Raw genomic sequence first — 57,671 nt, forward strand, 5'->3', positions numbered from 1 at the left:
GGTAATAAAAATGCAGAATTTAAAATTAAATTTAACGGCTCATCTAAAACTCAAAGTGATTTAGTCGTTTTAGATCACTCAGTAGCTGTTGATTTAGTTATCAAAGGTTTACTAGAAAATAAGGTGATTGCTTCTTTAGATGAAATTCAAGGCGTTGGACACCGTGTTGTTCAAGGTGGACAATTATTTAAAGAATCTGTAGTCATTGATGATGATGTGGTTATCAAAATTGCATCTTTAAATGACTTGGCACCACTTCATAATCCAGCAAACATTATTGGTATTAATGCTTTTAGAAAAGCGATATCAAATGTAATTCATGTTGCAGTGTTTGATACAACATTCCATCAAACTATGCCAGAAGAAAACTTCTTATATGGTACACCATATGAGTGGTATACAAAACATGGTGTTAGAAAATATGGTTTCCACGGTACATCACACCAATATGTATCTGAACTTGCACATGCACGTTTAGGCAAAGATCATTCAAGAATAATTGTTGCTCATATCGGTAATGGTGCATCTATTACAGCTGTAAGAGATGGTAAGAGTATTGATACATCTATGGGCTTAACACCACTTGAAGGCTTCCCAACGGGAACACGTAGTGGTAATGTAGACCCAGCAATCTTCCAATTAATGCAACAAAAAGAAGGTTATTCATTAGAAAAAACTTTAAACGAGTTAAATAAAAATAGTGGATATCTAGGTATTTCAGGGGTTTCACATGACTCTAGAGATATTATTGCTGCAGCAGAAGGCGGCAACAAACGTGCTCAGTTAGCACTTGATATTCAAGCTAAACGTATTGTTGATTACATTGCATCCTACTATGTTTTACTAGGTGGTTTAGATGCTTTAGTATTTACTGCAGGTATTGGAGAAAATGCAAAGGAAGTTAGAAAACTTATTTGTGACAGACTTGGTGTATTAGGCATCAAACTTGATGATAATAAGAATAATTCAAGAGGCGATAAAGAAATTTCTAGTGATGCTTCAAATGTTAAAATTTGGGTTATTCCTACAAATGAAGAAGTCATGATCGCTCGTGATGTATTAAGATTACAAAACAAATAGTATATTTAAGTCTAAAAGCTCTGATAATTTAGTGTTATCAGGGCTTTTATATTTCATTAAATAGTTTCTGTAAATGGAAAAATCTAAAGTGTATTGACTAGTAAAATATAAAATGATATAATCAAAAATGTAAGGTGAACATATATTCATATTCTTAAACCGATTATGGACAATATATTCGTTATCTGGTTATCAAGTTTCAAAACTATTTTTTTTCTAACAAAAAGTAAGCGTTTTCTAAAAAAACTAGAAACCATTAATCTAGAAAAAAAAGACCTAAACTAAGTCTACAGGAGGACATTATGCAAATAGTAGTTGACATATTAAATTCAATTCTATTTGATGCGGCGATTTTATCGCTCGTCACAATGGGTATTGTATTAATATTTAGAACTTCAATCACAACAAACTTTGCACAAGGTACGATTGCAACATTCTCTGCTTATACAGTTACAGCAATAGTTGATCTCGTGTTTCGTGCTTACTTACCAAATATGCCAATGGCACTAATTTTAATTCTTTCTATGATCATTGGTATTATTACTGCATCTTTAATTGGTTTATTTATAGATGTTGTATTAATCAGACATTCAAGATTTACAAACCCTATTGCAAAACAAATGATAACCATGGGTGTTATCATGCTTTTGACAGGTTTACAAACTGTTATATTCACTCAGTTAGGTATGGAAACAAGAACACCACAATTTTTCACTGATAGTTTAGGAACTCATAAAATCATTTCTTATGTTCTCACTATCGTTGTAATTGGTACAATCTTCGTAATGCTTAAGTTCACTAAATGGGGAATTGGTGTTAGAGCAACAGCATCTAATGAAAAAGTTGCAAGTATGATGGGTGTTAATACAAAGAGAATTACTTTAACATCTTGGGCGATTGCCAGTGCATTAGGTGCATTAGCAGCTGCACTTTATGCGCCAACAATCTTTACACTATCACCAAACATGATGGTAGGTATGCAAGTTAATGGATTCTTAGCAGCAGTATTAGGTGGATTTACATCTTTTGGTGGTCCAATCATTGCAGCAGTTTTAATGACTTCTGCAAGAGTGATTGCAACAAAATTATTATTTGGTGTTCCAGTAGTAATCTTGGGATCACAAATTGATGTATGGGTTCCAGCATTTGTGTATCTTGTATTATTTATCGTAATTCTATTTAAGCCTTTAGGTTTATTTGGCAAGAAAATAGTGAAGAAGGTATAGATATGAAAGACAAGATGATTAAATTACGCAAAAGTATGGCTTCATATATTAGCCTTTCAAATTTACCTAAAATATTATTATTTATGTTCTTAATGTTGGTAGTGCCTCTATTATTGGGTTTTCCAGCATCTACATTAACATTCTTAACTAAATTTATGGTGTTATCTATTGTTGGTTTAGGATTTTCAATATTACTTGGCTATACAGGCTTAGCATCATTAGGCACTGCAGGATTTATCGCAATTGGTACATATGTATTAGGTTTTATGCATAATCAAATGAACGCAAGTTTATTTGTAGTGATCATTGTAGGTATTGCCCTAGCTTTACTATTAGGTGCGATTGTTGGTGTCATTTCCTTACGTATTGAAGGAATGTATTTGGCAATTATTACACTTGGTTTATCTGAAATTATAATTGAGTTTTTAAGGAATGCAATTTCAATAACTAACGGTAATGGTGGACTACAATTACAAGGATTTAGTATCTTTGGCATTACCCACTCAACTGTTAATCTGGAGTATATTCAAGCATTCTATATATTCATTATAGTTGTCTTAGGTATCTTCATGTTACTTTACTCAAATATCGTTACATCTCAAACAGGTCGTGCGATGCTTGCTGTTAAAAATAATACAAGTGCTGCACAAGCTATGGGTATTTCAATCTTAAAATATAGATTATTAGCGTTTATCTTATCTACAATTACAGCATTAGTTGGTGGTATCTTATATGTGTCAATTGATGCTTACACAGAACCAAACCTTTGGACACTTGCTATCTCGTTAAATATTTTAGCTGCTATTATCTTAGGTGGATCTAAATCGATGTGGGGTGTTTTAATTGGTATGTTTATCATCTTTGGTTTAAGGGATGTTGTATTGGTTCGTGTACCTTTCTTTGCTGAAAACGGAAATGCTATATTCTTCTTTACAGGAATTATTGTCATATTAATTATTATGTTCTACCCACAAGGTTTAATTAAATTACTTGAAAAACAGTGGTTTAAACTTAAGAACTATATAAAAAACAAGATGAATAAGAAGGGAGTTTTAGAACATGAAAATGTCAAAAAAGATTAATCAGATAAAACTCAATTGGCTTATTCAAAGAAAAAAAGCATTAAATCTAAAAATTGATTATTACAAGTTGCAAGATAAAGTGGATAGAGTAACTAGTCTGAAACTTAAACTTGATCACATCAATAAGTCTATTGAAAAGATAGTACAACTTCAGGATAATCAAAATAGTTATTCAATCGATGAAGGTGTGATACTGGATATTCAAAATCTAACCATGAAGTTTGGTGGATTAACAGCAGTAGATGATTTAAGTTTTAAAGTGAAAAAAGGCGAGATATTTGGACTTATCGGACCAAACGGTGCTGGTAAAACTACAATATTTAACTGTATTACACAGTTTTATAAGACACCTCATGGACGTACTTTCTTTGTTAATAATGAAAATGAGTTAGTTAATTTAAGTGAGATTGCTGTGCATAACGTCATTAAAGAAGGTGTTGTAAGAACGTTCCAAAATATTGAACTTATTTGGGAACTATCTATCTTAGAAAACTTACTGATAGCTGGACATACATTATATACTTCAAATTTCTTTGATCACTTATTTAGAACCCCTAAGTATCGTAGAGAAGATAAAGTAATTCGTGCTAAAGCAATGCATATTCTTAAAGAGCTAAACTTAGAAGCTTATACACACGTATATCCTCTAGGGTTACCTTATGGTATCTTAAAATTAGTAGAACTTGCTCGTACATTAATGACAAATCCATCACTTATCATCTTGGATGAACCAGCTGCTGGTTTAAATGAACAAGAAACTGAAAAATTAGCACAAACCATCAAAAAGATTCAACAAGATTTTAAAGCAACCATATTCTTGGTTGAACACGATATGGGTTTTGTGATGAATTTATGTAATACAATTTGTGCAATATCCTTTGGTAAAATGCTTGCCATAGGTACACCTGAAGAAATTAAGAAGCATCCTAAAGTACAAGAAGCATATTTGGGTGGTGAATAACATGAACATTATTGAAATTAAAGATCTTGTGATCGATTACGGTATCGTAAGAGCTGTAAAAGGTGTCAACCTCAACGTAAAAAAAGGAACCATTGTTGCCCTACTTGGCTCTAATGGTGCGGGTAAAACCTCACTTATTAGATCCGTATCTGGAGCAACCAAAGTGAAATCTGGTGAAATTTTATTTAATGGCGTAGATATTAAAAATATTGAACCTTATAAAATTGCTGGTATGGGTGTTAAACAATCACCTGAAGGTAGAATGATTCTAAATGGTCTTACTGTTGAAGAAAATCTATTAGTTGGTGCCTACACAGTACCTAAAAAGCGTATTCCAGAGTTACTACAAAGTGTATATACTTATTTTCCTAGACTTCAAGAAAGAAGAAAGCAACAAGCATCTACCTTATCCGGTGGAGAGCAACAAATGCTTTCAATTGGTAGAGCACTTATGGGAGAACCAGAAGTATTACTACTAGATGAACCATCTTTAGGTCTCGCACCACTCATTGTTAAAGATATATTTGAAATTATTATTAAAATTCGTGATGCTGGTAAAACAATTCTAATTGTTGAGCAAAACGCATTACAAACACTTAAAATTGCAGATTATGCATATATTCTTGAATTAGGTAAGATCGTAAGTGAAGGTAAAGGTCAAGACCTAGTGAAAGATGAATCGCTAATCAATGCATATTTAGGTTAAGCATTAAATAAGGGTATTTAAAAAGCCGTTGGCTATAAAAAAAAGGAGAAGTAAGATGAAAAAAATATTAGGTTTATTTTTACTAGTTCTTTCAGCTTTAGTACTTGTAGCATGTACTGAAACAAAAGTTGAAATCGCTAGATTATCAGTTACGCCACCTACTAAAGTAGAATACGAAGTTGGTGAAGCGTTTGATGCAACTGGTATGGTTGTAAAAGCAATCTATACTGATGGAACTGACAAAACTTTAACAAGTTCAGAATACGAACTTTCTGGTTTTAGTTCAGCAACTCCAGGATTGGTAACTGTTACAGTAACTTACAATGAAGTTACTGAAAAGTTTGGTGTGGCAATCTTTGATAAAGATGCACCTGAAACAGCTTTAGCTATTCGTGTTTTAAGCACACCTGATCAACAATTTTATACAGTATCTGAAGAATTCGATCCAACAGGTCTTGAGGTAGAAGTTACATACTCAACAGGTAGAAAAGAAATTCTAGATGCAAGTGAATATCAATTACTAGGATTTAAGAAAGGTATCATCGGCAAATACGATGTAGTTGTTAAATTTGGGGATCTAGAAACAACATTCTTTACTCAAGTTAGAGCAACTAATGTCCAAGGTGTGACTGATACAACTATTAAAGTAGGTAACACTGCTGCTATTACTGGTACTTATTCATTTATCGGTATTCCATTTGTTGCTGGTATGAAAGCCGCTTTTGAAGTAGTTAATGAAGCTGGTGGTATTGATGGAAGATTAATCGAATACGTAAACAGAGATGATGGTTTTGATGCAAACGTTGGTATTACTAATACAGGTAAATTAATCAATGAAGATAAAGTATTTGCATTAGTTGGTCACTTTGGAACAGGTACTGTTGCTGCAACTATCCCTACAATTAGAGAAGTTGGTATTCCAATGGTTTATGCAGCTACAGGTGTAAATAATTTATACTTTGAAGTAAGTCCTTTAAATCCAGTTATGCCAGTTCAACCAATCTACTTAACAGATGGTAGAATTATGACAGCTAGAGCATTAAAAGAAGCAGTTTATGGTCCAAATAAAGACCAAAAATTAGGTGCTAATGATAAAGTTGGTGTTCTATACTCTGCAGCTTTAGATGGTACTTCAATTAAAGAAGGTGTTGAAGTTGAAGCTAAGACTCATGGCGTTAATGGAAACTTCATCTACCAAGTATTTGATCCACAAAATACTGCTCAATTAACAACTACAATTCAAAGTTTTAAAACTGCTGGTGTGAAGTCAATTATTGTTGCTGCTAACCAAGCAGGTTTCAAATCTGTAATTGGTACAATGCAAGCTGAACAATTAAATGTTCCTACATTCACATCTTATGTAAATGCTGATGCAACTGCTGTTGATGCAAATACAGCTTATACATTTGATATTTATACAAATGCTTGGGTAGACATTCTTTCTGAAGAAGGTCAAGCGTCAGCAGGTGTATTCGTTCAAGCAATCATGGGAGCATCATTCTTAACAGAAGCTGAAAGAACTGCTTATGCAGGTAACTCATTTGCAATCGCTGGTTATATTGCTGCTATTAACTTTATTGATGGTTTAAAACGTGTTGAAGCAAATGAACAAGATTTAACTTGGGAAACATTTATTAAAGCTATGGAAGAAGGTCCACTTGATATTCCAATGGGTGGTACTGTAGACTTCTCTGGTGGTAAACGCTGGGGTATCGCTTCTATGTCATTATTAAAATATAACTCAACTAGCAAGACTTTTGATTTAGTTGAACCAATTGAAACTTTAGAAACAATTCAAAATAAGTAAAATCTTCTAAAAAGACGATTAAAAAAGAGAAATTCAATATTTTGGATTTCTCTTTCTTTATCGTAAATAAAATATTTAGTTATTAGTTTGACCGATTAGTAAACATACCATATTTTAGGAAATAAATAACTTGATCAACGATTCTATCTATTTCAGCATCTGAAATTTTATCCTTGAATAAGATTTGCATACCGATGAAATTAGATATACCCATGAGCATAAACGCAAGGGTTTCTAGATCAATATTTGAATCCACTTCATGCGCATCGACTGCAGTTTGAAGATTCTTCATGTAAACTTTAGCAAAGTTACTGTAGTAATCTTGGAATAAGTCATGATCTACAAACATAGACTCCCAAATGATTCTGTAGCTAAGTGGATCTTGTCTAGAAAAATTAATGAATGTTTTTAGACCAACACGTTCTTTTTCTTCCCTTGTTGGTAAATCTTTTATTGCAATTTGAATTATTTTACGAATTTGTTTAGAATAGTCATTTAATAGATAATCATAAACGGCTCTTTTGTCGTCAAAATAAATATAGAAAGTTCCGATAGCAACCTTTGCCTCAGCAATAATTTCATTGGTAGAAGTAGCTAAAAAACCTTTCTCGGCAAAGAGTTTACGAGATACTTTTAGTATACGGTAAAAAGATTTGTAACCTGTCTGTGTTTTAGGTAATCTTATAGAATTTGATGTCATACACACGCTCCTGTTAAGTGATTAAATTTTGTTATTAAATTGAAATGATTTCACTGAAATGTGAACATAGATTCATTATACACTATTTACATTCTATTCATATAAAAAATAGCATTTATCATTGATTTTATATAGTAAAACGCTTCGATAATACGAAAATCAGAATTTAATCAAATAAAATGGAGAAAAAATATAAAGCGTTTTCATTTTGTATTGACACAGTGATAAAAAAGTGATAAAATAAACATGAACAAACATTCATATTTCAAATATACTATATAAAGAAAAGAGGAAATGTTATGAATAAAGTTTTTGTTGTAGCTGCTAAGAGAAGTGCCATTGGATCTTACTTAGGTACATTGTCACAAATCAGTCCAGCAGATTTTGGTTCTCAAGTTTTAAAACAAACATTGGAACTTAATGACATCAAACCAGAGTGGGTTGATGAAGTTATTATTGGTAATGTACTACCAGCAGGTCAAAAACAAGGGTTACCAAGACAAATCTCTATCAAAGCAGGTATTTCTCCAGAAGTACCAGCGTATGGTGTAAATATGATTTGTGGTTCTGGTATGAAATCAGTTATCACAGGTGTTGCAAACATTAAAGCTGGTTTTGCAAACTTAGTTGTTGCAGGTGGTGTGGAATCTATGTCACAAGCTCCATATTTAGTACCAGGCACTGTTAGAAACGGTGTAAAAATGGGTAATTTAGAATTGGTTGACTACATGGTTACAGATGGTCTTTCAGATGCGTTTGAAGGCTATCACATGGGTATTACTGCTGAAAACATCGTAGAAAAACATAAATTTACTCGTGAAATGCAAGATGATTTTGCATATCACTCACAAGTTAAAGCAAAACAAGCTCAAGAAAAAGGCTTATTTGATAAAGAAATCGTTCCAGTAAAAATTCAATCTAGAAAAGCTGAAATTGTGTTTGATAAAGATGAATATATCAATTACACGACTACTAGAGAAAAAATTGCTCAATTACGTCCAGCATTCAAAAAAGATGGAACAGTCACTGCAGCAAGTTCATCAGGTATTAATGATGGTGCAAGTTTTATGGTCTTAGCAAGTGAAGCATTTGTAAAAGAACATAATTTAAAACCATTAGCTGAAATTGTTGGTGTTGGTCAAGCTGGTGTTGAACCAAGCGTTATGGGTTTAGGACCTGTACCTGCAATTAAAAATTCATTAAAACAAGCGAACCTTAAGATTAGTGATATTGATACATTTGAATTAAACGAAGCATTTGCAGCACAAGCATTAGGTGTTGTACGTGAACTTTCTGAAGATTTAGGTATTAAAGAATCAGCAATCTTAGATAAAACAAATCCAAATGGTGGTGCGATCGCGTTAGGTCACCCAGTTGGAGCATCAGGTAATAGAATCATGGTTACACTATTACATAATATGTTAAGAAATGAAAACCATAATATTGGTTTAGCAAGTCTATGTATCGGTGGCGGTATGGGAACATCTGTCATCTTTAAAAAAGTTAAATAAGGAGAACTATAGATATGAAAAAACTAGAAGGTAAAGTTGCAGTTATTACAGGTGGTGCAAAAGGTTTAGGACAAGCAATCGCTTTAGCTTATGCTGAAGAAGGTGCAAAAGTAATCGCAGGTGATTTAGGTGATCTAACTTATTCACATCCAAATGTTGAAGGCATGTATTTAAACGTTACTGATGTAACAGGCGTTGAAAAATTCTACCAATCAGTGATTGACAAATATGGTAAAATCGATATTTTAGTAAATAATGCTGGTATCACTAAAGATGCTATGACAAGAAAAATGACTGAAGCACAATGGGATGCAGTTATTGATGTGAACTTAAAAGGTGTATTTAACTTAACTAGATTAGTTGGACCTCAAATGCAAACTAATGGTTATGGTTCAATTATCAATATTTCATCAGTAGTTGGTGTATTTGGTAATATTGGACAAGCAAACTACGCTGCTACTAAAGCAGGTGTTATTGGTTTAACAATGACTTGGGCTAAAGAATTTGCGCTTAAAGGTGCAAACGTGCGTGTAAACGCAATCGCTCCAGGATATATCATGACAGATATTTTAAAAACAGTACCACAAGATTTACTAGATAAATTTGCAGCTTTAACCATGTTAAATCGTTTAGGTCAACCAGAAGAAATCGCAAAAGTAGCATTATTCCTAGCAAGTGATGATGCATCTTACGTAACTGGTCAAACGATTAACGTTAACGGCGGCATGAGACTATAATTAAACAAGAGGTGAAGGACATGAAAGATCACGTTGGAATCGTTGGAACAGGGATTTATTTACCTAAAGAAAGAATGACTGCTAAAGAAATTTCTGAAAAAACAAATGGTGTTTGGACAGAAGAGGCAGTTATCGAAAAATTAGGTATTAAAACAAAAGTAGTACCTTCATCAAGCTTAAGCGATGGCACCCAGGAAATGGGTGCTTTAGCCGCACTTGATGCACTAAAAAACACTGGGATTGATCCACTTGATATCGATATCATTTTAAGTGTTTCTGAAGAATGGAAAGAATATCCACTTACAACATCTGCATTATATGTACAAGATAGAATAGGTGCTATAAATGCTTGGGGAATTGATGTTCAAAACAGATGCTGTACAACAGTTTCTGCACTTAAAATGGCAAAAGACATGTTACTTGCTGACCCAGAAGTAAATGTTGTTATGGTAGTTGGTGGTTACCGTAATGGTGACTTTGTCGATTACTCAGATAAAAATATGTCTATGATGTTTAATCTAGGTGCTGGTGGTGGTGCAATCATCTTAAAGAAAAACTATGGCAAAAACCTACTTTTAGGTAGCCATATGATTTCTGATGGTTCATTATCACGTACAGCTGGTGTTGAAATTGGTGGTATAATAAACCCAATAACTAAGGAAAATATGGATGAAGCAAAACATTCATTAAGACTACTAGATCCAGTTAAAATGAAAAATAGACTAAACGATGTATCTATGCCAAATTGGTATAAATGTATCGATGAATCCTTAAGAAAATCTAATCTTGAAAGAAAAGACATTGATTTCTTAAATATTTTACATATCAAGCGTAGCGGACATTTATCTATGTTAAATGACTTAGGTTTAACTGAAGACCAAACGATTTACTTAGAAGATTACGGTCATATCGGACAAATTGATCAAATACTAACTCTTCATTTAGCTTTAGAACAAGGTAAAGTTAAAGATGGTACAGTTATGGCTATGATTGCAGCTGGTATTGGTTATGTATGGGCAGCAAATATTATTCAATGGGGACCAATGAAATCCTAATAAAAAGGAGATGTATACTATGTACAAAGACAAGTTAATCACTGCAAAAGAAGCTGTGAAACTTATCAAATCTAATGATCATATTGTAGTTGGGATGACGGCAGCTGAGCCTCAACTATTTATGAATGAGTTACACACAATCGCGGATAATATTTCAAAGGTAACAGTGTCAAACTGTCTACCTATTTTAGAAGCAGAATTTTTTATAAATGTTCAATATAAAGACAAATTTGATGTTGCGGGTTGGTTTTATACCAATACGTTAAGACGTGTTCAAAAAAACGGTAATATTTCATTTATACCAAATCACTTACACTTAGCAGGTAAAAAAAGATTTCAACACTTAAAACCTAACGTGTTTGTTATGACAACATCAATGCCAGATGAGCATGGATTTGTATCGTTATCTGTTGGTAACGTTTATGAACGTGATGCAATCGATCAAGCTGATCTTGTCATTATTGAAGTGAACCCGAATTTTCCAAGAACATTTGGTGATAATAACGTTCACTTAAGAGAAGTAGATTATGTGATTGAATCTAGTTACCCAATTCCTTCTATTCCAGATTTAGAACCAAATGATAAGGATAGAGTCATTGGTAACTTAATTGCTGAAAAAATTAATGATGGAGACACCATTCAAATTGGTATTGGTGGTATTCCAAACGCTGTAGCAAGCGCACTTATGGGTAAAAAGGATTTAGGTATCCATACTGAAATGTTTACTACAGGTATCATGAAACTTATTAAAGCCGGTGTTGCAAACGGTGCTAGAAAAAACTACATGCCTCATAAACATGTGGCCGCCTTTGCATATGGCACACAAGAATTATATGACTTTTTAAATAACAACCCAAGTATTTACTTTATGCGTGGTGTTCATGCAAATGACCCATACATTATCGGTAAGAATGATAACCAAGTAAGTATCAACACAACATTAGAAGTTGATTTAACCGGACAATGTGCATCTGAATCCATTGGACCTGTTCAATTTTCAGGTACAGGTGGTCAATCAGACACAGCTGTAGGGGCTCAAAACTCTAAAAATGGTCGTTCATTTATCGCTTTATACTCAACTGCAATGGTTAAAAATCCAGTAACTGGTGAGCGTGAAGAAATATCAAAAATTGTACCGATGCTTAAACAAGGTGCAGCTGTATCCTTATCAAGAAATGATGTGGATTATGTTGTAACTGAATATGGTATGGTTTCTCTTCGTGGCACAACCATTCAAGAAAGAACCAAACTACTTATCTCCATCGCGCATCCTAAATTTAGAGAACAATTACTAAAAGAAGCTAAAGAATTAATGTACATTGGTCAAGATTATGAGCTACTTTAATTATTTAGGTAAAAAAATATATTACGATGTTGCTGGAAGTGGTCAACCGGTTGTTATTTTAAATGGCATCATGATGTCTACTAAAAGTTGGGAACCTTTTAAAGAAAGTTTAAGTGAACACTTTCAATTTATTAGGGTAGACTTTTTAGATCAAGGACAAAGTGATTCTTATGAAACAAACTATACTCAAAGTGTACAAGTAGACCTAGTTAAAGCATTATTAGATCACTTAGATATAAATAAGGTAGATCTAGTAGGTATTAGCTATGGTGGTGAAGTTGCATTACAGTTTGCAATTAAATATGGTCACTATCTCGATAGATTGATTGTGTATAACTCAGTAGCATATACTACATATACACTTGCTGAAACTGGTCATCTTTGGAATCAATTTGCTAAGGAAAAGGATGCGCATAAATACTATGAAGCAACTATTCCAGTGATTTATTCTAAGGAGTTTAACAAAACTAAAAAAGAATGGATGGCCGCTAGAAAAAAATTCTTAACAGAAAATACTTTTAGTGACGAGAAATTCTTAAACCGAATGATTAGACTAACCAATTCTGCAGAAAGCTACGATGTAAGACATGAACTTGATAAGATCAAGGTACCTGTCATGATTGTAGGTGCAGAAGAAGATTATTTAACACCACTAGTTCATCAAAGAATTTTAAATAATAATTTACCAAACTCTAGACTTGTGATACTACCAGGTGTTGGTCATGCTTCCATGTATGAAGTACCTGAAGTGTTTACAACAATCTTAATCGGATTTTTAAAGACTAAATTAGAATTTACGATATAACACTAGGAGGGGATATTAGTGAAATTAAAACAAGTTGAACTTAAAAATGGTGAAACCATAAGCTATTATGAACAAGGAAATTCTAAGGAGACATTACTGCTAATTCATGGTAATACATCCTCAGCGATATTCTTTGAACCATTAATGCAAATATTACCAAAAAACCAAAGTGTCATAGCACCTGATTTAAGAGGTTTTGGTAATTCAAGTTATAAAAAAAATATTGAAACTTTATCAGATTTTGCCGAAGATATAAAGTTATTACTAGAGCAATTAGGATTAAATTGCGTTAGTATACTAGGATGGTCTCTAGGTGGTGCCATTGCGATGGAATTTGCATCTACTTATCCAAATATGGTAAGTAATCTTATTCTATTGTCATCTGGCTCCCCTAAAGGATATCCTGTATTTACAAAGGATGAAAAAGGGCAACCAATGATTCCTCATGTATACAAGAAAAAAGAAGACATGGCGCTTGATCCTGTTCAAGTCCTACCACTTCTTAATATTTATGAAACAAAAAATAGTCAAATGCTTGCAACCATCTATAACTATGTAATCTATACAGGACATAAAAAGCCTGACAATGATGCAAACCTAAGATGGATGAATGAAGCAGTTAAACAAAGAAACTTAGTGGATGTAGACTGGGCACTAGCAAATTTCAATATTTCTAGTGAACCAAGCTTATACCAACTAGGAAACAATAAACTATCTAACCTAAAAGCTAAAACATTGATTATTTGGGGTGACAAAGATGTTACAGTACCAAAAATTATGTTTGATGAAACTGTTAGGTTACTACCAGAAGCTACTGTATTAGTATATGAAAATGCAGGTCATTCTATTGTAGTAGATGAAACTGAAAAATTAGCAATCGATATTGTTCATTTCATCTCCTAGTCTTGATTTTTATTCATGAGTAGAGTTATGTCGTTGACATGACTCTATTTTCATAAAATAAGGCATACTTATGACCAAAATAACTCATATTTTTGGGTTTGATTTAAGTACATGTTATAATAATTTTGAAGGTGAAATTATGCAACAAAAAATTAGATTAAATGATATTTTAGAAATTGATGTAAAACGCATGGGTATTAATGGTGAGGGCATAGGTTACTATGAACGACTTGCTATTTTTATTGATAATGCACTACCTGGAGAAAAAGTCTTAGCTCAAATTACAGAAGTTTTTCCCAACAGAGCGACTGCTAAGGTACTACAAACATTAGAAAAGAGTCCAAATAGGGTAAAACCTTTATGTCCTGTTTATGATGCATGTGGTGGTTGTCAGGTACAACATTTTGATTATAATGCAATGCTTAATCAAAAAAAGGATATCATTAAAAAAGCCTTAGATAGATATGTCAAACGTTATGATGCACATATTATTTCAGACACAATTGGTATGGATAATCCTAAAAATTATAGAAATAAAGCATCACTACCTTTAAGACTAATAGATAATAAAAACCGTTTTGGTATGTTTGCTAGAAACTCTAATGCTTTTGTTCCTATTAATACATGTGGTGTTCAACATACTAAAATTAATGACATCTTTACAACTATGACAAGTCTCATGGATAGATATCACATTGATGCATATGACCCGGTACTACAAACTGGTATCATTTCACATGCTATTGTTAGAATTACAGAAAACTTAAATGAAGTACAAGTTACATTTATTCTATCTAAAGCATTTGATGGTTTAGATAATCTAGTTCATGAACTAGTGAAGCTACATCCGGAAATCATGTCTATATATAAAGTAATTAACCCAGATGTTAGACAAAGTTATTTTACTGAAGATATCCATTTAATCTATGGTAAAGAAATGATAGAAGAACAACTAGGTGGACATACATTTAGTCTATCACCTGATGCTTTCTTCCAACTAAACACCTCACAAGCAGATAAATTCTATAATGAAATGAAGCGACTAGCACAAATTAAGCCAACTGAAATTGTAGTTGATGCGTATGCTGGTATTGCACCAATTTCACACTATATTGGTCAAGATGCTAAACATATTTATGCAATTGAGATTAATGAAGATGCGGTGAAGTCTGCAAAAATATCACTGGACCAAAATCATATTGATAATGTGACTGTGATTGAAAATAATTTTGAGGATGCGCTAGATAATTTAAAAGATATAAAAATTGATGTCATGTTATTTGATCCTCCACGTAGTGGACTAGGAGAAGATGTTATTCAAACCATTTTAAAATATAAACCTAAACGATTAGTCTATGGTTCATGTAATCCATCAACACTCGCAAAGGATTTATCACTATTATTAGAGGATTATGATCTTAAACACATTACACCAATTGATATGTTTCCATATACTAGTTTGGTGGAAAGTATCACATTACTTGAGTTAAAATAATTTGATTGAATCATCAATGAATTTAGGCTATAAAATGATTTTACTAGCTTTTTTGTTAGAATAGAAGCAATGATATGTAAACATTAAAACAGTATAAAAGTGTACTTATATACATAGATAATAAGCAAACATATCACATGAGGCATGCAAAGATGAAAGTAATTAAGAAAAATATAAGAACCATTATACTAGCAGTACTATCTATTTTAGTTATTGCATTTACAGTGTCTTACCTAAATCAGAAGACCTATGCAAAAGAAGATGGTGTAGTTACAATTGAATTTCAAAACGATGAGCATATAATGAATAAAGATATTTACTTTTTTAAAGGTGATACACTTCAAAATATTATTCTTAATCATTTTAATGATGTTCAATTTGAAGAAAGTGCCTATGGTCCTTTTTTAGTATCAATTGAAGGGTACACTATGCCAAAGGATTATGCTACATATATAAGTATTTATATTAATGGTAGTTTTAGTCCCTATGGTATCGGTGATATTGAATTGAAAAATGAAATGAAGATTACATTAAAAGTGGAGCGTGCATCATGAAGGGTAGACTACAAATTTATGACATTGTCATCATTTCACTTTTAACATCTTTCCTATTTATACAAGAGCAAATACTCACATTTATGCCAAATATTCAATTAACAATTTTTCTAATTGTATTATATTCAAAAAAACTTGGATGGTTAAAAACTTCTCTTATTGTTACAATACATGTCTTACTAGATAGTTTTTACACTTCAAGTTTCGGTATTATTTACACACCATACATTTATATTGGTCTTATGCTTATACCGCTGACATTAACAACCATTTTTAAAAAGATCAATAACCATATCCTACTGGGTTTATTGGGGATACTTTTTTCAATCATCTACAGTTGGTTGTTTTTAATACCGTTTGTGTTTATCTTAGAAGTGAATCCTTATCTATATATTGCATCTGATATCCCATTTCAAATTCTATTATCAGCAAGTAGTTTTTTATCAATTATAGTACTTTATGAACCTACTTCTAATTTATTTGATCATCTACTAAAGAAGAATTAAATACCTGAAAATATGGGTTAGACACGAATTTTTACTATATATATATAATAATTGTGTTATTTAATTAAAATAGTCTAAAAATAGTGTATACTCTTAAAGGTAGATGATTTAGACATTTTGTTTCAAGGTGTTTTATACATCAAACACCTTAAAATAAAAATACAAAGAACAGGAATTAATTAATGAAATTTAGTGAATTAAACATTATAGAACGTATTCAAAAGGCATTAACCTTATCGGGATATGAAGCGCCAACTGCAATACAAGAACAGGCTATACCTATCTTATTAAGCGGTCAAGACCTTCTGGGTAGTGCTCAAACTGGAACCGGTAAAACAGCTGCATTTGCGATACCAATCTTACAAAAAATATATGAAACAAAAGAACATAAGGCACCAAGAAAAGTACAAGCACTTATACTAACCCCAACTAGAGAACTCGCACTTCAAATACACGAAAATGTTAAGATATATGCAAAATATCTAAATATTATAAGTACCACTATTTATGGTGGTGTATCACAAAAAAGACAAGAAGAAGCACTAAAACGTGGTGTAGATGTTGTGATTGCAACACCGGGCCGATTACTTGATTTAATGAATCAAAAAATAATATCATTACAAGATGTAAGATATCTTGTACTTGATGAGGCAGATCAAATGTTAGATATGGGCTTTATTAAAGATGTAACAAGCATTGTTGATAAAACACCTAAGAAGCGTCAAACGATGCTGTTTTCAGCAACAATGCCTAAACAAATTGAAGTCTTATCAAAACAAATCTTAGTAAACCCTGAAAGAATTGCTGTAACACCAGTTACACAAACACTGGACGCAATTACTCAAAGTGTTTATATGGTGAATAAAGCAAATAAAACATTATTATTAATTGATTTAATTTATACTTTAAATATGAAATCAGTTTTAGTGTTTACAAAAACAAAACATGGTGCCAATAAACTTGTTAAAAATTTAATGAATTTAGGTATTGAATCAGAACCCATACACGGTAGTAAATCACAAGCTGCTAGAGAACGCGCTTTAGCAAACTTTAAAAAAGGCAAAACTAAAATCTTAGTTGCCACAGATATTGCAGCCCGTGGTATAGACATTGAAGCACTTGACTATGTTATAAACTTTGAACTACCTGAGGTACCAGAAACCTATATTCACCGAATTGGTAGAACAGGACGTGCTGGTTTAAGTGGTATGGCATTATCACTTGTTGATCCTTCTGAGCAAAAACTGCTTACTCAAGTAGAAAAGCATATAAATTCTAAAATTGAAGCTGTTGGACATAAGTACCAAATTCAATCACAACCAAAACAAAGAGAAGTAATAACTGATAAGCTAAAAACCGACACATCAAAAAAACAAGAAAAACCAAAAAAAGAATTGCCTGATTACTTAAAGTTTAAAGGTCATAAACCTAAACCTAAGAAGAAAAAATCAGAGGATAAATCTTTTGTAAATTATCAAAAGAAAACAAACCCATATTTTCAAACTAAAAAATCAAACAAGAAAAAGTAAGTCAAATGTAAAGGCACTGTCATTGGTTAAGATAAATATCATTATTTACACCAAACAGTCCCTTTTTTCATGAAAAAACACTAAAAAACTGTTACAATATAATTGAACTAATGATTGAAAATCATCCTTAGTTTTTAAGGAGCACGTATGATAAACGAACAAATCAAAATAAATGATCTTATAGAAATAGAAATTAAAAAACTAGGTATTAATGGCGAAGGTATTGGATATTACCATAAACTTGCTGTTTTTGTTGATAATGCATTACCTGGTGAAATAATTACAGCAAAGGTGACTGAAATCTTTCCTAACCGCTTATTAGCAGATATTGAAGAAATTAAAGTTAAAAGTCCAGATAGACTAGAAGTGATGTTTCCAGAGTATGAACTATGTGGTGCATACAGTATGCAACATGTGACATATGAAAAGTCACTACAAATTAAACGTGATATTTTAATTAACGCCCTTAATAGATACGTAGATAAGAAGATAGTTTATTCAAAAATCAAACAAACAATAGGTATGAATGAACCACTTGGTTATAGAAACAAAGTGTCTTTACCCGTTAGAAAATTAGAAGGTAAAAACAAATTTGGATTATATGCTAAAGGTGGTAATGAATTTATACCAGTAAATGATACACCTGTACATCAACCTAGAATTAATGAGATTATCCAAATTGTTGAAACACTCATGGATCAACATAAATTTCATGCCTATATCCAAAAAGATAAAAGTGGTTATATGAAGTCTATGGTTATTAGACGATCATATACGACTGGTGAAGTTCAAGTATCATTCTTACTCATGAAAAAATTTGAGGGTATTGCTAAGTTTACTGAAGCGCTTGTTGCACAATGTCCAGACATTGTCAGTGTATTTGCATTCTATACGGATAAATATAAAGAGCAGATATTCTTTACTAACAACTACGAAAACCTATTTGGTAAAGCAACCATTAATGAGAAAATAAATCATCAAACATTCTCATTATATCCTGAAGCCTTTTTCCAATTAAATACGGTGATGGCAGATAAGTTCTATAATAAAATGAGAGAACTAGCAAATCTACAACCTACAGATGTTGTCATAGACGCTTATGCAGGATCAGCACCAATTAGCCATTACATTGCTAAAGATGTGAAAAAAGTTTATGCAATAGAAATTGATCAAAGAAGTGTTCAAAGTGCTATATTATCTTTAAAGCGAAATAACATTAAAAATGTGACAGTCATTCAATCTGACTTTAAGAAGGCCTTAAAAAATCTTGAAGTGGATACGATTGATGCAATGTTCTTTGACCCACCTAGAACTGGTCTTGGCTATGATACAATTAAGCAAATACTGAAATACAAGCCGAAGAAACTTATTTATGGTTCTTGTAATCCTTCGACTTTAGCTAAAGATTTAGAAGATTTATTAAAGACTTATGAACTTAAGAGTTTAATTCCAATGGATATGTTTCCTTATACCCCCTTGGTCGAAAGTGTTTCATTACTAGAATTAAGAACAGATTTAGAGACTGTATAAAATATATAATTATAACGAAACAGATACATAAAAGCAAAAATGCTTTATGTATCTGTTTTGTTATAGGTGATAAAAAGATAATTATATTATGGCTATATTGTTAGTTCATTAGAATATACCGGATGATTTTTGACCAGTAACCTTTTCATATAAAATTTCACTTAATAGTATAAACTGAGAAGGTACATAATGGATTGGCATTTTAAATTGATAGAACTCATCCTTATAGTATATTTGAATATTTCTTCCAAGATCTCCAGGTAACTGAGGTACCTCTTCAACAGGTATTGTAAAGGCAACTTGTTCATTTTTAGCTGTCATTTTTTGTTTCATGTTTTTTATATGCTTCATTGCTAGATAGTTTTGACGATAGACGAAGAAGTTTAAGTAGTGTTGAAGATTCTATGCTTAAAAATCAAATTATAAGTCTAATAATATAATCAATTATAGAATTTCACGACTTATAATAAACTATATGATATAGTATAGATATAAACTCGAAAGATAAACTTCACAAGTAAATATGCTTGCCTATGTGCATGGAAGAAGAAAAGATTAAACGATAAAAATTCCTGCTGAAATTTTTTATATAGGTCATAAGTATTTAAAAATGAAAGTAGAAGCTACATGTAAATTTGTGAAGGAGATTTTAAAAATATGAGAAATATATTTAAGAAAGTTACGATGATGGGAATAATTATTACGTGTTTAGGTTTTTTTTCTGGGTGCAGCACTGGTATCAAAGAACAATCTGTCAGTGATATGATTGAGCTACATACGTGGCATTTTACTTCGGGAATACGAAATAATGCAATTAAAGTTAAACATACCGATAACACAGTTTTTGAATGCACTGTTGACAAAGGATATTTAGTAATTTCAAATGATGATAGTGGTAAAAATGTAATAATCGAATCTGGTGAAACTATTTATTGGACGCCATATGATGATAAGCTTGCAACATGGACTGATTTGGCGTATGTTCAGATTGTTTTAAAAGATGAAGATAACATCATAGGCTATGCGATTATAGAGATAAAGCAAAATCCAGAATACGGATTAAACTACGATGCTGAAATCTTAAAGTCAGTGGTATTTCCAAAAGTAAATGGACAGTATCAATCCATAACAGAAGAAGATGTAAATACTGCTATGGCAAGTATCATAGCAGAAAGGTAAGAAAAATGAATATGAGAAAAGCAATGACAAACAGAAAAAATGTTTCTTTATTTTTGATGAAGATATTGATACTGGTGTTTCTTGTTTTCATCGTATTAAGGCCAACAAATATATATGCACACACATTAGATTCTGATTTAATTAAATTAAGCGAACAAATTCAAGCAACTAGCCTATCAGAATTGTCAGAAGACGAAAGCATAGAGTTCATTGTAGAAAATGGTATCAATTCAATCAATTTCCAGCCTTTTTTTGTTTTTACCTAAACTCAAAACCACAGTTAGGACACTCATAGAAACTGTAGCCTAATTTAGGTGTTTAACATTTAAGCATCCGGTTTACATTTAAATGAACTGTATCTCTGATATTTAAATGCGGATGAGCCATTAAAAAATCTTCCCAGTAATCCTTAAAGATATCTTTGATGGTATACCCTTTAGTTCGAACATTTAGGTTACAATGCTTCATATATTCATTAACCAGAGCACTGTCTGAAACTAATCCCATAACATCACCCTACCCTAATTATAAAACAAAACCCGCTAAGCTAAGCAGGTTTTAATAAAAGGGGACGAAGTCACCTATTTGTTCTGATGTGCCAGTTTAATTTTGATGAATAAAATGTACAGTATAGATGCTATAGAAATACACATAATAGGTATAAAAATAACACCCAAACTTACCGAAGAATCTATTAATATACTAGTGTATAAATTACCAATAACAGCAGCTAATCCATAACTTAAATACATATACCCATAAGTTCTATTAAAGTTATTCTTACCAAAAAGATCTTTGGTAATAATTGGCATTAAAGCTAACCATCCACCCACTGTACCCCAACTAAGTGTAATTGTTAAGATAAATAACCATAGACTCGAAGGATTTAAAAAGATATAGGTCGTTGAAACGAATAAAGTGATCAGTGATATAAGTATCACTGATATTTTTAGTTTAAACTTGTCATAAATAAATCCAAATAGGGGTCTAAATAAACCGTTTGCAAGTGCGAATAAACTCATATAGATAGTAATGGTAGTAATATCTAAATTATAGTAATCTGTACCAATATAAACGGTTAATCCAATCATAGATAAACCAAACATAATACCTAAAGTAAACAAGATGAAAAATATCGTAAAAGTATATTTTGAGGCGTGAACTTTTTCTTTCTTATTTTTGACATAGAGTTTTGATAAATCCAATTTTCTTATAAGTAACCATACAAAGATGGATAGAAGTATGGTAGATGCAATGCCAAAATATAGTAAAGTATTTTGAAACCCAACAGCATTAAAACTTGACTGTAAAACAGGTGCAACAATTACAGTGGATAAGCCGAAACCTGCAATTGTTAAACCCACTGCAAGACCTTGATTTTTCTCATAGACTGTTTGAATGATCTGTACAGGGATACCATAGAGTATTCCAACCCCAGTCCCTATGAAAACACCATGACCTAAAGTAAATATGAGGTAATTGGTTGCATAAGCGGCAATCATATAACCAATACCAATCGATAAAATACCGAGGATTGCCCATTTATAAAAATTGGATTTTTTCATAAATCTACCGCTTAACATCACCATAAAGGCAAATACTGCAAGTGATGTTAAATAAGGTATAGAACTTTCGGTATGTGTTAATCCAAGTTCATTTTCTATCTGTAATCTAATAACGCTATAGGCATAAACTACACCTATGATGAGTTCAATAATAATCCCACTAATTAATACGGTGAGTTGTTGTTTTTTGTTTAAGGACTGCATAAATTATGTCAACTTTTCATCATGATAGATTTCGCTTATAAAAAGCGATAAGATAAGCATACCAAATTTAAATAGATAAAATCAACAAATATGATTTGAATATCAAACAATATATAGGTGATTGATAATAACCTAAGAATGAATTTCATTGATAAAACCGGTACCATAAGGTATAATTTAATTAAATAGAGATAAGTATCTATAAGAAAGGAATTCTCCTTTATGAAAATTTTGTTTTGTAGTTCAGAGGCTTTCCCTTTTAGTAAAACTGGTGGATTAGCTGATATGGCTTATTTTTTGCCTAAATCTATTAATGTATTAGGGCATGAAATTGTTGTAATCACACCTTACTATGAAGGCATAAAAAAACACCATGAAACTATGACTTATCTTGGAACCAAGACAATTTACATGGGACACGGGGAAGTTGTAGTTAATTACTATAAATTAGTATATGAGAGTATCACCTATATATTTGTTCAAAATATGCACTATTTTGAAAGAGAAGGATTATATGGTTACCATGATGATGCTGAAAGATTTGCGGCATTTAGTTATGCTATTTTAGAAAGTCTAGATATCATAGAGTTTTATCCAGATATCTTGCATATTAATGACTGGCAGACATCTATGATTCCATATCTATTAGACAAACACTACAGACATCAAAGTTTTAACTATTTTAGAATACATACATTGCTAACGATACACAATTTACAATATCAAGGGGATTTTGATAAAGATGTAGCCAAATTCTTTAACACAGATTTTGATTACACCTATATTCATTTTGATCGTGTCAATTACCTTAAAGCGGGTATTGAACGTGCAACTAAAATAAATACAGTATCACCAACATATAGTAAAGAAGTGATGACCAGGGAATATGGATTTAGTTTAGATGGTTCGCTTCAAAATAGAATAAATGATTTTTCAGGTATTTTAAATGGGATTGATGATCAAAATACTTTTAATCCAAAGACAGATAAATACCTAATTAAAACCTATAGTGTAAGTAATCATAAATCTGGTAAGAACCTAAATAAACAATTTTTACTAGAACATTTTGGTTTGGATAAAAACCTAGATGAACCACTCATTGCCTATGTAGGCAGACTTGCTGATCAAAAAGGACTTGGACTTATGGAATACTGTTTAGAAGAAGTTATCCAATACAGTAATGCTAAGTTCATCTTAATGGGTTCAGGTGATAAAGCATATGAGGACTACTTTAGATACTTAACTTATAAATATCCAAATAAAGTCGGTAATTACATTGGGTTTAATGAAAAAATAGCACACATTATCTATGGGGCTAGTGACATCTTTATGATGCCATCAAGATTTGAACCATGTGGTTTAGGTCAAATGATAGCAATGAAATATGGCTCTCTACCAATTGTTAGAGAAACCGGTGGATTAAAGGATAGTGTCATACCGTATAACAAATACACACAAGAAGGTACAGGCTTTAGTTTTAAGAATTATGATTCTTATGATTTGAAAGAAAAGTTATTTGAAGCAATAAATCTTTATAATGAAGATAAAAAAACATGGCAGATTTTAGTCAAACAAGCAATGAAAAGTGATTTTGGTTTAAATCAAATGGCTAGAGCATATGAAGAATTATACAAAAACATAATAGGGGAGAAAATATAATGGAAACACTAGCACTCATACTAGCTGGCGGTAAAGGTACCAGGTTAGATGTCCTATCAGAAAAAAGAAGTAAACCGGCAATGCCTTTTGCAGGAAAATTTAGAATTATTGATTTTACGTTATCAAATTGTGTACAATCAGGTATTTATGATATCGCAATCTTAACTCAATATTTACCATTATCGCTTAATAAACACATCGGTAGTGGAAAACCTTGGGACTTAGATAGAAGAGATTCATCTGTAACACTTTTACAACCTCACACCAATTGGTATATGGGTACAGCGGATGCTGTATTAAAAAACTTAGAATACTTAGCAAGAAAAAATCCAAAGTATGTACTTATTTTATCTGGTGATCATATCTATAAAATGGATTATAGAAAAATGATTCAAACCCATAAAGAAAAAGGTGCACTACTTACAATCGCAACTCAAAGAGTCAAACCAGAAGAAGTATCTAGATTTGGTATCATGTCAATTAATTCAAATAACGAGATTATTGAATTTGAAGAAAAACCAAAAGTATCCGATTCAAATCTAGCTTCTATGGGTATTTATCTATTTGACTTTAAACTACTTAAGAAAGTACTTGAAGAAACGATAGCAGAAAACCTAGATTTTGGTAAACACGTCATTCCTAAGTTGATTAAAACAACTCAAGCAAGCGTATATGCACATGAATTTAATGATTACTGGATGGATGTAGGTACATTAGATGCTTATTTAGATGCCAATTTAGCGATGGCACAAACTTACACTGAGCTTGATTTATACGATCCAACTTGGAAAGTATATACAAAAAGCGAGGATCTGCCACCAGTTAAAGCCGGCAGTAAAGCAATCATTCAAGATAGCTTAGTGTCAAATGGTTGTATCATCGAAGGTACTGTCATCAATTCAGTATTAAGCCCAGGGGTACGTGTTGGTAAGGGAAGTATTGTTAAAGACAGTGTGATCCTAAATGATACAATCATCGGTAACGATGTAAAAATTACTCAATCAATTATTGATAAAGAAGTCATCATTGGTGGACATACTGAAATTGGTTTTGTTGATGATATGACACCGAATAAAGAAAAACCAGATGTTTTACATACAGGTATTACAGTGGTTGAAAAGCAATCTATCATTCCAGGAAATATGAAAATAGGTAAAAACGTACGTATTTTCAAAACTGCCACATTTGATAGGAAAGTCATTGAATCTGGTGAAACTATAAGATAATCTTTCATAAAAATCTAGTCAGTGTAATATTTATTATACAACTGACTAGTTTTTTTATGTATAATACCAAAACTTTGAACCACAAAATATTTTCACAAAACTTTCAATATTTTCACAAAACTTTCAATATTTTCAACTAAGTGAAAAAAATATACAGAGTGATGAATAATACAGTAAAGCGTTTTCATAATCCTTGTGATTATAATATAATGACCTTAGTAGGCGCGATTTACGTCAAAAAAAAATTGGAGGATATATGAAAAGAAGATTATTAGTTTTATTCATGGTAATTTTATCTTTTATCTTGGTTTCTTGTACAGAAATTGATGAAGCAAGTTTTAGTTTCAAAGATTCTGAAGTAACCATAAAAGTGGGTGATTCATACACATTAGATCATGAAATAACCCAAGGACTTGAAGTCGAATATACAATGTCTGCAGAAGGCATTATTTCTATTTCAGGTCAAACAGTTACAGCACTTGCGGTAGGGGAAGTAGATGTTACTGCAACTGTTGTTGGTAAAGATTTAAGTGACACTATTAAAATTATAGTTGAAGCAAAAGAAGATCCTGTAGTAGCGGTTCAATCCGTGGCTATTGCTGGTGATAATGCTGGGTTAGTAGGAGAAGCAATTACATTAACAGCAACAGTATTACCACAAAATGCAACCAATAAGGAAGTTACTTGGACAACATCAGATGCAGAACTTGCTACCGTAGAAAATGGTGTGGTCACATTACTTAAAGCTGGTGTGGTTACAATCACAGCAACATCAGGTGAAAAATCAGATACACATGAAATTACGATTTCTGATGTAGTAGTTGATGTTGAATCAGTTACTATTGAAGGTCTTAGTGATGGTGTAGAAGGATCAACGATTACACTAACTGTTAGTGTACTACCTGTAGATGCAACCGATAAAACTGTAACTTGGACAACTTCAAATGCAGAACTTGCAACTGTAGCAAATGGTGTTGTAACACTTCTTAAAGAAGGTGTTGTAACGATTACTGCAACATCAGGTGAACAATCAGATACACATGAAATTACAATTAATGCACTCGTTGTTAATGTAGATTCTGTAAGTGTTGAAGGTTTAAATGAAGGCGTTGTTGATGGAGAAATCACATTAACAGCAACAGTATTACCTCAAAATGCAACCAATAAGGAAGTTACTTGGACAACATCAGATGCAGAACTAGCAACTGTAGTAAATGGTGTTGTAACACTTCTAAAAGAAGGTGTTGTAACAATTACTGCAACAGCAGATGGTAAAACAGATTCATTTGAAATCACTATCGGACCAAAACCAATTGAACTGGAATCTATTGAAATTACTGGTTCAAGTGCAGGATTCATTGGTGATACAATTAACTTAACTGTGACAGCTTCACCAGAAGGTGCTCAACTACCAGTCGTTATATGGTCAGTAAATATTAGTGCTTATGCAACTGTAGAAAATGGCGTAGTTACATTACATCGTCAAGGTACTGTTTTAGTCACAGCAACCGTTAACGGAATAAGTGCAACACATGAAATTACAGTTCAAAAGGTAGCTGCACAAATAGGTAGCGTAAATTATGGAACTATCCAAGATGCGATTACTGCAGCAAGTGATTCAGATACTATCGTAATCTTTGGTGGTACACACAATGAAGTTCTAAACATTACTAAATCAAATTTAAACTTCGTACCAAAAGAAAATGAGCAAGTTATTCTAACAAATGTTATTAATTTAACAGGAAATCTAGAAAACATATCATTTACAAACTTAGAATTTACTTTAGATGCTCAAATCAAGAGTACAGGTACTTTAAAAGGATTTACATTCAAAAATAACTTAGTTTATGATACCAATTTAGCAGGTACTACATACGCACCTATTAGCCGCATCAATGTCAACGCATTTATTCAATTTTACCGTTTAGCTGGTACAAACCTATTTGGTGATATCCATATAGAAGATAACGTATTTACAAATATCAAATCTGATATTATTTCACTAGATCGTACGATGGTAAATGCTGAAATCAATATTAAGTACAATGAATTTAGAAACTTTGAAATCAGTGCGATTCGTTTCGATGGTGGATATAATAATGGTACTTATAATATCACAAACAACCTCTTTGAAAATGATGAATTAGGTGCTTATTCAGCAATCACATTTAGAGCTTATGCACCTGAAAGTGGTAATGTCCAAAATATCTATATCGACGATAATACCTTTGTAAACATCGGTACATTGTCAAAAAATCGTGATGGCGATCAACCAGGCTCTGGTGTCATTACATTCTCTACATTTAATTCAAATGATACAAACGTATTTGTAAGAAATAATGAGTTTACACATACATTTAATAGTATCCACTTAAGAGGGGCATTAACCAAATGGTCAGCTACTATAAGTGGTAATACATTTACAGATAGTTTAGGTTACATCTATTTTGATACAACTAAACTTGCAGTATTTGAAACAAATGAGTTTGTGGATGCTTTAGGTGAAGCGGTAGACCCTACAAGAGTATTAGAAGTCATAGATCCAGCTTATAAACTTGTTAGAATTGCAGAACCAGTCCTAGAAAGTTTTGAAATATCTGGTTTTAACGCTGGACAAGTCAGTGAAGAATTATCACTTACATTAGTAGCGACACCACCATATTTTGTATTCTCAGATGTTGTTTGGACATCCTCTGATGAAGAAGTAGCAACCGTAGTAGATGGTGTTGTCACACTTCTACAAGAAGGTGTTGTGACAATCACTGCAACGTATGGTGAAATGATTGAAACTATTGAAATTACTGTTACAGCTAAAATGGCGGCTTATTTAAATGAAGTAGGCTATGTAACCATTCAAGAAGCAATTACTGCAGCAGTAAGTGGTGATACCATTGAAGTGAATAAGGGTGAGTTTTCTGAAAACCTAAACATTGATAAACCATTGACACTTTTAGGTTTTGATGGACACCTAACAACATTAACTGGTAAGGTCACAATTGCTAAGAATATTGAAAATGTAACAATTGAAGGCTTTAACATGACTGGTAACTTCCAAGTTATAAGTACCGGCACATTAAAAGGATTCTCATTTAGACATAATCATGTCTTTGATACCAACCTTATAGCAACTGGATACGCTCCAAATGCTAGAACTAATGTCAATGCAATCATCCAATTCTATGCTGGTGCAGGTACAAACGTCTTTGGTGATATTCATATTGAATTTAATACATTTAACAACATCAAGTCTGATATTATAGCACTTGATAGAACAATGGCTTCATCAGAAATCAACATTAGATCTAATGAGTTTACGAATTTCAAAATAGGTGCGATTCGTTTTGATGGTGGTTATAATAACGGTACATACAATATTGAAGATAACATATTTAAGAATGATGTGAAACAAGCAGAAACTGCAATTTTATTTAGAGCATACTCTGCATCATCTGGCAATTTACAAACCATTAATATTCAAAGAAACCTATTTGAAAATATTGGTAATGAGTTCAACAATCCAACAGATAACTATGCCCAATCAGCTGTGATTGCAACCTCTACATATAATTCAATGAATATTGATTTTAATATTATTGAAAACGTCTTTGTGAACACACATAATACAGTTCATTTAAGAAAAAATGAAACAACGACTACATTAATCTATGATGTAGATGTCCTTAGAAATACATTTGAAAACCCAACGGGTTATGTATTCTTTGAAGATGGTGATCTCACACTCTTAGAAGATAACATTTACCTTGATAAAATGGGTCAAGCAGTGGATGCATCTAAAGTACAGGATGAATTAACAGGTGGTAGAAGAATCATCAAAATCTTACAAGATGAAGCTGAGTATGTCATCATTAGATACACATTCAATGCTGAAACAGCAACCTATGATATCTCAGAAGAATTTAAAACTGGTGTAGTAGGAAGTAAAGTTACTGTCTTATCAAATCCCGAATTAGGTTACTTCACAGAATTTGAAGTCTATGAAGGTGTTATTTTAGCTGATGGCTCATTAGTCATTGAAATTTACTATGAAGTATTAGTGAATTCATTTACTTATGAACTGGAATTTAATGGTGGTAACACATTCTATGAAAATAGAGATGCTATGGTGAATGACTGGATCAATGATTACAATACATTTGGTGGTACATCTTATGTAATTAATGAACTACCAAGAGATACATTTGGTTCAAGTATAAATATTCATACATTCTTCTTTGATGCAAGATTCCGTGACAAATGGTTATGGGTTGCAAAATATCTAGGTGTTGTAGGTTCTTCAACAAATAGAGCTTCTGCACAAAATATCGTTAGCCGTGATTCAGTTACTGCTTTTGATGCAGTAAACGCAAACTACCGCTATGCATTCTCATATGAAGTGAGAGGTTTCATGGATGGCCGTAAATTTACTGAAAATGCAAACTGGCAATCAGCAGATTACAGTCTACGTGACCTTAAATATGGTTTTTGGAGTTATTTAATTGCTGATAAACAAGAAACAGTCTTCTTAAGTCAATCAGAGGTTCAAGTATTACCAACAGAAGTATACTTAGAAAATTATGAATTTAAAGGTTGGTTTAATAATCCGGAATTTACAGGTGATAGAATCTATGAAATCACTGAACCAACTAAACTATATGCAAAATTTGAGGAAAAAAATCCAGTGACATCACTTACTATCTCAAATCCAATTGGAGAAATGATTAAAGGTGATACATACGACTTAGTTGTAGATATTGCGCCAACAGATGCATACAATAAACTCTTACTATTTACATCGTCTGATGTAAAAGTTATGAGTGTCTCTCCTGAAGGTACATTAACAGCATTAAATGCAGGTATTGCAGTTATTACTGTAACAAACCATAATGGTGAAATTATGACTACAATGGAAGTTACTGTACACCCTATGGATGATGTAACTCTAGAATTTAGTTCAGGATTTAATGGATTTATAAATGTTGGTGAAGAATTTACAATGACTGCGGTTGGTGTTGGTAAAGATAATGCTGGTAAAACATTTACTTATGTACCAGAAGAAGACGGTATCGTTGAACTTATAGGTACAAACACATTTAAAGCTTTATTACCAGGAACAACTTTAATTGACATCTTTGATGGTGCAGAACTCATCTACACTTATACAGTAGTAGTTCAAGGTGCACTTGATGCTGAAGATAGAGTGGATCAATTACTTGATTTATTAGGTAACGCAAATAATGCAGTGGTTAATGGATTAAACGTTATTACATATTATACTTCAGGACAAGAATGGTCTGACCCAAGATATGAAAGTGTCAACTTATACTTATTTGATGACTATGTAGTAGACAGAACAACATATCCTGCGGATCCCACAAAATTCTCTAACCGTTTAATGGACTCAGTAGAATTTGTCTTAATTCATGACACAGCAAATCTAAACGGTGGTCTAGCAAGCCATGGCTCATTCTTTGCAAATCCAGCAAATAGTATCGGTATTCATTACACTACAGGTGATTATGGTATCGTATCTAGCTTACCTGATGAATATGTGGGATGGCATGCTGGTGATGGTACTGCATCTAGTTTCCAATGGCATGATACTGGTATTGTTGTAACAGATAATGAAAAACCAATAATTGATATTTCTACAGATGGTTTCTGGACATTTAATGGACAAAAATCCACTGTCCAAGCGCCTCGTGGTGATAATAATGCTATCTTAGATAAATCATACTTTACATACCAAGGTCCAACTTGGGATGTCGTAGGTGGTAAATACGTAATTGGTACACACTGGTTTGCTAAGACACAACAAGCTCGTGGTGTGATTGCATCACGCGGTGGTAACCTAAACTCTATTGGTATTGAAATGAACGTTAACAGAAATGCAGATATCATTGATACAGTTCAAAGAACAGCAAAATTAGTAGCGAACTTACTAGAAGAAAACAACTTAAGTAATAACCGTGTCATTATGCACAATACTACAGACGGTAAGGGTGATCCATATACATTAAACAATACAGTCTATAATGGTACTTGGTATTTTGACAGATTTATGGAACATGTAGCAATTGAAAGACTAGTCTTATCACAATTTGCAGATGCAACGATTACATTCCATTCAGACTCAGAATTACTATCTGATACAGGTCGTGTGATTGCAATGCCACAAGTTACAACTGAAGTACAATATACAATTACAGTTGAAATAGACGGCGTATCTAAATCTATTACACTTACATCAGTAATTCCTGGTATTCATACATGGAGTCAAAACTACGGATTCTTTAAACCAACACAAGCTTGGGCAAAAGCAGATTACCGTAAATAACACATAATAAAAAAGCTGGTCCTACTATTAAAGTAAGACCAGCTTCTTTTAGATACTTATTAAAATTAGATTAAAATTATCTTTCAAATTGTAATATGGAATAAATTAAAGAAGTAATACTTCCTAAGATAGCAAATACATAACCTAATATTGCACCAATGGCTAAGTCTTGGCCTCCAAAAGTAGCAGTAACTTCATTACCTAAAATGGTAGTTACGTGTGTTGTATTTTGTGGAAGTTGAAAGAATAATACAATAGATAAAGAAAATGTTAGTGTTAAGAGTAAACCGAAAATTAACTTGGACATGGATGTTTTTTTATCGTTAATCGTCGATAAAACAAAGATAATACTTATAAGTGCTGGTAAACTAAATGCTAACAAGTTTAATAGACTAAAATTCACTTTGTGATCTAAAAATCCACCGATTTGGAAAGTTTCACCACCGAATGTTGCTGTAACACCGGTTACGATAGCTTCCCCATTGCTGTTTTGAAGTACGTTTAAAAACATACTACCAAAGATAAGTAGTGCTAGAAATAGTATAACAACTGGGAGAAAATTTTGTAATTTTTTTGTCATAGTAATGACCCCCTTTTTTCTTATTATAATATAAAATTGTCTCTATTCAAAAGTATTTGATTTTAATCTTGGTTATATCATGTTAAAATGGCAATAGGTAGGTGAGAATCGTGATGCATAAAAATGAACTATTAGAACAACTAAATGATTTGAGAACTGAACTTAGACTTTCGCATTTTAATAAAACCGGAGAGCAAATAATCATAATAAGTGATGCTGCTCTTTTTGAGGTGGCTCAAAAAAGACCTCTAAAACTAAATGAGTTTAATGCGATTTCTGGTCTTGATACAGATTTTAATAAGAAATATGCCCAGGAATTTATAAGTATTATTAAATCATTTAATCAGTCAAATATAAAGTCCGTTAAAGTATCTAAACAAGCAAGTAAAGTACTACACCACTATAAAGATAGACTCACAAACATGTCTAAAACAAATTCCAATCTTTATATGGGACAAATCTATCAAAATCATAGTTTCGATTTAACTTTAATTGAAAATAACTTTGAACTAAAAGACTATTTAATTAATAATCGCATTAAGAACTTAAAACTTAACTATAGAAGTGATGCCGATGAAAGACATATAACAAAACTCTATAGAGAAGTAAATAAGACCCAAATAGAAACAGGTAGTTATAACCTTTATATTGCTTACCCTTATGTGGAAGGTATCTTTAGTAAGGATAAGTTTCCGATTAAAGCACCACTACTTTATTTTCCTGTAAAAATTGAGCGAACCCTTCGTACATTTACATTAAAAAAAGATAGTGAAAGAGATGTTATTTTTAATAGAGACTTATTGTTGATTACATCTAAAATGGAAAAATCATCCATGGATTTTAACGCACCTGAAGTCACAGATTTCAATGAAAAAGTACTTCATGAGGTTGTTATCCCATTCTACGAAAAACATGGCATATCCATTGATGTAGATTCAAAACACATAGAGTTCATCTCTTTTAAAAATGAATTGAAAGAAGATTTTGTAAAGGTTCATCGTCCTAAGTTTAAACTACAACCTTATGCAACGTTATCAAGATTTCAACTCTACTCATCCAGTATTCAAAAAGACATGGAACGTATCTTATCTTCTAAACAGTATAATGATCTGCTTGAAGGTTTAATCGATGAAACGAACCTTTTTAAGCAAGAAGTATCTAAACCTATGGAAATATCAGGTGAACCCATTCATGAAGATAAAATCAGCTATATAAACGATTTAAACTTCAGTCAAGAACGTGTCATTGATTTACTAAATGATGAGAAGAAAATTGTCATATGGGGTCCACCGGGTACCGGTAAAAGTCAAACCATCACCTCATTAATTGCATCCAGTATTTTAAAGGGTGAAAATGTCTTAGTGGTCTCCGAAAAAAAGGTTGCTCTAGATGTTATTTACTCTAGATTAAAAAAAGCATCGAAATATGCCATGTTTATTGATGATGCAGAAAATAAACAAGATTTTTATTATAAATTAAATCATTTTCTAGAACCGGAACCACCTGTTCGTACACTCAATAATGATATCTATGCCTTAGAATCGGAAATTAAAAGACAATTAAATGATATGGAAAAATCACTTCAATTACTTTACGGGCACACATTTGAAAATAAGCCTGTATTTGAACTCTTTTCTAGATATATTAAGGATAAAGACATTAAACTTCACTTAACACCTTATGATGTACATAAGATGTTTCATGAAGTCTATAAAAAACCAAGTTTTCAAATGATTGAGGCACTAGAAAAAACTTTCGATAATGATGCACACCTTAAACGTATGATGGATTTAGATTGGTACTTAGAAAAGTATCCAGTGCTACAAAAATTAGAAACAAAAATACCAAGAAGCCAAAAACTGATGTTTGATCAAATGCATGAAAAGTATCTTCAGCTAAAAACAACCTATCAAAGATCAGGTATCTTTAAAAGAAGCAAACTTAAGAAAACATTTATAAAAACATACATCGATGAAATAACTTATTTAAGTGTCAAAAAAAGTATCAGAAAGAAGTATTTAAATCAATTATTTGTGGATGATAGATTACATAGTTATGTCTTTGAAAATATGAACCGTTTAAATAAATTAATGACGATTTATCAAACGCTAAAACCGTTTGAAAAAACGTTCTTAAAGATAATGCATTCACATCCAAAAGTAAAAGGTATAGATGAAAATTATAAACTAAGAACTTATATTTTTGAAGCTTATTATTCAGGCTTTATTGAGGTCTTTAAGTCTGAACACCAAAAACATTTATATATCTTTGATAATTATCAAGAAAAGGTTGATAAGATTAAAGAAATCATGCATCAAAAAATGTTGGTTACTAATGAATCGTTTGAAATGGAACTTTATAAACATGCACTTAATTTAAATAATACAAAACGTATTATGGATATTAAAAGAGTGTTTGATTTGACGAATAAACCAAGCATTAAGTCTTTTATAGAAACCTTCCAACTAGAAATGAAAAGTCACATCAGGTTATGGATGATGACACCAGAAGTGGTATCAGCTATTTTACCCTTAGAACACGGTATGTTTGATTTAGTTATCTTTGATGAGGCAAGCCAAATGTATGTAGAAAAAGGTATACCTGCAATTTATAGAGCTAAAAAAGTTGTTATTGCAGGAGACCCTAAACAACTTAGACCAAGTAGTTTAGGTACAGGTAGAACAGATGAACTGGATGAGTTTTATGAAGATGATGTCTTTAAAGAAGTATCGTTAGATGCTAAAAGTTTATTAGACCTTGCAAGATACCGCTTTAAAGAAGCACTACTAAATTATCACTACCGCTCGACGTATGAGGAATTAATCGCGTTTTCTAACCACGCATTTTATGATGCCAAGTTAATGATTTCACCAAATCAAAAAAAGGCGGTTGAACCACCGATTGAATATATATATGTTAAAGATGGTATGTTTGAAAATAGAAGAAATAAAAAAGAAGCAACTAAAGTTGTTGAAGTGATTAAAAAGATACTAAGAACAAGACAACATAATGAATCCATTGGTGTGATTACATTTAATAGTACTCAAAGAGATGCTATTGAAAATGCAATCGATCAAGAACTCTTTAAAAAAGGAACATATCAAAAAGCGTTTGAACAAGAACTGTTTAGAAAAGAAGACGGTGAAGATAAATCATTATTCGTTAAAAATATTGAAAACGTTCAAGGTGATGAAAGAGATATCATAATTTTTTCAATGGGATATGCTAAAAACAGCCAAGGACAAGTGATGAGACGATTTGGGTGGCTTAACCATGATGGCGGACAAAACAGGCTTAATGTGGCTATTACACGCGCCAAACAAAAGATTTATTTCATATCTAGTTTGTATCCGGAAGAATTTAAAGTAGAAGACTTAAGTTCGACTGGTCCAAAGTTATTAAAAGATTTTATGAGATATTGTTACTATGTTTCAAATGAAAACGAGGCACTTGCTAAAGAGGTATTAAATCATTTACATAGTACAGAGATTGAAACCAGAAATATGCTTATAACACATATGGTAGATGATGTTAAGAAGCGTTTAGAAAGATTAGGGTTTGACGTTGATTTAAATGTTGGTATTGGTAAATATAAAATCAATCTAGCAATTAAAGATGATAAACAAAAAGCCTATAAGTTAGGTATCTTAACAGATGTAGGTCTAAATGATTTAAATGCAAGGCGAGATTTACTACATCAAGAAAAATACTTAGAGTCTAGGGGATGGACCGTATATAGATTGTTAGAATCGAATTGGTATACAGATCCTAATAAAGAGTTAAAACAAATTAAAGATTTAATGAAAATAGAAAAGAGTAATTAACACATGAAACCTGTATTTATATATATTTATGTTGTGGTGTGGATATTTATATCACTCATTACCTATGTAGCTTATTTAATGGATAAAGAACGTGCAAAAAAAGGTACGTGGCGTATTAAAGAAAAACACTTATTATTACTGACTGTTTTTATGGGTTCTATTGGTGGACTCATGGGCTTATATGTTGTAAGACATAAAACGAAACATTGGTATTTTGTAGTGATTAATTGGTTATCGTTTTTCTTACACCTTTACCTACTGTATTTTATTTATAGTCAAGTAGGCATAGCTAATTAGGTTCAAATAACTAAAATCTTTACTTTTTTATCATTTATTTAATAAATTTGGTGGATTTTATCCGTATCATTTTAATTATTCGCTAATTAGTAGTAAAATGAATATAGAATTATAATAATATATAGGGGGAATTTTAATATGAATTTCAATGATTTATTTCCAGGCGGCCTAGATACTTGGGCACTAGAAGAGTGGTTAATCGTAGGAGTAGGTTTACTAGTTGTTATTTTAATACTGTTTTTACTGCTTAAACCAAAGAAGAAAAAGACGCTACCTTATACTGAGGTTAAAGCTGTTCCTAAGACCGAACCTAAATCTTCACCGATTACAGAACAAAAAGTTGAACAAGTTGAACCAACAATAAAAGTAGAAGATAGACCTAAAGAAGATCAAAAACCTGTAGTTGAAGAAAAACCAGTTGCTAAAACTCAGGCTAAAGCTGCACCTAAAAAGGCATCTAATACTAAAGAAGCACCTTCTGAAAAAGAAGAAAAACCTGCAACTGACACTGACAAAGTTGTTAAATATCATGTATCACAAAATAAAGATGAAAAATCAGAGTTTAAAAATCAGTGGCGTGTCAGAAAACAAGGTTCACAAAAAACTATTAAGTACTTTAAAACTCAGGCTGAAGCCATTGCATTCGCAGAGACTCTAGCTGAGAATAATGATACATCCATTGTCATCCATAAACGCGATGGATCCATTAGGAAACAAGATTATACAAAGAAGAAATCCTCTAACTAGAGGATTTTTATTTGCTATGTTACAATAGATGTAAAGAGGGTGATACTCATGTGTGGACGTTTTACACTAACTGTGTCAAAAGCTCAATTAGAAGCCTTACTAAAGACCAGATATGATATTTTAGATAGTCCCAACTTTCAACTACCAAGATATAATATTAGTCCATCTAATGAAGTGGTTAGTATTTTACATGATGGTAAAAGACATCGAGTTGGCCAGTTAAAATGGGGCTTTAGACCAAAGTTTTCATCAACAGATAAACCTTTAGAAATCATTAATATCAAGGGTGAAACAGTATTTGAAAAACCAATCTTTAAAGAAAGTGTTCTAAAAAGACGCTGCAGTATTTTAGCAGACAGTTTTTTTGAATGGAACAGAGATAAAAGTGATAAAAACCCTTATAGATTTATGACCGATAATGGACTGTTTGCGATGGCAGCAATCTGGCAAACAGTAGAAACTAAAACGGGTGAAAAGATACATACGGTTGCAATCATTACAACTGAAAGTAATAAACTTATGCATGCTATTCATGATAGGATGCCGGTTATATTAACTAAGGAAGAAGAACAAACTTGGCTAAATAATCAAATTAAAGATGTAAAGACATTAGAAAAATTAATTAAGCCTTTTGATGCAGAACATATGTATTATGAAAGAGTTTCAACCTTAGTAAATAACCCTAAAAATGATGATATCGCAGTCATTGCAAAAATATAGACGAGGAAGATAAAAAATGGATAGATTAAGAAGATTAGGTGACATCTTACAAGCATTTGATGCTTATGATGTTTTTGAGTATTATAAATTAAATGGTGCTTCTGCACTACAATTTTTAATTATTGATTTAGGATTTGTAACAAATGAACTCAACTTTGATTTAGATACAAATTTAGATATTAAAAAAGTAAATGAATTAAGAAATATAGTAAACCGTGAACTACCAAAAATATTACAACAAAAAAACTTTAGTTTAGATGTGAAGCACACACAATTAACAGGCAGGATTGACAGTTATGCGATCATTGATAATACAACGAAGCATGAGTATAAATTAAACTTTAATTATTTAAACCGTGTTCACGTATTAAACCCGGAATACTTTGCAAGAAAAGATAATCAGTTTGAGGATTTACATATATACGCCTTATCAACACTTGAAAACTATGCCAAGTTTTTTGTTGAAATATTTGAAGGTAAACCTTTTATCAATGTACTTGATCATGTAATTGCATCCAACAAAATTATGCCTCAACAATACCCTTTTATCAAAAAAATGGTGCTTTTTTACATAGCAATTAGTGATATGAAGCAACAAATTAATTTAGATTTAATGCCGCTTAAGTTAAAAACTTTACTTAACTTTAACGAAAACGATCTTTTATTTTTAGATAAAGTAAATCAGGGTGTATTAGACATACCTATGATTTTACCTCCAACCATGGCATCAAAACTAGATAATCATCCGAAAGTTAAATTAATGAGGCAATAAAATGAAACCATATACATTAGGCATGATCACTTTTTTAGAAAGTGGCATCGATGAAAAAAGTGGGAAAGTATCTCACAAAGAACGTTTAGACCGTGCAATTGAAGAGATTGTTTTAGCTGATAAGGTTGGTCTTGATTATTATGGTATTGGTGAGCATCATAGATCAGACTATGCTGCATCAAGTCCCCAAATCATATTGGCTGCAGCAGCAAAACTTACTAACCGCATTCATTTGGGTAGTGCTGTAACCGTCTTATCTAGTTCAGACCCAGTTCGAATTTATGAGGATTTTGCAACCCTTGACGTATTAAGTAATGGGCGAGCTGAAATTATGGCAGGTAGAGGTTCGTTTATTGAGTCCTTCCCACTATTTGGTTATGATCTAGATGACTATCAAACACTATTTACTGAAAAACTGGATATGTTACTTGAAATCAGAAAAAATGAACGTATTACTTGGAAAGGTGGAAAGCACACCCCCAAATTAGATAATGTAGGTATATACCCTAGAAGTATCCAAGAAAAGTTAAAGGTAAGTATTGCTGTAGGTGGTACACAATCAAGTGTAGTACGTGCTGCTAAATTGGGGTTACCAATGATTATTGCTGTACTTGGTGGTTCTCCACTTAGGTTTAAACCATTAGTTGATCTCTATAAACATTTCTACCATGAATCAGGTCATAATCCTGATGATATGGAAATAGGTATTGCTATTCATGGTCTTATCACAGATAAAGATCCAAATGATCTTGTTGAACGTTATTTCTTACCACACCATGCAACCTTTACTAAATTAGGTGAAGAGCGAGGTTGGAACGTAGGTCATAAAAAAGAATACTTAAGTAAAGTAATAGATGGACCACTTTTTATAGGTCATGTAGATGATATTGAAAAACGTATTTTAGAAGTCTTTGAAGGTCTTGGTGTCAACAGATTTTTACTGCAAACACCAGGTTCATTAATGCCACATGAAGATGTCTTAAAAACAATTGAACTTTATGGAAACAGAATTATACCAAATATTAAGAAAAAATTAAATAAAGCTTAATCATGAAAGAAGATGTGAAACTAGTTGCAGATATTATAATGTAAACGGTTGCACATCTTTTTTATCATATTAGTGTGATAGAATATGCATGTATGATTACTTATTAGAAAGGAACTTAAAATGGACAACGTATTTATTAACAAAGAGATTTTTAAGGGTGCATATATACTCATGCTAAAGAATCTATTCAATAAAAGAATAGAAACAGCAACATTATATGAAAAGTATGCAGCATTAGCTTCATTACTTGATAAACAACTAGAGAATGACTACGAAGCAACTACGGAATATGTAGAGAAAAACAATCTAAAGAAAACTATTTATTTTTCAATGGAGTTCTTAATGGGTCGTTTGATCACATCTAACCTCATGAACTCAGGTTATGCGGATGTTGTAAAAGCAGCATTTGATGATTTTGGATATGATTTAAATGAAATTGAACTTGCAGAAACAGATGCAGGACTTGGTAATGGAGGATTAGGTCGATTAGCGGCTTGTTTCCTTGATTCAGCAGCATCATTATCATTACCTTTTTATGGTAATTCACTAAGATATAAAAAAGGATTCTTTGTTCAAAGATTCGAAAACGACAAACAAAGAGAATATCCAGACCCTTGGTTAGATAAACCATTTTATTGGGAAGAAAGAAAAGAACAAGAAGCTATCCACATTCCATATTTTGGTTATGTAAAAGATACTAAATTAATTGATCCTGTATGGGTTAAAGCTGTACCTTATGATGTTAAAGTTGTTGGTGCTGGTAATGGTGTAATTACGCATCTTAGATTATGGTCAGCTGAAAAGAGTGAATTACATCCATATCATGATGAAGAATATCTAAAAATGGTTTCTAAAATCACTGAATCATTATACCCAGATGACTCTACTGAAGCGGGGAAAACATTAAGATTACAACAACAATACCTATTCTCAGCAGCAGGTATTAAATCAGTTATTTTAGAGCATAAACGTTTAGGTCGTGATATTAAAGACTTACATAAATATTATGTATTCCAAGTAAATGACACCCACCCAACATTAATTATTCCTGAATTAATGCGTATCTTAATGGATGAAGAAAACTTAGGTTATGATGAATCATGGGATATTGTGACACAATCAGTAGCATATACAAACCATACAATTTTATCTGAAGCATTAGAAAAATGGAATATTAAGATCTTTAGAAACTTATTACCTAGAGCATTTGAGATCGTTCAAGAAATGAACCGTCGTTTCAAAATTGTTTTAGAAGAAGCTAAAGTACCACAAGAAAAAATATATCAAATGCAATTAATTGGTGCTAACAATGTACGTATGGCAAATATTTGTATCTACGGATCGTTTTCAGTGAACGGTGTTGCTGCATTACATACTGATATTTTAAAGAACATTGAACTTAATGACTTCTATAAATTATATCCATCTAAATTTAATAATAAGACTAACGGCATTACCCACCGTAGATGGTTATTACATATCAACCATGAATTAACTGATATACTTGATAACTTATTAGGCAGCAAAGCATGGCATAAAGACTTAAGTTTAATTAAAGGACTAGAACAATTTAAAGATGATCTAAAAGTCCAAAAAATGATTAAAGACATGAAGTTATCTAAGAAACGTGCACTCATTCAAAAGATCAAAAAAGATACAGGTATACTTCTTGATGAAAATGCTATTTTTGACATTCAAATCAAACGTCTACACGAGTATAAACGTCAATTACTAAATATCTTGAATATTATTTATACATATCAAAGACTAAAAACAGACATGGAATTCAAAAAGAATTTCCATCCACAAAACTTTATCTTTGGTGCTAAAGCAGCACCTTCATATGTGATGGCTAAAGGTATTATTGAATTAATTAATAAAACGAGCCATGTCATAAATAATGATACCGATACAAACAAGTTACTTAAAGTTGTCTTTGTAGAAAACTATAATGTAACTTATGCTGAATACTTATTTCCAGCTGCAGATTTATCTGAACAAATTTCTACTGCATCTAAAGAAGCAAGTGGAACAGGTAATATGAAGTTCATGCTAAATGGTGCTGTAACCATTGGTACAATGGACGGTGCAAACGTAGAAATTGTTAAAGAAGCAGGTATGGAAAATAACATCATCTTTGGTTTATCCTCAGATGAGGTAAATAGCATCTATAAAAACAACGGATACAAACCTAGACAAATTTATGATGAGGATCCAAGATTACAATCTATATTTGATTTTATTAGAGGATTAACGATTAATCCGACACACTTTGACTTTATCTTACAAAACCTATTAACATCTGACTACTTCCTAGTATTAAAGGATTTTGATAGTTACGTTAAAGCACAAGAAAGAGCAAATCAATTATATAAAGACCAAAAACAATGGTGGCATATGGTTATCATGAATATTGCAAATGCTGGCTTCTTTACATCTGATCGTACGATTGCACAATACAATCAAGACATCTGGCAACTAGAAGAAATCAAAAAATAATCAACTTATAAAGAAAATGAGCCTTATTTTAATAATAAGGCCATTTTTGTAGCATATTTATTGTAAAATAGGATTAAAGGACAAACATTGGGGAGGTACATAAAATTGGCATTTACAGAATCTCATGCAAATTTATATCTATTAGGCAAGAACTATTTAGCACATCAGTTTTTAGGTGCACACCTGAATAAGGATGATGATGGCAACATCATATCTACTACATTTACTGTTTATGCACCCAACGCAAAAGAAGTTAGACTTATTGCAGATTTCAACAATTACGAAGGCTGGAAGCATGTTCTAACTAAAATTCATCCACAAGGATTTTGGTCCATTACAATACCCAAAGACCTTGAATGGGCAACTTATAAATATGAGATTCATCTAAAGAATGGAAAGATCTCACATAAATCAGATCCGTTTGGATACTTTTCTGAAGTAAGACCATCAAACGCATCTAAAGTTTATGATATTGATGGGTATCATTGGAAGGATCATGACTGGTTTAAAAACAAGAAAAAAGTCTATGATCAACCAATGCTTATCTATGAAGTGCATCTTGGCTCTTGGCAAAGAAATAATGGTCAATTTAGACCGTATAATGAAGTGGTTAAAGATTTAATTGACCATGTAAAATACAACGGATTTACCCATATTGAACTCATGCCAGTCTATGAACATCCACTGGATGACTCATGGGGGTATCAAGGTACTGGTTTTTTTGCGGCAACTTCTAGATTTGGGTCACCAAAAGATTTAATGTATTTAATCGATCAGTGTCATCAACATGGTATTGGTATCATCATGGACTGGGTTTTAGGACATATTAATAAAGATGACTTTGGTTTATTTAATTTTGATGGCACTTATCTTTATGAATATGAGGATACCTTTAAAAGAGAAAACATAACATGGGGTACTGCGAATCTAGACTTCAATAAAGGTATTACTAAAAGTTTTATGATGTCTGCCCTTACTTTTTGGATGGATTACTTCCATGTTGATGGATTTAGAATTGATGCTGTATCTCACCTGTTTTATTATCTAGGTGATGAGTCCAATGGTATCAATGAAGAAGCTATTGCATTTTTAAAAGAAATTTCAGCACATGTATTTAGTAAGGATGAAACCTTCATCCTATCTGCAGAAGACTCAACGGCATTTCCACTCGTTACCAAACCAACCTTTCTTGGTGGTATTGGGTTCAACTATAAATGGAATATGGGCTTTATGAATGATGTCTTATCTTACTTTAAACTTGATCCGATATACAGGAAACATAACCATGATAAACTAACTTTTGGCTTAGTTTACGCATTTAATGAACAATTTATTTTACCCTTTAGCCATGATGAGGTCGTACACCTAAAAGGTTCCTTAGTCAGTAAAATGCCGGGAAGTTATGAACAAAAGTTTGCGCATTATAGAAACCTTATGACATTCTATATGACACACCCGGGTAAAAAGTTACTATTTATGGGTCAGGAATTTGCACAAATTGCTGAATGGGATTTTAAAAAGGAACTTGACTGGAACTTATTAAAGTTTCCGATACATGACGCTTTTAATAGATACTTTAGGGATTTAGCACATGTGTATAAACACCATGATGCACTTTATCAAAAAGATCATGATCCGTCAGGATTTAAATGGTTAATCGTGGATCATAAAGACACATCTGTCTTTGCTTATGCAAGATACTCGGATAACGAAGTACTTGTCATGGTTCATAATCTAACTCCAAACTATTATCAAAGCTATGAAGTTGGTGTACCTTTTGAAGGAACATATGAGGAAATATTAAATTCCAACAAAGACATTTATAATGGAACAAACTTATACAACGGCTTACCACTTAAAACCTACAAAGAACCAAGAAATGGTCAACCATATCATCTCAAGGTACAACTTTCAGGGTTAACGAGTATTATCTTTAAATATAAAAAATGAGAATCCTGTGTTAGGATTCTCATCTTGTTGATTTACGTTCTACTAATTCAACATTCATGACTTCATGAAGGGTGGATAACTCATCACCACGAATTAATCTTGTTAGGTTAATAAAAGCTTGTTTACCTAATAAATTAATCGGTTGAGAAATGGTTGTTAGAGGTGGATGAATCCACTCTACAAACGGTGTATTATCATAACCGATAATTTGAACATCTTCAGGTACTCTACGACCTAAACGTTGTAAAATAGAAGATATGACAAGTGCCATCGTATCTGAGTATGCAAAGATACCATCAATATGAGGATTAGCACTTAAAACTTGTTCGATAAGTTTAGCATCTGGATTGACTAAGTCAAAGTCAAAGACATCTGCGTGTAAATTATGTTTTTTTAAAACCTTATTAAAACCTAATGTACGCTCGATGGTTGTCATTAAAAAACTTGGACCTCTAAAGACAGCTAAATGTTTAGAACCACCTTCAATAAGTTTTTTAGCAGCTAACTCACCTGCAGTCACAGAGTCTGCGGTAATAGAAGGAATGTTTTCATCTAAAATATGATCAATTGTAATAATCGGTACTTTAATTTCATCTAATTTTGACATATTTTGGAAATTAGACGCTACAATAATACCTTCAATATTATATTGTTCAAAGAATCGAATATATTCTAATTCACGTTCAGGGTCATCTTGAACGTTAAAGAACATAATTTTATAACCGTTTGCTTGAGCTTGACTCTCAATCGATTCTAATAACTCACCATAAAAGTATGGTCCAATATGCGGTACAATGACTGCAATAATTTTAGAGGAGCGATTGGTTAAACTTCTAGCCAGCTGGTTAGGCACAAAACCTAAGTCTTTAATAGACTTTTCAATAAGCAAACGTGTATCTTCATGTACGTAACCACGCTTATTGATAACACGTGACACTGTGGAAATACTGACATTGGCTTTCTTTGCAACATCTTTAATGGTTGGTTTCATAGTTCACCTCGTATGTATTATACTTATTTTATCACAATAAACTAAAAAAAATGAAAGTGTAGGAAATATTACAAATGATTAAAGCTTTTATTGATGATTTACAATTAATTAGATTAGAATCTACAGATTATATTTATGATATTCATATCCAAGGATATGAAATTACTTGGTATAAAAATGATGGTGACAATCAATATTTTAAGTCGAATATCGATTTAAAATTACATGAAGTCGACCATATTTATATCAATCATCATAGATATCCATTACATATAGGATTAGTAACACTTCATAAGTCGTTTGATAAAAAATATAGATACGATGGTCCACTTGGTGCAGTTTATACCAAGACACACACTGACTTTTATGTATATAGTCCGGTTGCTAAAGAAATATATTGTATGGTAGATGGTGCTACATATGAAATGACCTACTTAGAAGGTGGTGCATACCATGTTAGAGTTCAAGGAGATCTTGAAGGGAAAAGCTATGCATATAATGTAAGATTAGTGGATACATTCCAAATAGCAAATGATCCATACACTATAGCAAGTAACTTAGATTCATCTGTTATTATCGATATGGACAAATTAGAACCACAATTTCATGATCATGTCACATTAAAAAAATATACAGATGCAGTCATTTATGAAGGTATGATAAGAGATTTAACCATTGATCTTGATGTACCAAATAAGGGTACTTTCTTAGGCGTAACAGAATACAGTGAAACTTTAAAATCATCTGTACTAGAGTATATCAAAAACTTAGGTGTTACACATTTTCAAGTGTTACCAGTTTATGACTTTTATGGTGTAGATGATGTGAATAAAGATGAACTTTATAACTGGGGCTATAACCCGATGCAATACTTTGCAATAGAGGGTTGGCTATCAAATAATCCAAGTGATCCATATAGCAGAATAAACGAATTTAGAAAAGTAGTTGATAAAGCTCATGAAATTGGTTTAGCTGTAAATATGGACGTTGTTTACAATCATGTTTATGAACGTGCATTATTCCCTTATGATTACTTTGTTCCAGGTTATTTTTATAGACACGATAAAAACTTTCAACAAACACACTCTGCATTTTTAGAAAATGACGTTGAAACAACCAATTATATGGTTAGACGTTTAATTGTTGATTCATTAGTTCATTTTGTTAAACACTATAAAGTAGATGGATTTAGATTTGATTTAATGGGATTAATGGATGTGGATACCATGAATCAAATAGCTATAGAACTTAAGAAGTTAAATCCAAACATCATGCTTTACGGTGAAGGTTGGAATATGGACAATGCACTACCTAAGTCAAAACGTAGTAACATGAACAACCAAGCAATGATGCCCGCTATTGGACACTTTAATGATTTTTATAGAAATTTATTAAAGGGTGAACTACATACAAAAGAACTTGGCTATGCTACTGGATCTAAAGAAAAATTAGAAGATGTATTAAAAGCATTAAAAGGTTCCCCTCATATATTTAATACACCAAATAAGTCATTAAACTATGTTGAATGTCATGACAATATGACACTTTTCGATACGTTACACTTTAACTATAAAGATAAGAAAATTAAGCATGTCTATCAAGATTTAGCAAATCACATCATCGCGATATCACAAGGTATACCTTTCTATCATGCTGGTCAGGAAATGTATCGTTCTAAAGATGGTGTTGAAAACTCTTATAAATCACCAGATAGTATTAATATGGTCAAATGGGAAAATTTTTCAAGTATTAAGAAATTAAGACAACTCTTAAAGATAAGAAAATCATACAAAGTATATCGTCATTCAGATTATAATGAAGATGTTCGTGCTGAAATTCATAGTGGTTACATACTTTATTCATTAAAATCTAATACGTATACACTAGATCATTACATTAAAAATGATTTTAATGAAATAAAAATACCATTAGATGGTAAACTAATATTTGGATCTAAGAATGTAAAAACACTAGATAATGAGATCTTAATCAACAAACCAGGTGTTTATATTATCAAAAGGAAATAACTCATATGAAAAAATATTTTATTGGAATTGACTGTGGTGGTACAAATATTAGAATCGGTTTAGTCGATGATGATTTTGTTATTCATCATGAAGAAAAGCATCAATCAACTAAAATTGGAAAAGATTTAAGTGGACTTATTCGCTCATATGTTTTAAAATACAAAGACAGCTATAGAATTGAAGCGATTGGTATTGGCTTTCCAGGCATCGTTGACCTTCATTCAAGACAAGTCTTAAATATACCCAACTTAAGAGCGTTTGAAGGTGACTATTTGTTAGCTTTAGAAAAAGAATTAAACATCCCAATATTTATTGGTAATGATGTCAATATATTAATGCTTTATGATGCAAAACATTTTAATATTGATCCTAATAAATCAGTTATGGGTTTTTATTTGGGGACTGGTTTTGGTAGTGCAATTCGTATTAAAAACATGATGTATCAAGGAGATTTTGGTGCCGCTGGTGAAATAGGGCATGTGCCAATGTATTTAAGAGGTATCAAGTATAACCAAAAACAAAATGATTTAGAATCTGAAGTTTCTGGATTTAATTTAAAAGCAATCCATGAAAAGCATTTTAAAGATTCACCATTTGAAACGATGCTTATGGATCACTTTAATCACCAAGCCATTCAAGATTATCTTCATTTATTAGCATTTTATATCACAACCCAAATGACGATATTAGATATATCCACTATTATTTTAGGTGGTGGCGTGATTATGAGTGAGCAATTTCCAAAAGCGTATCTAGAATCTCTCATATTAAAAAACTTATTTGCAGATAAAACAAAAGAAAACTTCAAAGTATATTATGCAGACAGTCATGTGAATTCAGGTATATACGGCGCAGTAATCTTTGCTAAACAAAACTTAGACAATTAGAAATAGAAAAGAGGTATTTTTATTATGAAAGTACTATTGTACTCACAAAAACAAAGTATGTTAAAAAAATCTGGCATTGGTAGAGCGTTTTATCACCAAAAACGTGCGCTAGAAGCTGTAGGTATTGAATATACTACAGACCCTAAAGACACTTACGATTTGGTGCATGTGAATATCGCGCACTCCAATAAGATTAAAAAATTCAGAAAAAAATACCCAGTAATAGTTCATGGACACTCAACAGTGCAAGACTTTAGAAGAAGTTTTGCATTTTGGCGTGTTATTGCACCATTTTTCTACAAGCACCTACAAAATATTTATGGTATTGCAGATTTAATTATTACACCAACAAGATACTCTAAGTTTTTAATTGAATCGATGCATGTAGTAAAATCTCCTGTAGTTGCATTATCAAATGGTATTGATTTAGATGCTTACGAGTATAAACAAGAAAATGTTGATGCATTTAGAAAACATTTTGATTTAGAGCCTAACCAAAAAGTTGTGATTGGTGTTGGTTTATTATTTGAAAGAAAAGGTATTCACGATTTTATTGAAGTGGCCCGTACTATGCCAAATGTTACTTTCATTTGGTTTGGTAATTTATCTAAACTTGCAACCACGCATTTTATTAGAAAACGTATTAAAAATAAACCTAAAAATATGATTATGCCAGGCTACGTTGATGGTGCGGTCATTAAGGGTGCATTTAGTGGTGCTGATTGTGTGTTCTTCCCAAGCTATGAAGAAACAGAAGGTATTGTCGTCTTAGAAGGACTGGCAAGTAAAACTCCTGTTGTTTTGCGTGATATTCCTGTTTATTATGACTGGTTATTTCATAAGGAGCATGTACTAAAAGGACATAATAACTTTGAATTTAGTAAATTAATAGAAAAAGTATTACATGAAGATCAAACAGAAATGATTGAAAACGGTTATAAGATTGTTCAAGACAGATCGATTGAAAAAATTGGTGAAGGCTTGAAACAAGCCTACCAAGAAGTTATCAAAATTAAGAGGTAACCTATGGAATATTTAACACTTCATAATGGTTTTAAAGTACCAGTTGTAGGTATGGGTGCAAACACATTTGGTAAAGTGAATCATGATTTTTATGGTGCACTTGATAATGACACTAAAGAACTAATTTGGGCATATGAAAATGGCTACCGCCTCATAGATACAGCAATCGTTTATAGAAATGAAACAGTGATTGCCAAATCAATTAAAGATGCCCATCTAAATAGAAAAGATGTCATGGTTACATCTAAAATACCTACCAAAGAATTACCACTAGAAGATGATGAAAAAATTGAGGCGATGATACAATCGTCCATCAATATATTTGGAGGTTATGTAGATATCTATTTAATTCATCATCCATCCACGGATGAAATTAATTTAAAGGTCTGGAAAGCACTTGAAAGTCATTATCTAAAAGGACACTTTAAAGCAATTGGTGTATCCAATTTTAGTAAGGAGCAACTTGATTACATCATGAAGTATGCAAATATTAAACCCATGATGAATCAAATAGAATCTAATCCAGCAAACTGGCAACAGGAACTCATCTCTTATTGTAAGGCGTATGACATTGTTCCAGTAGCATGGGGTCCACTAGATCCTGTGCCTAATAAGGATATATTAACAACCATTGGTAACCATTATGGTAAGACTTGGGCACAAATACTACTTAGACATCAAATACAAAAAGGTGTCGTTGTCATACCAAAGAGTCACAATAAATTAAGACAATTTGAAAATATAAATATCTTTGATTTCACATTATCTTTAGAAGATATGCGTAAAATAGAAGAATAATTATCATTACTTATGTATTTTCACGAAAAAAAGATTTATAATGTTATAATATTAAAGTTGATATAATTTAGGAGGAAACTATGAAATTTGAACATATAAAAAAGAATCATGTAAAATTTACTTTTACAGTAACACCTGCAGAATTTGAACATGCATTAGAACATGCTTTTGCACACATTAAAGATGATGTAGAAATTAAAGGATTTAGAAAAGGTAAAGTAACTCAAAAAGTTTACGAACAAAAATTTGGTGAAACAGCATTATATGCAGAAGCATTAAACCACGCAATTGGTCATAAATATAATGATGCTACACTAGTAAAAGACTTTACAATTGTTTCAGATCCAATGAATATTGATCTAGATTTCGATAAAATCTCAAGAACAGAAGATTTTGAAGTAAGTTTTGAAGTTGCAATCAAACCTGAAGTTGAAATTGAAAACTATAAAGGTGTTGAAGTTGCTAAAGTAGATACAGAAGTAACAGAAAAAGAAGTTGATGAAAACATTAACAGCCTATTAGCTCAAAATGCTATTTTAGAACCTAAAGAAGGTGCACTAGAAAATGGCGATACAGCAATCTTTGATTTCGAAGGATTCCAAGATGGTGTTGCATTTGAAGGTGGGAAAGCTGAAAACTTCAGTTTAGAAATCGGTAGTGGTCAATTCATTCCTGGTTTTGAAGAAGGTATGTTAGGCTTAAAAGTTGGTGAATCACGCGATGTGGATGTTACTTTCCCTGAACAATACCAAGCTGAAAACCTAGCAGGTAAACCGGCAGTATTTAAAGTTGTATTACACGAAATTAAATCTAAAAAATTAGCAGAATTAAATGATGAATGGGTTGTATCACTTAACCGTGAAGGTATCTCAACTGTTGATCAATTAAAAGCATCAATCAAAGCAGATTTAGAAGCATCTAAACAAGAACAAGCTAAAAGAGAATTAACTGATGCAGTTATCACTGAAGTAGTTAAATTAGCTAAAGTTGAAGTGCCACAATCTATGTTTGATTCAGAAATCGAAAACTTCAAGAAAAATGTTGAAGCTCAAGCTAAACAATATCAATTAGATATGGATACATTCATCCAATTATCAGGATTAACTAAAGAATTATTCGAACAACAAGCTAAAGAACAAGCTGAAAAACGTGTACTTCAATCTCTAGTAATCGAAGCGATTGCTAAGAAAGAAAACTTCACTGCTACACCTGAAGAATTAAGTTTGCGTTATGAAGAATTAGCAAACCATTACAAAATGGAAGTTAATGAAATTAAAAAGTATATCTCAGATGAACTAGTAATGAATGATATCGCATTTGAAAAAGCAGTAACATTCTTAGTAGAAAACGCAGTACAAAAATAAATATAAAAGTAGCCTCTGAAGCTTCAGAGGCTTTCTTATAACTATAAATATGATAAAAGATGGGATAACGATTGGCACTCATGCATTATGATTGCTAATTGACAATTTTATATTATAATATATAATAAGAATATAACCCAGAAAGGGGATCAAAGATATGGAATTACAGACAAGTTTACCCGCGATTGTTGTACGTGGTATCGTACCGATTCCTAATAATGATTTTAGAATTGAAGTTGGCCGTAAAGTATCCCTTAAAGCGATTGAAGAGTCTGAAAAGAGTTTTTCATCTTACGTACTTATATTGGTTCAAAAAAATCCATTAATAGAAAACCCAACAGTTGCTGATATTGAAACTCATGGTGTCTTAGCTAAGATTGCTATGAAGATTAAATTACCTAATAACAACTATAAAATTAAGTTTAATTTAATGTCTAGAATTAAAGTCAATGAGTACTTTTTAACAGATCCTTACTTTGTAGCAGACTATGAAGAATTAGAATCAAAAGTAGGGGAAATTGAAGAAGAAACTACATTACTTAAATTAATTACTGATGAAGCTGTTGTAAATGCAAATCAGTTGTTTAATAATGCCCAAGTGATTACATCACAAATTCAATCTGGTTTATCATCAGATAAAATGGCGGACATTTTAGCATATAATTTAAGAACTCAAGATACTGAAAAATATAAGTATCTAGCTGAATTAAATGTAAATTCAAGACTAAAATTAATTTTAGAAGATATTAACCGTCTAAAGATGATTGCTGATTTAGAACAGCGTATTAATGAAGATGTTAAAAAGGCAATTGATGAAAATCAAAAAGAATATTATTTAAGAGAAAAAATGCGTGCAATTCAAAATGAATTAGGTGATAAAGCTAAAAAAGAAGATGAAATTGATAAATTAAGAGAAGATATTAAGAAGGCTAAAATGCCGCTTCATATCGAAGAAAAGGCCCTACAAGAGCTATCTCGTTATCAATCAACACCTTCAGCAATGGCTGAATCTCAAATTATTAAAACTTACCTAGATTTTCTAGTTGCATTACCTTGGAATGAATCATCAACAGATTTAAATGATTTACAAAAGGTACAAGATAACTTAGATAAGAATCATTATGGTCTGGAAAATGTTAAAGAACGTATTATTGAATATCTAGCAGTTAAGATGATGACTGGTAGAAATCCACAGACTATTTTATGTTTAGCAGGTCCTCCAGGGGTTGGTAAAACATCACTTGCAACATCTATTGCAGAAGCTTTAGGTCGTAAGTTTGTTAAACAATCACTAGGTGGCGTTAAAGATGAATCAGAAATACGTGGTCATAGAAGAACTTACGTAGGCGCTATGCCTGGTCGTATCCTTAAGGGTATGAAGGATGCTGGTACAGTAAATCCTGTCTTCTTATTAGATGAAATTGATAAAATGGCATCTGATTATAGAGGGGACCCTGCATCTGCAATGCTTGAAGTATTAGACCCAGAGCAAAATGCTAAATTTAGTGATCACTACTTGGAAGAAAATTATGACTTATCTCAAGTATTATTCATTACAACAGCAAACTATCTTGAAAATGTGCCTGCACCTTTAAGAGATCGTATGGAAATTGTAGAACTATCTAGCTATACTGAGTATGAAAAAATTCAGATTGCTCAAAAACACTTAGTTAACAAACAATTATCAGCACACGGTTTAGATAGTGATAAATTTACAATTGATGAAGAAACACTTTACTTTATTGTAAGACATTACACTAGAGAAGCTGGTGTTCGTGAGTTAAACCGTTATATTGGTTCTTTAGTACGTAAAGCAATTAAAGAAATTCTTATGAAAAAAGCAGATAAAATTCATATCACTAAAGAAAATGTAGAAACATATATAGGTAAACCTAAGTTTGTACATAATTTAGTGGATGAAAAACAACAAATTGGTGTTGTGACTGGTCTAGCATATACTGCATTTGGTGGAGACACACTTCCGGTTGAAGTTACTTACTATAAAGGTAAGGGACAACTTGTTTTAACAGGTAAACTAGGGGATGTCATGAAAGAATCAGCAATTACTGCACTTTCATATGTAAAATCACATGCACTAGAATTTAATTTAGACCCAACGATATTTGAAAACAACGACTTCCACGTCCACGTACCAGAAGGAGCAATTCCTAAAGATGGTCCTTCAGCGGGTATTACCATGGCAACTGCGATTATGTCAGCTGCAAGTAAACTCTATGTTAGAAAAGACCTTGGTATGACCGGTGAAATTACATTACGCGGTTATGTACTACCAATTGGTGGATTAAAAGAAAAAGCAATTGCTGCTTTAAGAAGTGGTTTAACTACTATTTTAATTCCAAAACAAAACGTTAAAGATGTTGATGATATTCCAAAAGAAGTTAGAGACAAATTAACAATTATTCCTGTTGAAAATGTATCTGATGTTTTTGCACAAGCATTGATTAGATAATCTTAAACAATCACTAAAGATAAGAGTGTTATGAACGTCATAACACTCTTATTTTATGGGGTTTAGTAAAATGTGACATTCAATGATTGTAAATATATGATACAATAAGATAAGAGGTAAAATTATGATTAAACAAGCAGAATTTATTACATCGGCCGTTTCTATTACGGACTTGCCTAAAGATGATTTCGACCATTTTTTAATACTTGGTCGCTCAAATGTAGGTAAATCTTCATTAATAAATGCCATTACAAATCGTAAAAAATTAGCAAGAGTGTCTCAAACACCTGGTAAAACGATTACGTTAAATTTATATTTACTAAATCAAAGTTTGTATTTAGTAGATGCCCCTGGTTATGGCTATGCGAAACGTTCTAAAACTCAAACTTTAACTTTTATGAGAATGATTAATGAATATATCCAGTTAAATGGTCACTTAAAAAAAATTATTTTATTGGTGGATTTTAATATTGGACCAACTCAAGATGATTTAGATATGTATATTGAATTACAGGCGTTTGATGTAGACATTATTGTCGTTACAACAAAGTACGATAAGGTCAAATCATCACATAGACTTAAACAAGAAAAAGTGATTAGATCTAAGTTTTTTGAAGGACAAAAAATATACTTCACATCAAGTGAAACAAAGTTTGGAATTGATAAATTAATTAATGAGGAGTTTAGTAATGAATAAAATCTTAATTACTACAGATTCAACTGCGGACTTAAGTCCAGAAATATTGGAAACTAGAAACATTAAAATCGTGCCATTATATGTACGTTTTAATGATGAATCCTATAAAGATAGCATAGATATTACAACCCCTGAACTCTATAAAAAAGTTGAAACTTATGGGTTTTTACCAAAGACACAAGCGGCTAGTCCCGGAGATTTCGAGGTATTTTTTAAAAAGTTTTTGGATGAAGGTTATAAAATTGTTCATATTTCTATTGGTTCTAAAATATCGGCAACCTATAAATCAGCTTTACTAGCTATTGATTTATTAGAAACAAAAGATGTTTACGTCATTGATTCAGCAAATCTATCTAGTGGGATTGCATTACTAGTCCTTAAAGCATCCGATTTAAAAGATCAAGGCTTAAGTGCTGAAGAAATCCATCAAGAAATAACAAAATTAGTACCTAAGGTAAGTAGCCAATTTGCAATTAAGACATTAGACTACCTTCATAAAGGCGGACGTGCAAGTGGCTTAAGTGCATTTGTGGGTTCAGTACTACGTATTAAGCCAATCATTCAAGTGAATGATGGTAAACTTGATGTCTATAAAAAGTCAGTTGGTAAGATGTCAAAAGCACTTGATGTGATGATTGATGATCTTGTGAACTTAAATGGCGAAATAGATGATACTTATGTATTCATTACGCATTCACTTGCTCCAGATTCATTTGAATACATTAAAAATAGAGTAGAAAAAGAAGTTAAAGTGAAACATATATTAGAAGGTCATGCTGGCTGTGTGATATCCAGTCACTGTGGCGAAGGAACAATCGGTATTTTATATATAAAAAGGTAGGTAAACATATGAAAATAGCAGTTATAGGTGCATCAGGGTTTATCGGGGAAAATATAGTAAATGAAGCACTAAGTAAAGGTCATGAAGTGGTAGGGATTTTTAGAAGAAATAGTATTCCTGCTCAAAATAATCTTACACTTAAAAAATTAACAATTTTTGATGAAGCTGATTTTGAAGCGGCTATTAAAGATTGTGATGTGATTGTATCCGCATATAATCCGGGATATTATCATGTGGCTCAAGCAGAACGTTTTTTAGATGGTTATAAAGTCATATTTAACATGGCTAAAAAGTTAAATAAGCATGTGATTGCTGTCATTGGTGCAACCACACTCATCCAATATGATGGTGAATTAGTCAAAGATAGTTTAGTATTTCCAAAACCATGGATTAAAGCATTAGAAGGAACAGACAGGGTATTTGAAACTTATAAAGGTGATACATCTTTAAAGGTTACATTTGTGTCTCCTGCAGCTGAAGTTTTTGATGGTCCACTTACTAAACAATATGTTTATGGTAAAGATCATCTCATATATGACAGTTTAGAACGTTCTAGAATATCTGTTAAAGATTTAGCACACGCGATTATATTAGAATGTGAACATCCAAAATTTGTAAATTCTAGATTTACAATTGCATATCAAAATTAATTAGTATATAATATTAGAAACGCTATGAAGTGAAAAAGTAATTTATAATAAAATCATAAAAGAGATTAAGAGAATTGGTGAAACTCTTATACCCTATAAATGAAAGTCATCACTGAGCGGATTAGGTGAAATTAATTTAGTAGCTTAATTCGGAGTAACTTTACGTTATAAAAGTTCAATGAAGGTGCACAATTTATTTTGTGAACTAAGGTGGTACCGCGAATTTTCGTCCTTAGGCTGTTTATCAGTCTAGGGATTTTTATTTAGGAGGCTATATGCTGCCAATACTTGAAGGAAAAAGAGTTGTTTTAAGAAGTCCTAATGAAAAGGATTTAGTCTCATTTTTTTACTTTGCTTCTAAAGATAGTATTGGACCAAATGCAGGATGGTTTCCACATAGAAATCTTGATGAGACACGTTCTATACTAAACTTACACATCAAAGAAGCTAATCTTTGGGCTATTACACTACGTGAAAATGATGTCATGATTGGTACAATTAGCCTAAATAATCTATCAAATGATCGCTTTTTTGGTAAGGGTGCTGAAATTGGATTTGTATTAGATGATACCTATTGGAATCAAGGTATTGTTACAGAGGCTGTTTTGGTTGTTATGAATTATGTCTTTAGAGAATTAAAGTTTGATTATTTAAAGGTAGCACATGCTGATTTTAATATAGCAAGTAAGAAAGTTATATTAAAATCTGGATTTAAATTTGTATATAAAAAACATAAGCGATATATAGAAAATCCTAATATTAATTATGTTTTATACTATGAAATTTCAAAAAAGGAGTTTTTCGAACATGAAAACAGAACTACAGACGAAATATGATTTTAAATCGGTTGAAGAGGGCAGATATGACTTTTGGTTAAAAGAAGGTTTTTTTGAATCTGGTAAAGATTTAAATAAAACACCTTTTACAGTTGTAATTCCACCGCCAAACGTCACTGGAAAGCTTCATTTAGGACACGCTTGGGATACGGCAATTCAAGATATTATTATTAGACGTAAACGTATGCAAGGCTTTGATGCATTATACTTACCTGGTATGGACCATGCAGGTATTGCAACTCAAGCACGTATTGATGATAGATTGAAGAGTCAAGGTATTTCTAGATATGATCTTGGTAGAGAAAAATATCTTGTTAAAGCTTGGGAGTGGAAAGAAGAATATTCTCTTCATATTAGAGCTCAGTGGAAAGCACTTGGTTTATCACTTGATTACACCAAAGAAAGATTTACACTGGATGAAAAGTTAAATGAGGCTGTAAATAAAGTATTTATTACTCTATATAATAAGGGTTGGATTTATCGTGGTTATAGAATTATTAACTGGGATTGCCAAGCTAAAACAGCTTTATCTAATATTGAAGTTGAGTACGAAGAAACACAAGGTAACTTATATCACTTTACTTACCCATTTGTAGATATGGATGGTGGATTAACCATTGCAACTACACGTCCTGAAACAATGTTTGCTGACCAAGCTTTAATGGTTCATCCTGAAGATGAGCGTTATAAAAAGTATATTGGTAAACTTGTTTATATACCTGGAACAAATACAAAAATACCAGTCATTGAAGATGATTATGTAGATAAAGCATTTGGTACAGGTGTTGTTAAGGTTACTCCAGCACACGATCCTAATGACTATGAAGTTGCTAAAAGACATAACTTAGAAATGCCTTTATGTATGAATGAAGATGGTACTATGAATGAACTTGCACTCAAATATGTAGGTCAAGATAGATTTGAGTGCCGTAAAAACGTCGTTAAAGATTT

General features: G+C 31.9%; 46 protein-coding genes and 1 other annotated feature (2 of these 47 running past the window's edge). Of the genes, 41 read left to right on the plus strand and 5 right to left on the minus strand.

Annotated elements, in window-relative coordinates; translation table 11 throughout:
• From ACL_RS02485 to ACL_RS02510, 6 genes are all read left to right on the plus strand, one after another.
• Nucleotides 1-1,080 carry the 3' portion of an acetate kinase gene (locus ACL_RS02485; protein WP_012242445.1) on the plus strand. Its footprint begins 102 nt before the window's first position, so only the last 1,080 of its 1,182 coding nucleotides appear in the window; its start codon lies beyond the left edge, outside the window; the stop codon is at nt 1,078-1,080.
• Between the two features lie 302 nt (nt 1,081-1,382).
• Nucleotides 1,383-2,306: a branched-chain amino acid ABC transporter permease gene (locus ACL_RS02490; RefSeq protein ID WP_012242446.1), complete on the plus strand. Its 924-nt coding sequence runs from the start codon at nt 1,383-1,385 to the stop codon at nt 2,304-2,306.
• Between the two features lie 2 nt (nt 2,307-2,308).
• A complete protein-coding gene (locus tag ACL_RS02495; protein ID WP_012242447.1) occupies nt 2,309-3,388 on the plus strand; it encodes a branched-chain amino acid ABC transporter permease in 1,080 nt (359 codons plus the stop codon).
• Complete coding sequence (locus ACL_RS02500; protein WP_197711679.1) at nt 3,366-4,349, plus strand: ABC transporter ATP-binding protein; 984 nt, start codon at nt 3,366-3,368, stop codon at nt 4,347-4,349. Before ACL_RS02495 ends, ACL_RS02500 begins: the two co-directional genes overlap by 23 nt.
• A 1-nt stretch (nt 4,350) precedes the next feature.
• Nucleotides 4,351-5,055, plus strand: coding sequence for an ABC transporter ATP-binding protein (locus ACL_RS02505; RefSeq protein ID WP_012242449.1), 705 nt, complete (start codon nt 4,351-4,353; stop codon nt 5,053-5,055).
• A gap of 55 nt (nt 5,056-5,110) precedes the next feature.
• Entirely contained in the window at nt 5,111-6,862 is a 1,752-nt protein-coding gene (locus tag ACL_RS02510) for an ABC transporter substrate-binding protein (protein WP_012242450.1), read from the plus strand.
• Between the two features lie 82 nt (nt 6,863-6,944).
• Here the strand turns inward: ACL_RS02510 and ACL_RS02515 are convergent, their stop codons facing one another.
• Entirely contained in the window at nt 6,945-7,562 is a 618-nt protein-coding gene (locus tag ACL_RS02515) for a TetR/AcrR family transcriptional regulator (protein WP_012242451.1), read from the minus strand.
• Nucleotides 7,563-7,861: 299 nt separating this feature from the next.
• Here ACL_RS02515 and ACL_RS02520 point away from each other — a divergent pair, with 299 nt between their 5' ends.
• From ACL_RS02520 to rlmD (ACL_RS02570), 11 genes are all read left to right on the plus strand, one after another.
• On the plus strand, nt 7,862-9,073 hold the full coding sequence (locus ACL_RS02520; RefSeq protein WP_012242452.1) for an acetyl-CoA C-acetyltransferase: 1,212 nt from the start codon (nt 7,862-7,864) through the stop codon (nt 9,071-9,073).
• A 14-nt stretch (nt 9,074-9,087) separates the two neighbouring features.
• On the plus strand, nt 9,088-9,810 hold the full coding sequence (gene fabG / locus ACL_RS02525; RefSeq protein ID WP_012242453.1) for a 3-oxoacyl-ACP reductase FabG: 723 nt from the start codon (nt 9,088-9,090) through the stop codon (nt 9,808-9,810).
• Nucleotides 9,811-9,830: 20 nt separating this feature from the next.
• The gene (locus tag ACL_RS02530; RefSeq protein ID WP_012242454.1) at nt 9,831-10,865 is read left to right on the plus strand and encodes a 3-oxoacyl-ACP synthase; all 1,035 of its coding nucleotides are present in this window, start codon (nt 9,831-9,833) and stop codon (nt 10,863-10,865) included.
• 10 nt (nt 10,866-10,875) lie between these two features.
• Complete coding sequence (locus tag ACL_RS02535) at nt 10,876-12,210, plus strand: acetyl-CoA hydrolase/transferase family protein (RefSeq protein ID WP_012242455.1); 1,335 nt, start codon at nt 10,876-10,878, stop codon at nt 12,208-12,210.
• Entirely contained in the window at nt 12,197-13,015 is an 819-nt protein-coding gene (locus ACL_RS02540; protein WP_012242456.1) for an alpha/beta fold hydrolase, read from the plus strand. Before ACL_RS02535 ends, ACL_RS02540 begins: the two co-directional genes overlap by 14 nt.
• Nucleotides 13,016-13,033: 18 nt before the next feature.
• Nucleotides 13,034-13,918, plus strand: a complete 885-nt coding sequence (gene phaZ, locus ACL_RS02545) for an intracellular short-chain-length polyhydroxyalkanoate depolymerase (RefSeq protein ID WP_012242457.1) — start codon at nt 13,034-13,036, stop codon at nt 13,916-13,918.
• Nucleotides 13,919-14,057: 139 nt separating this feature from the next.
• Nucleotides 14,058-15,413: a 23S rRNA (uracil(1939)-C(5))-methyltransferase RlmD gene (gene rlmD, locus ACL_RS02550; RefSeq protein ID WP_012242458.1), complete on the plus strand. Its 1,356-nt coding sequence runs from the start codon at nt 14,058-14,060 to the stop codon at nt 15,411-15,413.
• A gap of 152 nt (nt 15,414-15,565) precedes the next feature.
• Nucleotides 15,566-15,967 (plus strand): DUF4430 domain-containing protein, encoded by a 402-nt coding sequence (locus tag ACL_RS02555; RefSeq protein WP_041633835.1) that lies wholly within the window; start codon nt 15,566-15,568, stop codon nt 15,965-15,967.
• A complete protein-coding gene (locus ACL_RS02560) occupies nt 15,964-16,473 on the plus strand; it encodes a hypothetical protein (protein ID WP_012242460.1) in 510 nt (169 codons plus the stop codon). The genes ACL_RS02555 and ACL_RS02560 overlap by 4 nt, the downstream gene beginning before the upstream one ends.
• 182 nt (nt 16,474-16,655) lie before the next feature.
• Complete coding sequence (locus tag ACL_RS02565; RefSeq protein ID WP_012242461.1) at nt 16,656-18,002, plus strand: DEAD/DEAH box helicase; 1,347 nt, start codon at nt 16,656-16,658, stop codon at nt 18,000-18,002.
• A gap of 147 nt (nt 18,003-18,149) precedes the next feature.
• A complete protein-coding gene (rlmD, locus tag ACL_RS02570; RefSeq protein WP_012242462.1) occupies nt 18,150-19,532 on the plus strand; it encodes a 23S rRNA (uracil(1939)-C(5))-methyltransferase RlmD in 1,383 nt (460 codons plus the stop codon).
• Between the two features lie 108 nt (nt 19,533-19,640).
• Here the strand turns inward: rlmD (ACL_RS02570) and ACL_RS02575 are convergent, their stop codons facing one another.
• A complete protein-coding gene (locus tag ACL_RS02575; protein WP_041633838.1) occupies nt 19,641-19,865 on the minus strand; it encodes a hypothetical protein in 225 nt (74 codons plus the stop codon).
• 324 nt (nt 19,866-20,189) lie between these two features.
• On the opposite strand from ACL_RS02575, the gene ACL_RS02580 reads away from it, so the two are divergent.
• Both ACL_RS02580 and ACL_RS02585 read left to right on the plus strand, forming a co-directional pair.
• Nucleotides 20,190-20,711 carry a hypothetical protein gene (locus ACL_RS02580; RefSeq protein WP_012242464.1) on the plus strand — a complete coding sequence of 174 codons (522 nt, stop codon included), beginning with the start codon at nt 20,190-20,192 and terminating at the stop codon, nt 20,709-20,711.
• A gap of 11 nt (nt 20,712-20,722) precedes the next feature.
• A complete protein-coding gene (locus tag ACL_RS02585; protein ID WP_143224488.1) occupies nt 20,723-20,977 on the plus strand; it encodes a hypothetical protein in 255 nt (84 codons plus the stop codon).
• A 315-nt stretch (nt 20,978-21,292) separates the two neighbouring features.
• Here ACL_RS02585 and ACL_RS02595 read toward each other — a convergent pair whose 3' ends face one another.
• Nucleotides 21,293-22,480 (minus strand): MFS transporter, encoded by a 1,188-nt coding sequence (locus ACL_RS02595; RefSeq protein ID WP_012242466.1) that lies wholly within the window; start codon nt 22,478-22,480, stop codon nt 21,293-21,295.
• Between the two features lie 222 nt (nt 22,481-22,702).
• On the opposite strand from ACL_RS02595, the gene ACL_RS02600 reads away from it, so the two are divergent.
• From ACL_RS02600 to ACL_RS07205, 3 genes are all read left to right on the plus strand, one after another.
• Nucleotides 22,703-24,139, plus strand: coding sequence for a glycogen synthase (locus ACL_RS02600; protein ID WP_012242467.1), 1,437 nt, complete (start codon nt 22,703-22,705; stop codon nt 24,137-24,139).
• Nucleotides 24,139-25,365: a glucose-1-phosphate adenylyltransferase gene (locus tag ACL_RS02605; protein ID WP_012242468.1), complete on the plus strand. Its 1,227-nt coding sequence runs from the start codon at nt 24,139-24,141 to the stop codon at nt 25,363-25,365. The genes ACL_RS02600 and ACL_RS02605 overlap by 1 nt, the downstream gene beginning before the upstream one ends.
• Before the next feature lie 256 nt (nt 25,366-25,621).
• A complete protein-coding gene (locus tag ACL_RS07205; RefSeq protein ID WP_012242469.1) occupies nt 25,622-31,699 on the plus strand; it encodes an Ig-like domain-containing protein in 6,078 nt (2,025 codons plus the stop codon).
• A 76-nt stretch (nt 31,700-31,775) separates the two neighbouring features.
• Here ACL_RS07205 and ACL_RS02615 read toward each other — a convergent pair whose 3' ends face one another.
• Nucleotides 31,776-32,279, minus strand: coding sequence for a hypothetical protein (locus ACL_RS02615; protein WP_012242470.1), 504 nt, complete (start codon nt 32,277-32,279; stop codon nt 31,776-31,778).
• Between the two features lie 113 nt (nt 32,280-32,392).
• Here ACL_RS02615 and ACL_RS02620 point away from each other — a divergent pair, with 113 nt between their 5' ends.
• The 8 genes from ACL_RS02620 to glgB all read left to right on the plus strand — a co-directional run bounded on the left by ACL_RS02620 (nt 32,393) and on the right by glgB (nt 44,136).
• Entirely contained in the window at nt 32,393-36,103 is a 3,711-nt protein-coding gene (locus tag ACL_RS02620) for an AAA domain-containing protein (protein ID WP_012242471.1), read from the plus strand.
• A 3-nt stretch (nt 36,104-36,106) separates the two neighbouring features.
• Nucleotides 36,107-36,400, plus strand: a complete 294-nt coding sequence (locus ACL_RS02625; RefSeq protein WP_012242472.1) for a DUF1294 domain-containing protein — start codon at nt 36,107-36,109, stop codon at nt 36,398-36,400.
• A 138-nt stretch (nt 36,401-36,538) separates the two neighbouring features.
• Nucleotides 36,539-37,147: a DUF2188 domain-containing protein gene (locus ACL_RS02630; protein WP_012242473.1), complete on the plus strand. Its 609-nt coding sequence runs from the start codon at nt 36,539-36,541 to the stop codon at nt 37,145-37,147.
• Between the two features lie 48 nt (nt 37,148-37,195).
• Nucleotides 37,196-37,867: an SOS response-associated peptidase gene (locus ACL_RS02635; protein WP_012242474.1), complete on the plus strand. Its 672-nt coding sequence runs from the start codon at nt 37,196-37,198 to the stop codon at nt 37,865-37,867.
• Nucleotides 37,868-37,883: 16 nt separating this feature from the next.
• On the plus strand, nt 37,884-38,639 hold the full coding sequence (locus ACL_RS02640) for a hypothetical protein (protein WP_012242475.1): 756 nt from the start codon (nt 37,884-37,886) through the stop codon (nt 38,637-38,639).
• A gap of 1 nt (nt 38,640) precedes the next feature.
• Nucleotides 38,641-39,687, plus strand: a complete 1,047-nt coding sequence (locus ACL_RS02645) for an LLM class flavin-dependent oxidoreductase (protein WP_012242476.1) — start codon at nt 38,641-38,643, stop codon at nt 39,685-39,687.
• A 120-nt stretch (nt 39,688-39,807) separates the two neighbouring features.
• The gene (locus tag ACL_RS02650) at nt 39,808-42,186 is read left to right on the plus strand and encodes a glycogen/starch/alpha-glucan phosphorylase (RefSeq protein WP_012242477.1); all 2,379 of its coding nucleotides are present in this window, start codon (nt 39,808-39,810) and stop codon (nt 42,184-42,186) included.
• Nucleotides 42,187-42,291: 105 nt separating this feature from the next.
• Nucleotides 42,292-44,136 (plus strand): 1,4-alpha-glucan branching protein GlgB, encoded by a 1,845-nt coding sequence (gene glgB / locus ACL_RS02655; protein ID WP_158298323.1) that lies wholly within the window; start codon nt 42,292-42,294, stop codon nt 44,134-44,136.
• A 19-nt stretch (nt 44,137-44,155) separates the two neighbouring features.
• Here the strand turns inward: glgB and ACL_RS02660 are convergent, their stop codons facing one another.
• Entirely contained in the window at nt 44,156-45,127 is a 972-nt protein-coding gene (locus ACL_RS02660; RefSeq protein WP_012242479.1) for a LacI family DNA-binding transcriptional regulator, read from the minus strand.
• Between the two features lie 74 nt (nt 45,128-45,201).
• On the opposite strand from ACL_RS02660, the gene pulA reads away from it, so the two are divergent.
• The 11 genes from pulA to ACL_RS02715 form a co-directional block, all read left to right on the plus strand.
• Nucleotides 45,202-47,154 carry a type I pullulanase gene (pulA, locus tag ACL_RS02665; RefSeq protein ID WP_012242480.1) on the plus strand — a complete coding sequence of 651 codons (1,953 nt, stop codon included), beginning with the start codon at nt 45,202-45,204 and terminating at the stop codon, nt 47,152-47,154.
• 5 nt (nt 47,155-47,159) lie between these two features.
• On the plus strand, nt 47,160-48,041 hold the full coding sequence (gene alsK, locus ACL_RS02670) for an allose kinase (protein ID WP_012242481.1): 882 nt from the start codon (nt 47,160-47,162) through the stop codon (nt 48,039-48,041).
• 24 nt (nt 48,042-48,065) lie between these two features.
• Nucleotides 48,066-49,064 (plus strand): processive diacylglycerol alpha-glucosyltransferase, encoded by a 999-nt coding sequence (gene dgs, locus ACL_RS02675; RefSeq protein WP_012242482.1) that lies wholly within the window; start codon nt 48,066-48,068, stop codon nt 49,062-49,064.
• Between the two features lie 3 nt (nt 49,065-49,067).
• Nucleotides 49,068-49,862 carry an aldo/keto reductase family protein gene (locus ACL_RS02680; protein WP_012242483.1) on the plus strand — a complete coding sequence of 265 codons (795 nt, stop codon included), beginning with the start codon at nt 49,068-49,070 and terminating at the stop codon, nt 49,860-49,862.
• An 80-nt stretch (nt 49,863-49,942) separates the two neighbouring features.
• On the plus strand, nt 49,943-51,226 hold the full coding sequence (gene tig, locus ACL_RS02685; protein WP_012242484.1) for a trigger factor: 1,284 nt from the start codon (nt 49,943-49,945) through the stop codon (nt 51,224-51,226).
• 157 nt (nt 51,227-51,383) lie between these two features.
• On the plus strand, nt 51,384-53,696 hold the full coding sequence (gene lon / locus ACL_RS02690) for an endopeptidase La (protein ID WP_012242485.1): 2,313 nt from the start codon (nt 51,384-51,386) through the stop codon (nt 53,694-53,696).
• 124 nt (nt 53,697-53,820) lie between these two features.
• Complete coding sequence (gene yihA, locus ACL_RS02695; RefSeq protein WP_197711675.1) at nt 53,821-54,393, plus strand: ribosome biogenesis GTP-binding protein YihA/YsxC; 573 nt, start codon at nt 53,821-53,823, stop codon at nt 54,391-54,393.
• On the plus strand, nt 54,386-55,234 hold the full coding sequence (locus ACL_RS02700) for a DegV family protein (RefSeq protein ID WP_012242487.1): 849 nt from the start codon (nt 54,386-54,388) through the stop codon (nt 55,232-55,234). Before yihA ends, ACL_RS02700 begins: the two co-directional genes overlap by 8 nt.
• Nucleotides 55,235-55,242: 8 nt before the next feature.
• Nucleotides 55,243-55,884, plus strand: a complete 642-nt coding sequence (locus ACL_RS07210) for an NAD(P)-dependent oxidoreductase (protein ID WP_012242488.1) — start codon at nt 55,243-55,245, stop codon at nt 55,882-55,884.
• 15 nt (nt 55,885-55,899) lie between these two features.
• Nucleotides 55,900-56,121 (plus strand) — a binding site (T-box leader).
• A 38-nt stretch (nt 56,122-56,159) separates the two neighbouring features.
• Complete coding sequence (locus ACL_RS02710) at nt 56,160-56,720, plus strand: GNAT family N-acetyltransferase (RefSeq protein ID WP_012242489.1); 561 nt, start codon at nt 56,160-56,162, stop codon at nt 56,718-56,720.
• On the plus strand, nt 56,662-57,671 hold the 5' portion of the coding sequence (locus ACL_RS02715) for a valine--tRNA ligase (RefSeq protein WP_049751972.1). 1,600 nt of this gene lie beyond the right edge of the window; only the first 1,010 of its 2,610 coding nucleotides appear in the window; the start codon lies at nt 56,662-56,664; its stop codon lies beyond the right edge, outside the window. Before ACL_RS02710 ends, ACL_RS02715 begins: the two co-directional genes overlap by 59 nt.

It is taken from the genome of Acholeplasma laidlawii PG-8A (assembly GCF_000018785.1).
Taxonomy (GTDB): Bacteria; Bacillota_I; Bacilli_A; order Acholeplasmatales; family Acholeplasmataceae; genus Acholeplasma; species Acholeplasma laidlawii.

Bases quoted from the DNA above. Each gene is read 5' to 3' on its own strand.
- ACL_RS02500 (WP_197711679.1), top strand. From the start codon at position 3,366: ATGAAAATGTCAAAAAAGATTAATCAGATAAAACTCAATTGGCTTATT.
- ACL_RS02575 (WP_041633838.1), bottom strand. From the start codon at position 19,865: ATGAAACAAAAAATGACAGCTAAAAATGAACAAGTTGCCTTTACAATA.
- ACL_RS02535 (WP_012242455.1), top strand. From the start codon at position 10,876: ATGTATACTATGTACAAAGACAAGTTAATCACTGCAAAAGAAGCTGTG.
- ACL_RS02635 (WP_012242474.1), top strand. From the start codon at position 37,196: ATGTGTGGACGTTTTACACTAACTGTGTCAAAAGCTCAATTAGAAGCC.
- ACL_RS02495 (WP_012242447.1), top strand. From the start codon at position 2,309: ATGAAAGACAAGATGATTAAATTACGCAAAAGTATGGCTTCATATATT.
- rlmD (WP_012242458.1), top strand. From the start codon at position 14,058: ATGCAACAAAAAATTAGATTAAATGATATTTTAGAAATTGATGTAAAA.
- ACL_RS02595 (WP_012242466.1), bottom strand. From the start codon at position 22,480: ATGCAGTCCTTAAACAAAAAACAACAACTCACCGTATTAATTAGTGGG.
- ACL_RS02650 (WP_012242477.1), top strand. From the start codon at position 39,808: ATGGACAACGTATTTATTAACAAAGAGATTTTTAAGGGTGCATATATA.
- ACL_RS02510 (WP_012242450.1), top strand. From the start codon at position 5,111: ATGAAAAAAATATTAGGTTTATTTTTACTAGTTCTTTCAGCTTTAGTA.
- ACL_RS02490 (WP_012242446.1), top strand. From the start codon at position 1,383: ATGCAAATAGTAGTTGACATATTAAATTCAATTCTATTTGATGCGGCG.
- ACL_RS02620 (WP_012242471.1), top strand. From the start codon at position 32,393: ATGCATAAAAATGAACTATTAGAACAACTAAATGATTTGAGAACTGAA.
- ACL_RS02660 (WP_012242479.1), bottom strand. From the start codon at position 45,127: ATGAAACCAACCATTAAAGATGTTGCAAAGAAAGCCAATGTCAGTATT.
- ACL_RS02630 (WP_012242473.1), top strand. From the start codon at position 36,539: ATGAATTTCAATGATTTATTTCCAGGCGGCCTAGATACTTGGGCACTA.
- ACL_RS07210 (WP_012242488.1), top strand. From the start codon at position 55,243: ATGAAAATAGCAGTTATAGGTGCATCAGGGTTTATCGGGGAAAATATA.
- ACL_RS02530 (WP_012242454.1), top strand. From the start codon at position 9,831: ATGAAAGATCACGTTGGAATCGTTGGAACAGGGATTTATTTACCTAAA.
- ACL_RS02605 (WP_012242468.1), top strand. From the start codon at position 24,139: ATGGAAACACTAGCACTCATACTAGCTGGCGGTAAAGGTACCAGGTTA.
- lon (WP_012242485.1), top strand. From the start codon at position 51,384: ATGGAATTACAGACAAGTTTACCCGCGATTGTTGTACGTGGTATCGTA.
- ACL_RS02600 (WP_012242467.1), top strand. From the start codon at position 22,703: ATGAAAATTTTGTTTTGTAGTTCAGAGGCTTTCCCTTTTAGTAAAACT.
- ACL_RS02585 (WP_143224488.1), top strand. From the start codon at position 20,723: ATGAGAAAAGCAATGACAAACAGAAAAAATGTTTCTTTATTTTTGATG.
- pulA (WP_012242480.1), top strand. From the start codon at position 45,202: ATGATTAAAGCTTTTATTGATGATTTACAATTAATTAGATTAGAATCT.
- ACL_RS02625 (WP_012242472.1), top strand. From the start codon at position 36,107: ATGAAACCTGTATTTATATATATTTATGTTGTGGTGTGGATATTTATA.
- ACL_RS02555 (WP_041633835.1), top strand. From the start codon at position 15,566: ATGAAAGTAATTAAGAAAAATATAAGAACCATTATACTAGCAGTACTA.
- tig (WP_012242484.1), top strand. From the start codon at position 49,943: ATGAAATTTGAACATATAAAAAAGAATCATGTAAAATTTACTTTTACA.
- ACL_RS02680 (WP_012242483.1), top strand. From the start codon at position 49,068: ATGGAATATTTAACACTTCATAATGGTTTTAAAGTACCAGTTGTAGGT.
- ACL_RS02565 (WP_012242461.1), top strand. From the start codon at position 16,656: ATGAAATTTAGTGAATTAAACATTATAGAACGTATTCAAAAGGCATTA.
- fabG (WP_012242453.1), top strand. From the start codon at position 9,088: ATGAAAAAACTAGAAGGTAAAGTTGCAGTTATTACAGGTGGTGCAAAA.
- ACL_RS02640 (WP_012242475.1), top strand. From the start codon at position 37,884: ATGGATAGATTAAGAAGATTAGGTGACATCTTACAAGCATTTGATGCT.
- ACL_RS02580 (WP_012242464.1), top strand. From the start codon at position 20,190: ATGAGAAATATATTTAAGAAAGTTACGATGATGGGAATAATTATTACG.
- ACL_RS02645 (WP_012242476.1), top strand. From the start codon at position 38,641: ATGAAACCATATACATTAGGCATGATCACTTTTTTAGAAAGTGGCATC.
- ACL_RS02560 (WP_012242460.1), top strand. From the start codon at position 15,964: ATGAAGGGTAGACTACAAATTTATGACATTGTCATCATTTCACTTTTA.
- ACL_RS02515 (WP_012242451.1), bottom strand. From the start codon at position 7,562: ATGACATCAAATTCTATAAGATTACCTAAAACACAGACAGGTTACAAA.
- ACL_RS02615 (WP_012242470.1), bottom strand. From the start codon at position 32,279: ATGACAAAAAAATTACAAAATTTTCTCCCAGTTGTTATACTATTTCTA.
- ACL_RS02505 (WP_012242449.1), top strand. From the start codon at position 4,351: ATGAACATTATTGAAATTAAAGATCTTGTGATCGATTACGGTATCGTA.
- ACL_RS02520 (WP_012242452.1), top strand. From the start codon at position 7,862: ATGAATAAAGTTTTTGTTGTAGCTGCTAAGAGAAGTGCCATTGGATCT.
- yihA (WP_197711675.1), top strand. From the start codon at position 53,821: ATGATTAAACAAGCAGAATTTATTACATCGGCCGTTTCTATTACGGAC.
- alsK (WP_012242481.1), top strand. From the start codon at position 47,160: ATGAAAAAATATTTTATTGGAATTGACTGTGGTGGTACAAATATTAGA.
- ACL_RS02700 (WP_012242487.1), top strand. From the start codon at position 54,386: ATGAATAAAATCTTAATTACTACAGATTCAACTGCGGACTTAAGTCCA.
- ACL_RS02540 (WP_012242456.1), top strand. From the start codon at position 12,197: ATGAGCTACTTTAATTATTTAGGTAAAAAAATATATTACGATGTTGCT.
- ACL_RS07205 (WP_012242469.1), top strand. From the start codon at position 25,622: ATGAAAAGAAGATTATTAGTTTTATTCATGGTAATTTTATCTTTTATC.
- dgs (WP_012242482.1), top strand. From the start codon at position 48,066: ATGAAAGTACTATTGTACTCACAAAAACAAAGTATGTTAAAAAAATCT.
- rlmD (WP_012242462.1), top strand. From the start codon at position 18,150: ATGATAAACGAACAAATCAAAATAAATGATCTTATAGAAATAGAAATT.
- ACL_RS02710 (WP_012242489.1), top strand. From the start codon at position 56,160: ATGCTGCCAATACTTGAAGGAAAAAGAGTTGTTTTAAGAAGTCCTAAT.